General features: G+C 72.1%; 50 protein-coding genes (2 of these 50 only partly in view). 16 read left to right on the top strand and 34 right to left on the bottom strand.

The window, feature by feature from the left end; genetic code table 11:
• On the top strand, positions 1-1,447 hold the 3' portion of the coding sequence (locus CPH93_RS31920) for a heavy metal translocating P-type ATPase (protein WP_096214817.1). Its footprint begins 527 nt before the window's first position; 1,447 of the gene's 1,974 nt are visible here — the last part of the coding sequence; the start codon falls outside the window, past its left edge; the stop codon is at positions 1,445-1,447.
• Positions 1,448-1,523: 76 nt separating this feature from the next.
• Here CPH93_RS31920 and CPH93_RS31915 read toward each other — a convergent pair whose 3' ends face one another.
• From CPH93_RS31915 to CPH93_RS31900, 4 genes are all read right to left on the bottom strand, one after another.
• Positions 1,524-2,693, bottom strand: a complete 1,170-nt coding sequence (locus tag CPH93_RS31915) for an aromatic ring-hydroxylating oxygenase subunit alpha (protein ID WP_096214816.1) — start codon at positions 2,691-2,693, stop codon at positions 1,524-1,526.
• A gap of 11 nt (positions 2,694-2,704) precedes the next feature.
• Positions 2,705-3,865 (bottom strand): N-methyl-L-tryptophan oxidase, encoded by a 1,161-nt coding sequence (solA, locus tag CPH93_RS31910; protein ID WP_096214815.1) that lies wholly within the window; start codon positions 3,863-3,865, stop codon positions 2,705-2,707.
• A gap of 81 nt (positions 3,866-3,946) precedes the next feature.
• The gene (locus CPH93_RS31905; protein WP_093481815.1) at positions 3,947-6,442 is read right to left on the bottom strand and encodes a GcvT family protein; all 2,496 of its coding nucleotides are present in this window, start codon (positions 6,440-6,442) and stop codon (positions 3,947-3,949) included.
• A gap of 101 nt (positions 6,443-6,543) precedes the next feature.
• On the bottom strand, positions 6,544-7,629 hold the full coding sequence (locus CPH93_RS31900; protein WP_096214814.1) for an S-(hydroxymethyl)mycothiol dehydrogenase: 1,086 nt from the start codon (positions 7,627-7,629) through the stop codon (positions 6,544-6,546).
• A gap of 216 nt (positions 7,630-7,845) precedes the next feature.
• Between CPH93_RS31900 and CPH93_RS31895 the strand changes: the two genes are divergently transcribed.
• Both CPH93_RS31895 and CPH93_RS31890 read left to right on the top strand, forming a co-directional pair.
• The gene (locus CPH93_RS31895) at positions 7,846-8,166 is read left to right on the top strand and encodes a bifunctional 3-phenylpropionate/cinnamic acid dioxygenase ferredoxin subunit (protein ID WP_093481817.1); all 321 of its coding nucleotides are present in this window, start codon (positions 7,846-7,848) and stop codon (positions 8,164-8,166) included.
• Complete coding sequence (locus CPH93_RS31890) at positions 8,163-9,332, top strand: NAD(P)/FAD-dependent oxidoreductase (protein ID WP_096214813.1); 1,170 nt, start codon at positions 8,163-8,165, stop codon at positions 9,330-9,332. The genes CPH93_RS31895 and CPH93_RS31890 overlap by 4 nt, the downstream gene beginning before the upstream one ends.
• A gap of 94 nt (positions 9,333-9,426) precedes the next feature.
• Here the strand turns inward: CPH93_RS31890 and CPH93_RS31885 are convergent, their stop codons facing one another.
• The 3 genes from CPH93_RS31885 to CPH93_RS36305 form a co-directional block, all read right to left on the bottom strand.
• Positions 9,427-9,759 carry a hypothetical protein gene (locus tag CPH93_RS31885; RefSeq protein WP_096214812.1) on the bottom strand — a complete coding sequence of 111 codons (333 nt, stop codon included), beginning with the start codon at positions 9,757-9,759 and terminating at the stop codon, positions 9,427-9,429.
• 8 nt (positions 9,760-9,767) lie between these two features.
• Positions 9,768-10,586, bottom strand: coding sequence for an SDR family NAD(P)-dependent oxidoreductase (locus CPH93_RS31880; RefSeq protein WP_096214811.1), 819 nt, complete (start codon positions 10,584-10,586; stop codon positions 9,768-9,770).
• 112 nt (positions 10,587-10,698) lie between these two features.
• Positions 10,699-11,655, bottom strand: a complete 957-nt coding sequence (locus CPH93_RS36305; RefSeq protein ID WP_173909685.1) for a hypothetical protein — start codon at positions 11,653-11,655, stop codon at positions 10,699-10,701.
• 160 nt (positions 11,656-11,815) lie between these two features.
• Between CPH93_RS36305 and CPH93_RS31870 the strand changes: the two genes are divergently transcribed.
• From CPH93_RS31870 to CPH93_RS31860, 3 genes are all read left to right on the top strand, one after another.
• Positions 11,816-12,133 (top strand): hypothetical protein, encoded by a 318-nt coding sequence (locus CPH93_RS31870; protein ID WP_093481822.1) that lies wholly within the window; start codon positions 11,816-11,818, stop codon positions 12,131-12,133.
• A gap of 131 nt (positions 12,134-12,264) precedes the next feature.
• Entirely contained in the window at positions 12,265-12,486 is a 222-nt protein-coding gene (locus CPH93_RS31865; RefSeq protein WP_006606605.1) for a hypothetical protein, read from the top strand.
• Between the two features lie 103 nt (positions 12,487-12,589).
• The gene (locus CPH93_RS31860; protein WP_093481823.1) at positions 12,590-13,828 is read left to right on the top strand and encodes an SPFH domain-containing protein; all 1,239 of its coding nucleotides are present in this window, start codon (positions 12,590-12,592) and stop codon (positions 13,826-13,828) included.
• Between the two features lie 119 nt (positions 13,829-13,947).
• Here CPH93_RS31860 and CPH93_RS31855 read toward each other — a convergent pair whose 3' ends face one another.
• The 7 genes from CPH93_RS31855 to CPH93_RS31825 form a co-directional block, all read right to left on the bottom strand.
• Positions 13,948-15,234, bottom strand: coding sequence for a benzoate/H(+) symporter BenE family transporter (locus CPH93_RS31855; protein WP_096214809.1), 1,287 nt, complete (start codon positions 15,232-15,234; stop codon positions 13,948-13,950).
• Positions 15,231-16,433: a trans-sulfuration enzyme family protein gene (locus CPH93_RS31850; protein ID WP_096214808.1), complete on the bottom strand. Its 1,203-nt coding sequence runs from the start codon at positions 16,431-16,433 to the stop codon at positions 15,231-15,233. The genes CPH93_RS31855 and CPH93_RS31850 overlap by 4 nt, the downstream gene beginning before the upstream one ends.
• Positions 16,430-18,280 carry an FAD/NAD(P)-binding protein gene (locus CPH93_RS31845; RefSeq protein WP_231977025.1) on the bottom strand — a complete coding sequence of 617 codons (1,851 nt, stop codon included), beginning with the start codon at positions 18,278-18,280 and terminating at the stop codon, positions 16,430-16,432. Before CPH93_RS31845 ends, CPH93_RS31850 begins: the two co-directional genes overlap by 4 nt.
• Entirely contained in the window at positions 18,277-19,278 is a 1,002-nt protein-coding gene (gene sbnB, locus CPH93_RS31840; RefSeq protein ID WP_096214806.1) for a 2,3-diaminopropionate biosynthesis protein SbnB, read from the bottom strand. The genes CPH93_RS31845 and sbnB overlap by 4 nt, the downstream gene beginning before the upstream one ends.
• Positions 19,279-19,314: 36 nt before the next feature.
• Positions 19,315-20,241, bottom strand: coding sequence for a 2,3-diaminopropionate biosynthesis protein SbnA (gene sbnA / locus CPH93_RS31835; protein ID WP_096215668.1), 927 nt, complete (start codon positions 20,239-20,241; stop codon positions 19,315-19,317).
• 446 nt (positions 20,242-20,687) lie between these two features.
• Positions 20,688-21,131, bottom strand: coding sequence for a hypothetical protein (locus CPH93_RS31830; protein ID WP_100315495.1), 444 nt, complete (start codon positions 21,129-21,131; stop codon positions 20,688-20,690).
• 145 nt (positions 21,132-21,276) lie between these two features.
• Positions 21,277-21,957, bottom strand: coding sequence for a TetR/AcrR family transcriptional regulator (locus CPH93_RS31825; RefSeq protein ID WP_096214805.1), 681 nt, complete (start codon positions 21,955-21,957; stop codon positions 21,277-21,279).
• A 112-nt stretch (positions 21,958-22,069) separates the two neighbouring features.
• Between CPH93_RS31825 and CPH93_RS31820 the strand changes: the two genes are divergently transcribed.
• The 3 genes from CPH93_RS31820 (at position 22,070) to CPH93_RS31810 (ending at position 24,490) form a co-directional block, all read left to right on the top strand.
• Entirely contained in the window at positions 22,070-23,260 is a 1,191-nt protein-coding gene (locus CPH93_RS31820; protein WP_093481829.1) for a cytochrome P450, read from the top strand.
• 4 nt (positions 23,261-23,264) lie between these two features.
• Positions 23,265-23,480, top strand: coding sequence for a ferredoxin (locus CPH93_RS31815; RefSeq protein WP_096214804.1), 216 nt, complete (start codon positions 23,265-23,267; stop codon positions 23,478-23,480).
• Between the two features lie 227 nt (positions 23,481-23,707).
• A complete protein-coding gene (locus tag CPH93_RS31810; protein WP_093481831.1) occupies positions 23,708-24,490 on the top strand; it encodes a PE-PGRS family protein in 783 nt (260 codons plus the stop codon).
• Positions 24,491-24,708: 218 nt separating this feature from the next.
• Here the strand turns inward: CPH93_RS31810 and CPH93_RS31805 are convergent, their stop codons facing one another.
• Complete coding sequence (locus CPH93_RS31805; RefSeq protein WP_096214803.1) at positions 24,709-25,005, bottom strand: zf-HC2 domain-containing protein; 297 nt, start codon at positions 25,003-25,005, stop codon at positions 24,709-24,711.
• 49 nt (positions 25,006-25,054) lie between these two features.
• On the opposite strand from CPH93_RS31805, the gene CPH93_RS31800 reads away from it, so the two are divergent.
• Positions 25,055-25,648: a sigma-70 family RNA polymerase sigma factor gene (locus CPH93_RS31800; RefSeq protein ID WP_006606592.1), complete on the top strand. Its 594-nt coding sequence runs from the start codon at positions 25,055-25,057 to the stop codon at positions 25,646-25,648.
• A gap of 67 nt (positions 25,649-25,715) precedes the next feature.
• Here CPH93_RS31800 and CPH93_RS31795 read toward each other — a convergent pair whose 3' ends face one another.
• Genes CPH93_RS31795 through CPH93_RS31785 form a run of 3 tightly spaced genes read right to left on the bottom strand, consistent with a single transcriptional unit; the run spans position 25,716 to position 28,812 of the window.
• A complete protein-coding gene (locus tag CPH93_RS31795) occupies positions 25,716-26,186 on the bottom strand; it encodes a copper chaperone PCu(A)C (RefSeq protein ID WP_096214802.1) in 471 nt (156 codons plus the stop codon).
• Positions 26,183-28,534 (bottom strand): heavy metal translocating P-type ATPase, encoded by a 2,352-nt coding sequence (locus CPH93_RS31790; RefSeq protein WP_096214801.1) that lies wholly within the window; start codon positions 28,532-28,534, stop codon positions 26,183-26,185. The genes CPH93_RS31795 and CPH93_RS31790 overlap by 4 nt, the downstream gene beginning before the upstream one ends.
• The gene (locus tag CPH93_RS31785) at positions 28,531-28,812 is read right to left on the bottom strand and encodes a hypothetical protein (RefSeq protein WP_093481835.1); all 282 of its coding nucleotides are present in this window, start codon (positions 28,810-28,812) and stop codon (positions 28,531-28,533) included. Before CPH93_RS31785 ends, CPH93_RS31790 begins: the two co-directional genes overlap by 4 nt.
• A 260-nt stretch (positions 28,813-29,072) precedes the next feature.
• Between CPH93_RS31785 and CPH93_RS31780 the strand changes: the two genes are divergently transcribed.
• A complete protein-coding gene (locus tag CPH93_RS31780; RefSeq protein WP_096215667.1) occupies positions 29,073-30,338 on the top strand; it encodes a cytochrome P450 family protein in 1,266 nt (421 codons plus the stop codon).
• Positions 30,335-31,279 (top strand): L-tyrosine/L-tryptophan isonitrile synthase family protein, encoded by a 945-nt coding sequence (locus CPH93_RS31775; RefSeq protein WP_093488397.1) that lies wholly within the window; start codon positions 30,335-30,337, stop codon positions 31,277-31,279. The genes CPH93_RS31780 and CPH93_RS31775 overlap by 4 nt, the downstream gene beginning before the upstream one ends.
• Before the next feature lie 18 nt (positions 31,280-31,297).
• On the opposite strand, the gene CPH93_RS31770 is transcribed toward CPH93_RS31775, so the two are convergent.
• From CPH93_RS31770 to CPH93_RS31760, 3 genes are read right to left on the bottom strand one after another with little or no spacing between them, the layout of a single operon-like run.
• Positions 31,298-32,086 (bottom strand): ABC transporter ATP-binding protein, encoded by a 789-nt coding sequence (locus CPH93_RS31770; protein ID WP_096214800.1) that lies wholly within the window; start codon positions 32,084-32,086, stop codon positions 31,298-31,300.
• The gene (locus CPH93_RS31765) at positions 32,083-33,153 is read right to left on the bottom strand and encodes a FecCD family ABC transporter permease (protein WP_093488399.1); all 1,071 of its coding nucleotides are present in this window, start codon (positions 33,151-33,153) and stop codon (positions 32,083-32,085) included. The genes CPH93_RS31770 and CPH93_RS31765 overlap by 4 nt, the downstream gene beginning before the upstream one ends.
• An 11-nt stretch (positions 33,154-33,164) precedes the next feature.
• Positions 33,165-34,229 (bottom strand): ABC transporter substrate-binding protein, encoded by a 1,065-nt coding sequence (locus CPH93_RS31760; protein WP_173909922.1) that lies wholly within the window; start codon positions 34,227-34,229, stop codon positions 33,165-33,167.
• A 387-nt stretch (positions 34,230-34,616) separates the two neighbouring features.
• Here CPH93_RS31760 and CPH93_RS31755 point away from each other — a divergent pair, with 387 nt between their 5' ends.
• A complete protein-coding gene (locus CPH93_RS31755; protein WP_231977023.1) occupies positions 34,617-35,156 on the top strand; it encodes a hypothetical protein in 540 nt (179 codons plus the stop codon).
• A 9-nt stretch (positions 35,157-35,165) separates the two neighbouring features.
• Here the strand turns inward: CPH93_RS31755 and CPH93_RS31750 are convergent, their stop codons facing one another.
• Entirely contained in the window at positions 35,166-36,011 is an 846-nt protein-coding gene (locus CPH93_RS31750) for a hypothetical protein (protein WP_231977022.1), read from the bottom strand.
• Positions 36,012-36,160: 149 nt separating this feature from the next.
• Here CPH93_RS31750 and CPH93_RS31745 point away from each other — a divergent pair, with 149 nt between their 5' ends.
• On the top strand, positions 36,161-37,393 hold the full coding sequence (locus tag CPH93_RS31745) for a PucR family transcriptional regulator (RefSeq protein ID WP_096214796.1): 1,233 nt from the start codon (positions 36,161-36,163) through the stop codon (positions 37,391-37,393).
• A gap of 16 nt (positions 37,394-37,409) precedes the next feature.
• On the opposite strand, the gene CPH93_RS31740 is transcribed toward CPH93_RS31745, so the two are convergent.
• The 8 genes from CPH93_RS31740 to CPH93_RS31705 all read right to left on the bottom strand — a co-directional run bounded on the left by CPH93_RS31740 (position 37,410) and on the right by CPH93_RS31705 (position 48,706).
• Positions 37,410-39,278, bottom strand: coding sequence for an alkyl/aryl-sulfatase (locus CPH93_RS31740; RefSeq protein ID WP_096214795.1), 1,869 nt, complete (start codon positions 39,276-39,278; stop codon positions 37,410-37,412).
• Between the two features lie 335 nt (positions 39,279-39,613).
• The gene (locus tag CPH93_RS35940; RefSeq protein ID WP_159395083.1) at positions 39,614-40,237 is read right to left on the bottom strand and encodes a DUF6082 family protein; all 624 of its coding nucleotides are present in this window, start codon (positions 40,235-40,237) and stop codon (positions 39,614-39,616) included.
• 198 nt (positions 40,238-40,435) lie between these two features.
• Positions 40,436-41,029 carry a DUF4760 domain-containing protein gene (locus tag CPH93_RS31730; protein ID WP_159395082.1) on the bottom strand — a complete coding sequence of 198 codons (594 nt, stop codon included), beginning with the start codon at positions 41,027-41,029 and terminating at the stop codon, positions 40,436-40,438.
• A 681-nt stretch (positions 41,030-41,710) separates the two neighbouring features.
• The gene (locus CPH93_RS31725; RefSeq protein ID WP_096214792.1) at positions 41,711-42,169 is read right to left on the bottom strand and encodes a cyclic nucleotide-binding domain-containing protein; all 459 of its coding nucleotides are present in this window, start codon (positions 42,167-42,169) and stop codon (positions 41,711-41,713) included.
• Between the two features lie 154 nt (positions 42,170-42,323).
• A complete protein-coding gene (locus tag CPH93_RS31720) occupies positions 42,324-45,203 on the bottom strand; it encodes an NHLP bacteriocin export ABC transporter permease/ATPase subunit (protein ID WP_096214791.1) in 2,880 nt (959 codons plus the stop codon).
• A 10-nt stretch (positions 45,204-45,213) separates the two neighbouring features.
• Positions 45,214-47,502 carry an NHLP family bacteriocin export ABC transporter peptidase/permease/ATPase subunit gene (locus CPH93_RS31715; RefSeq protein WP_096214790.1) on the bottom strand — a complete coding sequence of 763 codons (2,289 nt, stop codon included), beginning with the start codon at positions 47,500-47,502 and terminating at the stop codon, positions 45,214-45,216.
• Positions 47,499-48,305 carry an HlyD family efflux transporter periplasmic adaptor subunit gene (locus CPH93_RS31710; RefSeq protein ID WP_096214789.1) on the bottom strand — a complete coding sequence of 269 codons (807 nt, stop codon included), beginning with the start codon at positions 48,303-48,305 and terminating at the stop codon, positions 47,499-47,501. Before CPH93_RS31710 ends, CPH93_RS31715 begins: the two co-directional genes overlap by 4 nt.
• Positions 48,306-48,478: 173 nt before the next feature.
• Entirely contained in the window at positions 48,479-48,706 is a 228-nt protein-coding gene (locus CPH93_RS31705; protein ID WP_093481848.1) for a type A2 lantipeptide, read from the bottom strand.
• 756 nt (positions 48,707-49,462) lie between these two features.
• Between CPH93_RS31705 and CPH93_RS31700 the strand changes: the two genes are divergently transcribed.
• Positions 49,463-50,494 carry a PHP domain-containing protein gene (locus CPH93_RS31700; RefSeq protein ID WP_096214788.1) on the top strand — a complete coding sequence of 344 codons (1,032 nt, stop codon included), beginning with the start codon at positions 49,463-49,465 and terminating at the stop codon, positions 50,492-50,494.
• Positions 50,495-50,506: 12 nt separating this feature from the next.
• Here CPH93_RS31700 and CPH93_RS31695 read toward each other — a convergent pair whose 3' ends face one another.
• The 4 genes from CPH93_RS31695 to tdh all read right to left on the bottom strand — a co-directional run bounded on the left by CPH93_RS31695 (position 50,507) and on the right by tdh (position 55,266).
• Positions 50,507-51,889 carry a chloride channel protein gene (locus tag CPH93_RS31695; protein ID WP_096214787.1) on the bottom strand — a complete coding sequence of 461 codons (1,383 nt, stop codon included), beginning with the start codon at positions 51,887-51,889 and terminating at the stop codon, positions 50,507-50,509.
• A gap of 159 nt (positions 51,890-52,048) precedes the next feature.
• Positions 52,049-52,957 (bottom strand): LysR family transcriptional regulator, encoded by a 909-nt coding sequence (locus CPH93_RS31690; protein ID WP_096214786.1) that lies wholly within the window; start codon positions 52,955-52,957, stop codon positions 52,049-52,051.
• A 35-nt stretch (positions 52,958-52,992) separates the two neighbouring features.
• Complete coding sequence (locus CPH93_RS31685; RefSeq protein WP_093481852.1) at positions 52,993-54,186, bottom strand: glycine C-acetyltransferase; 1,194 nt, start codon at positions 54,184-54,186, stop codon at positions 52,993-52,995.
• Between the two features lie 51 nt (positions 54,187-54,237).
• Positions 54,238-55,266 carry an L-threonine 3-dehydrogenase gene (gene tdh, locus CPH93_RS31680; protein WP_093481853.1) on the bottom strand — a complete coding sequence of 343 codons (1,029 nt, stop codon included), beginning with the start codon at positions 55,264-55,266 and terminating at the stop codon, positions 54,238-54,240.
• Between the two features lie 516 nt (positions 55,267-55,782).
• On the opposite strand from tdh, the gene CPH93_RS31675 reads away from it, so the two are divergent.
• Positions 55,783-56,426, top strand: partial view of a S1 family peptidase gene (locus tag CPH93_RS31675; protein WP_096214785.1) — the 5' end (the start) only. It continues 985 nt past the right edge of the window; 644 of the gene's 1,629 nt are visible here — the first part of the coding sequence; its start codon is at positions 55,783-55,785; the stop codon falls past the right edge of the window.

Raw genomic sequence — 56,426 nt, 5'->3', positions numbered from 1 at the left:
GGACGGCCGCGTACGGCACGGGACCAGCGAGGTCGACCAGGCCAGCATCACCGGTGAGCCGCTGCCGGTGGTCAAGGAGTGCGGTGACGAGGTGTTCGCCGGCACCCGCAACGGCACCGGCGCGCTGCGCATCGAGGTCGAGCGCGATGCCGGCGCCTTCGTCATCGCCCGGATCGTGGCCATGGTCGCCGAGGCCTCCGGGACCAAGGCGCCCACCCAGCTGTTCATCGAGAAGGTCGAACAGCGCTATGCGATCGGCATGGTGGCCCTCACCCTGGCGGTGTTCGTCCTCCCGCTGGTCTGTGGCGCGGATCTTGAGCGCGCCCTGCTGCGGGCCATGACCTTCATGATCGTCGCCTCGCCGTGCGCGGTGGTGCTGGCGACCATGCCGCCGCTGCTGTCGGCCATCGCCACCGCCGGGCGGCACGGTGTGCTGGTCAAGTCGGCCGTCGTCATGGAACGCCTCGGCCAGGTGGACGCCGTCGCCCTGGACAAGACGGGAACCCTGACCGCGGGCGCCCCGCAGCTGACCGCCGTCCGGCCGCTGCCCGGCCCGGGGTGGTCCGAGGAGACCCTGCTGACCTTGGCGGCCGCGGCGGAACACGGCAGCGAACACCCCCTGGCCCGCGCGATCGTGGCCGCCGCCCGCGACCGCGGGCTGTCCCTGCCGGCCGCCGAGGAGTTCGCCGCCACCCCCGGCACCGGCGTACGGGCCACCGTCGACGGCACCCGGATCGCGGTCGGCGCCCCGGCCCGGATGCTGCCCGCCGGCCATCCGGCCACGGCCCAGGCGGACGCCCTGGTCGCGGAGTTGGAGGAGGCCGGACACACCGCGGTCCTCGTACTGGCTGCCGGGGTGCCGGCCGGGGTGCTGGGCATCGCCGACCGGCAACGCCCGGACGCGGCCGCCACCGTCGCCCTGCTCGAAGCGCTCACCGGCCGGACGCCGATGCTGGTCACCGGCGACAACCCGCGGGCCGCGGCCCGGCTCGCCGCGGCCGTCGGCATCACGGACGTACGTGCCGGACTGCTGCCCCAGGACAAGGCGGCCGCCGTCCGCGCGGAGGAAGCGGCCGGGCGACGGGTGCTGGTGGTCGGGGACGGGGTGAACGACGCCCCGGCGCTGGCCGCCGCGCACACCGGGATCGCCATGGGCCGGGCGGGCTCCGACCTCGCTGTGGACACCGCGGACGCGGTCGTGGTCCGGGACGAACTCGCCGCCGTACCGGCCGTGATCGCGCTGTCCCGGGAGGCCCGCCGGCTGGTGGTCCAGAACCTCTTCCTCGCCTCGGTGTTCCTCTCCGGTCTGGTGGTGTGGGACCTGGCCGGTGAGCTCCCGCTGCCCCTGGGCGTCCTCGGCCACGAGGGCTCCACCGTCCTCGTCGGCCTCAACGGGCTGCGGCTGCTGCGCACCGCGGCCTGGCGCCGGGCGGCGGCCCCGCGGTAGGGGTCACCGCCCGGCAGCGGCGGCCACGGGTCCGCCCGGAGCGAGGCGGGAATCCCGGACCGCCGACGGCCGCGGGTCAGGCCCCCTCCCCCGCCAGCCGGTCGGTCACCCACCGGTGGAAGGCGCCGATGTGGTGCTCGCTGGGCACCAGCACCCCGCCGGCGCGGTACGCACGGGAGCTCATGGCCGGCTGGGTGCGCTCGCAGGCGTCGAAGTCCTGGGCGTTGACCCGGTGGAAGAGCTCGACGGACTTGGAGAAATCGGCGCCGGAGTCGACCACCTCGGGCAGATACAGCCAGTCGCATTCGACGACGGTGCGGTCGGGCGCCATCGGGAACATCCGGTGGACGATGACATGGTCCGGGACGAGGTTGACGAAGACCTGCGGCCGGACGGTGATCGCGTAGTACCGGCGGTCCTGGGTGTCCTCGATGCCGGGGAGCCGGCCGAAGCCCTCGGTGCCGTCCACGGTGAATCCGGTGGCCTCCTCGGCGAACGCCGCACCGTGTCCGACGTAGTACTGGGCGGCGAAGCCGTCGGCGAACTCCGGGAGCACCTCGGTGAGTTCGGGGTGGATGGTGGCGCAGTGGTAGCACTCCATGAAGTTCTCGATGATGAGCTTCCAGTTGGCGTGCACGTCATAGGTGAGGCGCTTGCCGAGGGCGAGGCCTTCGGTGCGGTAGCGGTCGAGGGAGGCGGTGTCCCCCAGCCGCTCGATGGCCGCACCGATCACGGTGTCCTCGAAGGACGGGGGTTCGTCGGCCAGGCACACCCAGGCGTAGCCGAGCCACTCGCGCAGCGGGACGGGGACCAGACCGCGCTCGGTGCGGTCGACGTCCGGCATCTTCTGCAGGTTGGGGGCGGCCACCAGGCGGCCGTCGAGGTCGTAGGTCCAGGCGTGGTACGGGCACTGGAGGTTGCGGCGGACCTCGCCGGACTCCTCGGTGCACAGCTGCGCGCCACGGTGCCGGCAGATGTTGAGGAAGGCGCGCAGGGCGCCGGAGCGGTTGCGGGTGATCAGTACGCTCTCCCGGCCGATCCGGACGGTGCGGAAGGCGCCGGGCTTGTCCAGGTCGGCGCTGCGGACCGCGCAGAACCACAGCCGCTCGAAGATCTTCTCCTGTTCCTGGCGGAAGATGTCCGGGTCGGTGTAGTGGTGGCCGGCGAGGGTGGCGAGCAGGCTGGGTGCGGTCGCGGGAGTTGCGGTGGCTGCGGCCGGCGCGGACTGGGTGGGTGTGGTCGTCATATCCGGTCTCCTCAGGCGGCCGCGGCGGCGGGCCGGCGGGGGTCGAACAGCTCGATGGGATGCGCGGTGGCACCGGTCAGTGCGAGATCGGCGACGATCTCACCGACCACCGGCACGAACTTGAAGCCGTGGCCGGAGAATCCGCAGGCGACGGTCACGGTCTCCGGGTGCGCGGGATGCCGGGTGATCACGAAGTGTTCATCGGGGGTGTTGGAGTACATGCAGGTGGCGGCCTTGAGGAAGCGGCCGGGGAGCGCGGGCAGCCGCGGGGCCAGCTGCGCGGCCATGGCGCGTACCTCGTCGTCGTGCACGGTGCGTTCGATGGTCTCGGGGGTGCAGACGGTGCCCTTGCGGAAGAAGGCGACCTTGGCGCCGCCGGCGGGGCCGTCGATGGACGGGAAGCCGTAGATCTGGACGCCCCGGTCGTCCTCCCATATGTAGATCGGGTGCCGGTCCGGGACGAAGTGCGCGGTGCCGCCGTCGGGGGCGAACCAGTACATGACCTGCCGCTCGATGGTGAACGGGACGCCGAGGTCGGTGAGCAGCTCGGGCGCCCAGGCTCCCGGGCAGATCACCAACTGGCCCGCGGTGTAGGAGTTTTCGGGGGTGTGGACCCGGACCCCGGAGCCGCCGGGCAGCTCCTCCCAGCGGGTGACCGGCTCCTCGAAGTGCAGCTCGGCGCCGTCCTGGCCGGCGAGCTGGACATGGGCGGCCACGGTGTACTCCGGCCGGACCAGGCCCGCCCGCTCCTCGTACAGGGCGACCTCGTCGTCGGCCGGGGTGAGCGTCGGGAAGCGGCGGCGGATCTCCCTGGCGTCCAGCATCTCGTGCGGGAGGCCCCACTGCCGGGCGGACTCCAGGCTGCCGCGCACCGTACGGCTGTCGGGGCGGCCGACCATCACCCCGCCGCAGAGGGTGGCGATCTCCCGGCCGGTGTCACGCTCCAGCTTCTCGTACAGCTCGTACGAGCGCAGCAGGAGCGGTACGTAGGCGGGGTCCTCGAAGTAGGACTGCCGGGTGATGCGGGAACCGCCGTGGCTGGAGCCGCGGTTGTGCACCGGGCCGAACTTCTCCAGGCCCAGGACCCGGGCGCCGCGGGCGGCGAGATGGTGGGCGGCGGCGCTGCCCATGCCGCCGAGGCCGAGGACGATGACGTCGTAGGTGGGAGCCATGCGGTTGCTCCTTCTGCGTACGGGGTGCGGGTGCTGCGTACGGGGCGTGCGGGCGGCCGGCCGGCGCCGCACCGGCCGTTCCTACCTGCGGATGCGCTCCATCTGCGGGTCGAAGAGCGGCTCCTGGGCGACGGTGGCGGGGATCTTCTCACCGAAGTACTCGATATGGACGGCGGTGCCGGGGACCGACGCACCGGCCGGCAGCCAGGCGTAGGCGATCCCGCGGCCGATGGTGTAGCCGTAGGCGGCGGAGGTGACATAGCCGGCCGGGGCACCGTCGACATGGACGGGTTCCTTGCCGAGCACGACGGCCGAGGGGTCGTCGAGGGTGAGACAGCTGAGCTTGCGCGGTGCGGTGTCCTCGCTCATGCCCTCCAGCGCGGCCCGTCCGATGAAGTCGCCCTTGGCGGGACGGACCGCGAAGCCGACGCCGGCCTCGTACGGGTTGTGCTCGGTGGTCATGTCATGGCCCCAGGCGCGGTACCCCTTCTCCAGGCGGAGGCTGTTGAAGGCGCTGCGCCCGGCGGCGATCACCCCGTGCTCCTGCCCGGCCTCCCAGAGCGTGTCCCACAGGCGGAGCCCCAGGTCGGCGGTGGTGTACAGCTCCCATCCGAGCTCGCCGACGTAGCTGAGCCGCATCGCCGTGACCGGGACGTGGCCGAGGTGGGTGTGCCTGGCCTTGAAGTAGCCGAAGGCCTGGTGGGAGAAGTCGTCGCGGGTGAGCGGCTGGACGAGGTCGCGGGCCAGCGGGCCCCAGACGCCGATGCAGCAGGTGCCGGAGGTGATGTCGCGGACCTGGACTCCCCCACTCTCGGCTTCGCTCAAGCGGGAGGGGCCCCCATCGTCGGGGGCGTGCCGGAGCAGCCAGTCGAGGTCGGATCCGCTGTTGGCGCCGACCTGGAAGCGGTCCGGGGCAAGCCGGGCGACGGTGAGGTCGGAGCGGATGCCGCCGGCCTCGTCCAGGAGCAGGGTGTAGGTGACCGCGCCCGGCTTCTTCGCGAGGTTGTTGCTGGTCATGCGCTGGAGGAAGGCGAGGGCACCGGGTCCGGTGACCTCCAGCCGGCGCAGTGGGGTCATGTCGTACAGGGCCACCTTTTCGCGGGTCGCCTTCGCCTCGGCGGCGGCGATCGGCGACCAGTAGCGCGCCGACCAGGCGTCGCGCGCGGGGAGTTCGAGCCCCTCGGCGAGCGGGGCGTTGGCCTCGTACCAGTGCGGGCGTTCCCAGCCGCCGCCCTCCAGGAAGTACGCGCCGAGTTCCTGCTGCCGGGGGAAGAAGGGGCTGGTGCGCAGCGGGCGCGGCTGGTCCATGGGCTGCAGCGGATGGAGGACGTCATAGACCTCGATGAAGCTCTGTGCCCCGCGGTCGGCGATGTACGCGGGCGAGCGCTGGGCGTCCTCGAAGCGGTAGAGGTCGCACTCATGGATGTCGATGGCGGGCCGGCCGTCCGTCATCCACTCGGCGACGGCCTTGGCGACGCCCGCGGAGTGGGTGACCCAGACCGCCTCGGCGAGCCAGAATCCGCGCAGTTCGCGGGATTCGCCGAGGACCGGCATGCCGTCGGGGGTGAAGGAGAAGACGCCGTTGAAGCCCTCGGCCACCCGGGAGTGAGCCAGCGCGGGCAGCAGTCCGATGCTGTCCTGCCAGCTCGGGGCGAAGTCGTCCGGGGTGAAGGGCAGTGACGACGGCATGGTGGGGGCGTCGTCGTAGGCGGGGACGGTGAAGGGGTCGACGGGCATCGGGCGGTGGGCGTAGGAACCGATGCCGAGCCGGTCGGTGTGTTCGCGGAAGTAGAGATCGCGGTCCTGGAAGCGCAGGATCGGCTTGCTCGCCTCTGTGCGCGGGTCGTTGACGCCGGCGAGTTCGGGCAGCGGTGCGGTGGTGGCGTACTGGTGCGCCAGCGGGAGGAGCGGGACGTCCACCCCGGCCATCGCGCCGATCACCGGGCCCCAGAAGCCGGCGGCCGAGACGACGTGGTCGGCGGGGAAGGTGCCCCGGTCGGTGACCACGCCGGTGACGTGGCCGTCCGCCCGCTCGATTCCGGTGACGGTGTGCCGCTCCAGGAAGCGGGCGCCGCGCCCGGCGGCCCGGGCGATCTGGGCGCGGCAGGCGAGCAACGCCCGGGCCAGGCCGTCGTCGGGGGTGTGGAAGCCGCCGTGCAGCCGGGTCTCGTCCAGCATCGGCCACAGCTGCTTGCACTGGTTCGGGGTGAGGAGTTCACCGCGTACGCCCCAGGAGGCGGCGAGTCCGGCCTTGCGGTGCAGGTCGGCCCAGCGGGCCGCGGTGGTGGCGACCTCCAGTCCGCCGACGGGGTGGAAGCAGGGCAGCCCGTCGACGTCGAGGGAGCCGAACTTCCGCACCGTGTAGGCGGCGAACTCGGTCATGGTCTTGGACGGGCCGGTCTGGAAGACCAGGCCGGGCGCGTGCGAGGTGGAGCCGCCGGGGGCCGGCAGCGGGCCCTGTTCGAGGACGGTGACATCGCTCCAGCCGCGGGCGGTCAGCTCGTCGGCGAGGGAGCAGCCGACGATGCCGGCGCCGATGACAACCACACGGGAACGGTTTGCGGGCGTGTGGGACATGCCCCTCCTCCTGCTGCTGGTCGGGGGTGGTCGGGCGGGCGGGTGGGTGCAGCCGTTGCGGGTGGGTGCGGCCGTTGCGGATCAGGGGGTGTGTAACACCGTCACAGGACCACGACGGAGCGCAGGACCGTGCCGTCGCGCATCTTGTCGAAGGCGGACTCCACCTCGTCCAGGGCGATCGTCTCGGTGACGAATCCGTCGAGGTCGAGCCGTCCGCTGAGGTAGCGGTCGATGAGGACCGGGAAGTCCCGGCTGGGCAGACAGTCGCCGTACCAGGAGGACTTCAGCGCGCCGCCCCGCGAGAAGAGATCGATCAGCGGCAGCTCGATGCGCATGTCCGGTGCGGGGACGCCGACCTGGACCAGCGTCCCGGCCAGGTCGCGCATGTAAAAGCCCTGGGTGTAGGTCTCGGGGCGGCCCACCGCGTCGATCACCACATCCGCGCCATGACCGCCGGTGAGGCCGCGGACCGCCTCGACGGGGTCCGTACCGCGGGAGTTGACCGTATGGGTGGCGCCGAAGCGGGTGGCGCCGTCCAGCTTGCGGTCGTCGAGGTCGACCGCGATGATCCGGCGCGCCCCGGCGACCGAGGCGCCGGCGATCGCCGCGTTGCCGACCCCGCCGCAGCCGATGACGGCGACGGTGTCCCCGCTGCCCACGGCGCCGGTGTGCACGGCCGCCCCGTATCCCGCCATCACTCCGCAGCCGATGAGTCCGGCGGCCTCAGGGCGGGCATGGGGGTCGACCTTGACCGCCTGTCCGGCGGCGACCAGGGTCTTCTCGGCGAAGGCCCCGATGCCCAGCGCGGGACTGAGCGGGGTGCCGTCCAGGAGGGTCATCGGCCGGGCAGCGTTCCGGGAGTCGAAGCAGTACCAGGGCCGTCCCCGGCGGCAGGACCGGCAGCTGCCACAAGGCGCCCGCCAGGCGAGGACGACGAAGTCACCGGGCGCGAGATCGGTGACCCCGGGCCCGACGGCCTCGATCACACCGGCCGCCTCATGGCCGAGCAGAAAGGGGAATTCGTCGTTGATCGCGCCGTCCCGGTAGTGCAGGTCGGTGTGGCAGACCCCGCAGGCCTGGACGGCGACGAGGACGTCTCCCGGGCCGGGATCCGGCACCAGGATCGTCTGCAGCTCGACCGGTGCGCCTTGTTTCGCCGCGACGACGGCATGGACTTCGTGTGGCATGCCCTACCCCTCAGTGTTGCGCACTGCACGACTGGTTGCGCGATGAGAGACATAGTGGGAACGCCGGATCGGCACCGTCAAGGGGGTGTGGGTGACCTCTTCACACCGTGACGGGCATTTCTCAGGACCGCTTGACGCATGGGCCCAGCGCTTGGATTCTGTTGCGCATAGCGCTCCATCGTGCGCACCGCGAAACTCGATGATCCAGGGGGTCCTGTGATTCCGGTCTGCCGTCTCGCCGATCTGCCCACCGGCGAATCCGTACGCATCGACACCGCACCTCCGATCGCCGTCTTCCACGCCGAGGGGCAGTTGTACGCGATCGACGACACCTGCACCCACCAGGACGCCTCGCTCGCGGACGGCTGGCTGGAGGGGTGTCTGGTCGAATGCCCGCTGCACGCCGCGACCTTCGATCTCCGTACGGGAGCGCCCACCTGTCTGCCGGCCCGCCGGGCGGTGCGCACCCACCCCGTGACCGTCGAGGACGGCATGATCTACGTCCAGCACGCCGCCGAGGAGGGCACCGCCGCATGAAGTCGGTCGCTGTCATCGGAGCCTCGCTGGCCGGCCTGTACGCCGCCCGGGCCCTGCGCGCCCAGGGGTTCGACGGCCGGCTGGTGATCGTCGGGGACGAGCACCACCGCCCCTACGACCGCCCGCCGCTGTCCAAGGACTTCCTCACCGGCACCACCGGCCAGGACCAACTGGCCCTGGCCGACGCCGAGGAGATCGCCGAACTCGACGCCGAATGGCTGCTGGGCACCGAGGCCACCGGCCTCGACACCGGCGGCCGCACGGTGCTCCTCGACGGCGGCCGGTCCCTGACCACCGACGGTGTGGTCATCGCCACCGGCGCCACCCCGCGCCGCCTCCCCGGCCCGCCGCCCGCCGGCTCGCACACCCTGCGCACCCTCGACGACGCGCAGGCCCTGCGCGCGGACCTGACGCGCGGCCCGGTCCGGGTCGTGGTGATCGGCGGCGGCTTCATCGGCGCCGAGGTCGCCTCGTCCTGCACCGCCCTCGGGCATCACGTCACCATGGTCGAGGCCGCCCCGCTCCCCCTCGTCCCCCAACTCGGCGACACCATGGCCGGAATCTGCTCCGCCCTCCATGCGGACCACGGCGTCACCCTGCTCACCGGCACCGGGGTCGCCCGTCTGCACAGCGGCGGTGCCGGCAACCACGTCACCGGCGTCGAGCTGGCCGACGGCCGGCTGCTCCCCGCCGACGTGGTCGTCACCGGCATCGGCGTCCAGCCGCGCACCGCCTGGCTGGCGGGCTCCGGACTACCGCTCGACGACGGGGTCCGCTGCGACGCGGGAGGCGTCACCCCGCTGCCGCAGGTCGTGGCCGTCGGTGATGTCGCCAGGGCGGCCGGAACCCGTACCGAACACTGGACCAGCGCCACCGAACAGGCCGCCACCGCGGTGGAAAACCTCCTGGCCGGCCGCACCGTCGCGACCCACCGGAACCTGCCGTACTTCTGGTCCGACCAATACGGCGTCCGCATCCAGTTCGCCGGCCGGCGGCTGCCCGACGACACCCCGCGCATCATCGAAGGCTCCGCCGACGACCGCAGCTTCCTCGCCTGCTACGAACGCGACGGGCAGCCCACCGCGGTACTCGCCCTCAACCGCCCGCGCCCCTTCATGCGGCACCGCCGCGCACTCGCCCGCGCCGCCGAGCCGGCCACCACCTGACCCGCCCGGCCGTGGTCCCGGCGCAGTTCGTCCGGGTTCCACGCCGGAGCCGGCAGCGCCGCCGGCGCGGGACCGTAAGCACCGCCCGATCGGCTCAGCAGTCCGTAGTGGGGACATGCGCCCGCAGGACGGCCTCCACGGCATCGGTGTCGTCCGGCGTGAGGAACGGGCGGACGAAACGGCCGAGATCGAGGATCAGCGCGTCCTTCTTCGCGGGCCGCCCCGGGTCCAGGCTCGCCCAGTACCGCGGGTGCCCCGTCCCCCAGATCCGGAGCTGCCCGCCGAAGGCACCCATCTCCACGCGCCGGAACGCGCGGATGGACGGGTACGGGACGGTCTTCGTCCCCCACGGGAAGTAGTAGCCACGAATACGGAGGGCGCCGGAGGTGCACTCGATCCAACGGTCCCGGTAGAGGCTGCCGCTCATCCCGCGCCTCAACTCTCCGCGCCGTCGCGTGGCTCGATGCGGTACTGGAACGCGGCACCGCCCGGGTCGCACGCCGTCGCCCCTCCGTCGACGGTCAGCACCGCACCGTTGACGAAGGAGGCGGCCGGCGAGAGCAGCCAGGCGATCGCCTCCGCGACCTCGTGCGGTTCCCCGGCGCGCCCCACCGGCAGCAGCCGGGTGGCCTCCTCGTACGCGGCGTCCACCCCGCCCGCCAGCCCGGCCTCCTTGGCGAAGCGCACCATCCGCCCGTCGGCCATCTCGGTACGCACCCAGCTGGGGCAGACGATGTTGGCGCGCAGCCCGTCCCGCCCGTAGTCGACGGCGAGCGAGCGGCAGAGCTGGAGCAGCGCCGCCTTGGACGTCGCGTAGGCGGCGTTGCCGTTGCCGTTGCGCAGCGCGGAGACCGAGGCCACGGCGACGACCGCGCCACGACTCGCCAACAGGTGTGGGAGTGCGGCGCGTTGCAGGAGGAAGGGGCCGGTGACATTGGTGGCCATGACGGCCTCCCAGTCCTCCATCGACAGATCGCCGACCGCGCCACTGCGGGCGATCCCGGCGTTGAGCACCAGCCCGTCGAGCCGTCCGTAGGCGGACACGGTCGCCTCCACGAGACCCTGCACCGCCCCGGGGTCGGCGGTGTCGGCGGGGTGGGCCAGCGCCCCGGTCTCCTCGGCGAGGCGGTGCAGCGGTTCGGGCCGGCGACCGGAGATCACCACCTGGTGCCCGGCCGCCCGCAGCAGCCGGGCGGTGGCCGCACCGATGCCCGTACCGCCGCCCGTCACTAGGACAACTCGCTCTTCCGCCATGGTCGTTCACGCCTCCCGTATGGGTCGCCCACTGCCTCGGCGATCATACGGAGGAGCACCGGTCGGGCGGGGGTTTCCGGCCGCGGACCGCGACCGGCCGCGGACCGCGCCCTCAGGTGCCTCCGTGGCCGGGTGAGATGGGTGGGGTGGTGGAGGTGGTGGCTTCCCACTGGCTGAGGATGCCGTCCCAGTCGTGCTGGGCGGCCGTGATGGCGTTGGCGTCCCAGGTGCCCTGGGAGGGCTGCTGGTAGTGGTGTTGCTGTGGGTGCTGCTCGTATACCCGGTACTCCTGATACTCCTGCTGCTCCGGGTAGTTCTGGTACGGGTGTTGCTTCCAGGGTTCCTGCTCGTAGTGCTCCCGTGGCGGCTGCGGCGGCCGCTCGTGCCAGGCCGTATGGGGAGTCTCGGTCTGCGGGGAGGGAGGCGGGACGTTGACGAGGCGGCGATGCCGGCCGATGCGGTCCGCCGGCGGCGCGGGACGGCTTTCGGCGGACAGCTGTTGGGCGCGTGCCACCAGGATCCGGACATCCAGCCCGAGTTCGGCGGCCAGGGCGGTGAGGTCAACTCCGGCCTGCCAGCTGCTCATCAGGACCGCGTCCAGGGCCGGCGCCCAGGCGGGTTCGTTGGGCTGGGGCACGCCGGGCTGGGGTGGGGGGACCGGAGCCGGGGCCGGAGCCGGGGCCGGGGCCGGCGGACCCGCGACCGGTGGACCCGCGGTCGGCGGGCTCACGCTGGGCTGACTCGCGGTGGACGGGCCCGCAGGGGGTGCGGCGGCCGGCTGCGCAGGGGCCGGCTCGCACGCGGGCTGGGACAGCAGGCTCTTGGCGACCGCGCGGGCGTCGTCCTTGCCCACCGTGCGCCGGGCCAGGCGCACTTCGCGCTCGTCCAGGCCGAGCAGGTCCGCCACCACCGCATCGCTGCCCACCGTCACGGCAAACGCGGCCAGGGTCCGGGAACGACGGGCCTCGGCCTCGTCGAGGAGTCCCTGCGTACGGCGGACCTCGTCATCGCTGCTGCAAAACGCCTGTGCGAGGACCGCGTGGCGCTCCCACAACTCCCTGGGTTCCATGACTGCGACAACGTCCCGTCGTCCGTATTGGACCGCTTCCCAGCTATAGATCACTGCATAAGGTGATTCGAGAGACAGACGTCCCTGCCTCCGCCGTGGAAACTGTGGCGGCTGCAAAAATACGTCGTGACCACATGCCGGAAGAATCGTTTCTACGGCCATGAGCGTCCCCTCTTCCGGCACCGTCGCAGGTCACGGACAGACGTCCCTCCCCCGCCCCGGCTCCGTCCCGCGATGGCTCACCGCGGAGATCGTCCGACAGACCCCCGTGTACGCAGGGCTGGCGAAGCTGTGGACGGAGCGTGCGCGCACCGTGCCCGGAGTCGCCGATCCGGAGTGGCAGCGGCTGGTCTCCTACCGCGCGCTGATGGAGGAGACCGAGATCGCCCTCACGGCCCTCCGGCCGCACCGCGCGCCCGATGTGCTGCCGCCGAGAAAGGCGGTGCCCGCGGCCCGTCCCGCCCGCCTGGACGCCTGAAGCCGTCGCCCGCCGGCTGCCGGACCGGCGCGCTGAAGCGGCGCCGGGGCCGGAGTACCGTTGAGTTGTCGAGGAGTTCCCGCTGCCCGGCCACCGCGCCGGCAGCGGCTTTGACCAGCGACGGAACCCGGGTGAGCGCGACGGATGACACGGACTTCAGCCCGATCGGCGTGATCGGGCGGGTGACCGTGTCGATCCCGGCCGACGGACCGGGCGAGGTGCTGCTGCCCGTGCGCGGCGGGACCGAGGCCTTCGCCGCCTGGTCCCGTGTGCCCATCGACCGGCATACCCAGGTCATCGTGGTGGACCACACCTCGGCGCGGTCGGTGATCGTCGCGCCGCTGCCCGCATGACCTGGCCGGACCGATGATCATGGCCGGCCGCCAGCCGGCTTTCCCCCGCGGCCGTGCCCGCACACGCAAGAGCAGCCGGCCGCATCGGACCGGGAGTCCTGCAATGTTGTTCTGGCATGTTCCGGCGCCGAACGAGGCGCTGTTGATCTCCGGCTCGAAGCGCCGGGCCGGGGACGCGCAATTCCGTATCGTCACGGGCCACGGCAGCTGGGTCCTGCCCGTCAAGCAGAAGGCGAGCCTGCTGTCGCTGTCGCTGCGGGAGGCGGAGATCTCCGAGGACTGCGTCACCCAGCAGGGCATCCGGATCGGGGTCCGGGCGGTCGCCGTCTTCAAGGTCGGGGACGACCCGACGTCGATCGCCAATGCCGCGCGGCGGTTCCTGGACGAGCAGGCCACCATGGAGGAGCTGGTGGGCCGGATCTTCGCCGGTCATCTGCGCTCGATCGTGGGCGGACTGACCGTCGAGCAGATCATCCGGGAGCGGGACCGCGTCGCCCAGGAGGTCAAGGACGGCAGCCACTCCGAGATGGAGAAGCTCGGCATCGTCGTCGACGCCCTGCAGATCCAGGAGATCGCCGACACTTCCGGCTACATCACCAACCTCGCCGCCCCGCACGCCGCGGCGGTCGCCAGCGCGGCCCGGATCGCGCAGGCCAAGGCCGACCAGGAGGCCACCCAGCGGGAGCAGCAGGCGGCGGCGCTCAAGGCCGAGTACGAGCGGGACACCGCGATCAAACGGGCCGGGTTCCACGCCGAGACCGAGCAGTACAACGCCCGCGCCGCACAGGCCGGACCGCTGTCGCAGGCCAGGGCCTCGCAGGAGGTCATCGAGGAGCAGACCGCGCTGGCCCAGCGGCAGGCCTCGCTCGCCGCGCAGCGGCTGGAGGGTGAGGTGCGCCGCCCGGCGGACGCCGAGGCCTACCGGCTGCGCACCCTGGCGGAGGCCCGGCGGGACCAGGTCCGGTTCGAGGCGGACGCCCGCGCCTACACCGAACGGGCCGTGACGCAGGCGCGGGCCGATGCGAACACGGCGCTCGCGGCCTCGCTCCGGGACGGCAACCAGGAGCTGATCGCCGCCAACCGCACCGTCGAGAACCTCCCGGCCCTCGCCCAGGCGGCCGCCGAGGGCATCGCCGGCTCCCGGCTGACCGTGCTCAACGGCACCGACGGCATGAACGAGATCGTCTCCGGCATCGTCGGCCAGGGGATGGCCATCCTCGACAGCCTCAAGAAGGCGACCAGCGCCTCCGGCACCGTCTCCCCGCGCGCCGACGGTGCGGGATCGCTGCCGCAGAAGGTGACGAAACTGCAGCAGGACGGGACGGGGTCCGGCTCCGCCTGACCGTACGGGCCGGCTCGTTCCGGTCTCCGTCTCCGGGGCGCGGCCCGCCGGGCACCCGGAGGTGTCCGGCGGGCCGGCCCGCTAGGACCCGGTCACGGCCGGCGAACTGCCGGCTCTCCTCACGCCGCGGCGGCCGTGGGCGTACGGCGCCAGCGGGTCAGGACGAGGTGCGCGAGGACGCCGAAGAGCAGCCCCCAGAAGGCGGATCCGATGCCGAAGAGGCTGACGCCGGAGGCGGTGGCGAGGAAGGTGATCAGGGCCGCCTCGCGGTCCTTCTCCTCCTTCACCGCCCCGGTCAAGCCGCCGGCCAGGGCACCGAGCAGGGCCACGCCGGCGACCGCCGCCACGAGTTCCTTGGGGAGCCCGGCGAACAGCACCACGAGAGTGGAGCCGAACGCCCCGATGAGGAGGTAGAACGCTCCGCAGGAGACGCCGGCGATATAGCGCCGCTGCGGGTCGCGGTGGGACTCGGGGCCGGTGCAGATGGCCGCGGTGATCGCCGCGAGGTTGATGGCGTGCGAGCCGAAGGGCGCCAGCGCCGTGGAGACCAGCCCCGTGGAGCCGATCAGCAAGCGGTCCTTGGGTTGATAGCCGGACGCGGTGAGCACGGCCATGCCCGGTGCGTTCTGCGAGGCGAGGGTCGCCAGGATCATCGGCACGGCGATGCCGATGAGCGAGGCGACCGAGAAGTCCGGGGTCGTCAGGACCGGCTTGGCGAGCTCGATCCGGTCCAGATGGATGTCCAGCCGGGACCCGGCCGCACTGGCCACGACACCCACCGCCAAGGCGACGAGGACGGCGTAGCGGGGCAGCCACCGCTTCGCCAGGAGGTAGGCGAGCAGCACCGAACCGGCCAGGAGCGGTGCGGTCTTGAGCGAGGTGAACACCCCGGTGCCGAAGGAGAACAGGATGCCGGCGAGCATCGCGGAGACGACGGGCGTGGGCACCTGCCGCATCAGCCAGCCGAACACCCCGGTCAGACCGACCAGGGTGATCACCAGGCCGGTGACGAGGAAGGCCCCGATGGCCTCCGCGTAGGAGTACGCCCCCAGACTCGTCACCAGCAGGGCCGCGCCCGGTGTCGACCAGGCGGTGATCACCGGCATCTTGGTGCGCAGGCTCAGCGCGATGCAGGTCAGACCGCTGCCGATGGAGATGGCCCACACCCAGGAGCTGGTCTGTGCGGTGCTCAGATGCCCGGCGGAAGCCGCCGCGAGCACGATGACCAGCGGGCCGGAGTAGGACACGACGACGGCGACGAAGCCGGCCAGTACCGCGGACAGCGAGACGTCGTGCACGAAGCCGCGCCGGTGTCCGCCGTCCGGGGGCACGTCCGCTGCGCCCTGCGGGCCCGTGGCGTCCGGCGGTGCGGCGTCGGGGTGGGGGGTGGGGGTCTGTGCGCTCAACGGTCTTCCTTCACGGCCTTTTCCAGGGCCTGTTCGAGGTCGGCGACGAGGTCTGCGGGGCTCTCCAGACCTATGGACAGGCGCAGCATGTCCTTCGGCGAGGTGCTGTCCGGCCCCTCGAAGGTATAGCGGTGTTCGACCAGACTCTCCACACCTCCCAACGACGTGGCGCGAATGAAGAGTTCGCAGTGGTTGGCGGTGCGCAGGGACTGCTGCCACGGGCCGTCGACATGCAGGGAGAGCATGCCGCTGAATCCGCCGGTCATCTGCCGGGCGGCGATCTCGTGCCCGGGGTCGGTGGGCAGGCCCGGGTAGGCGACCCGCCGGATCAAGGGGTGGGCGGCGAAGTGCTCGGCCACGGCCATCGCCGTGGCGGAGATCTGGCGCATGCGCGGGAAGAGCGTCCGGATGCCCCGCACCAGCAGGTAGGTCTCCAGCGGGCCGAGGATCGGGCCGGTCAGCCGGCGGTGCAGCTGCAGCCGCTCCCATATGGCGTCCCGGGCCTCGGTGCGCTGCGGCGCCTTGACGAGCAGTCCGGCGACGACATCGGTGTGCCCGTTGAGGTACTTGGTGCCCGAATGCATGATCAGGTCGGCGCCGAGGTCGAACGGCCGGGCGTGCACCGGGGTGGGGACGGTGTTGTCGACGCCGAACAGCGCACCGGCCCGGTGGGCGATCTCGGCGCAGCCGGCGAGGTCGGTCACCAGCCAGGTGGGGTTGGCCGGGGACTCCGCCCAGACCAGTGCGGTCGGGGCCGCGTCCACGGCGGCCGCCACCGCGTCCAGGTCGTTCATGGGCACCTGGACGACCTCCAGGCCGCGCTGCGGGCCGAATTCCCGCAGCCACTTGGTGAGACCGAAGTACATGGTCTGCGGGACCACGACCCGCGCGCCGGCCGGCAGTACCTGGAAGACGGCGGTGGCGGCGGCCATTCCGGACGAGAAGAGCAGCGCGTCCGAGCCGCCCTCCAGGCCCGCCACGACCTGCTCGGCCTGCTCGTACCCCGGCGTGCCCTGGTCGCGCAGGTACGCGAGCCCGGCCGGCGCCCGGTAGTCGTTGTCCCGGGCGTAGGTGGCGCCCAGACTGATCGGGGGCGGCACGGCGCCGGTGGTCGGCGAGCGCCAGCCGTCGCCCTGTGCGGCCCGGGTCTCGGGCCGGTACTCCTGGGTCCACGGTGTGTAGGTGTCGCTGGTGTTCATCGCTTCCTCGTGATCAGAGACGGCAGGGCGGTACGCAGGGCGAGTTCGGCGTCCAGCAGTGCGCGGGAGGGCACGCCGGGCGAGGGGACGTAGTGGTTGTAGTAGCTGGATCCTTCGGTGTGCGGTCCGAGGAAGAACAGCCGCGGCTGCGGGGTGCCCGTGCGGTCGATGCCCTGGCCCTGCCGGGTGACGTCCAGCCCGTGCACCGCCGCTCCGCGGTGGGCGAGGGTACGGACGCGGCCCGCGGCGACGAGCGTGCCGAGCAGGGATCCGGCCACCCGGTCCGCGCCGGGTTCGCTCACGTGCGCCTGCACGACGTGGTCGACCTCCATCCGCAACGGCCGGTCCAGGCAGGTGGATTCCAGCCGCCAGGGGCCCTGACCGGCCGGTGCGACGACCTTGGGCCGCGGGCCGGGGCCGAGCCGGACGATCCCGGCGTCGATCAGCGAGAGCAGCTCCGCCGACCGGTCCAGCTGCGGGCCGATCACCAGCCGGTTCACCGTGGGGGCGAACTCCCCGAAGAACGTGGCCAGCGACGCATCGTCGACGCCCGGCGGATCGATGACCGCGCGCAGCACATCGCGGTGGTCACGGAGCACTTCCAGGGCTTCCTTCAGCGGGGCGGCGCCGAGGCCTTCGCGGGCCTCGGCCAGGTCGGCGGCGACCTCCGCGGTGAACCAGTCGAGGTAGGCGTCGTACCCCGTCCACTGCCGGTCGGTGAGGTCCGCGGACAGGATGCCGGTCACCGGGCAGGGGCCGAACTGCGCGTGCAGTTCGCCGAGCACCGCCTCATGGCCGTCGCGTGCGCAGCGCCGGGCCAGTTCCAGTCCGGCACCGGTGGCGTCGTCGTACTCGCGGGCCAGCAGGGTGCGGTAGTAGGCGAGTTCCATCTCGGCTTCGATCAGCGGCAGGACGTCGCGGGTGAAGCCGAGGCGGCCGTCCGGTGTGCCGGCCCGGATCTCGTCGAGGCGGTCGGTGGTCAGTGCCAGCGGTGCGAAGCGCACCCGCCCCGGCCGGAGACGGGGGCGGCTGCGCGAGGGCATCCCGGAGCGGTTGGTCAGGACGATCGACGGCTCCCGTCCGCTGGGCAGATAGCGCATCCCCGTCGCGTCCGTGAGGTGCTTGCCACCGCGGCCGAGGGTCAGGGTGGCGAGCACGTCCATGGCGGTCAGCCCCATGCCGAGGACGGCCACCCGCTCGCCCGGTCCGATGCCGTCGAGCGCCGTGGGCAACGGATAGGGGCGGGTGACCAGTCGGGGGTCGGGGGCCGGCGCCGCGGGCAGATACAGCGAGTGGTGGCCGACGGTGACGAACACGGCATCGGCCTCGACGCGGCTGCCGTCGGCGAGGACGACCGTCTCGGTTCCGGATCCTCCGGGGAGGATGTCCACGGCGGTCGTACGGTGCCGGATCAGGGTGAGGCTCTCAGGGGCCGCGCCGGTGATCTCCCCCGCGGCCCAGGCGAGATACTCGCTCAGCAGCCGGCGCGGCAGGAAGTCGTTCGGCTGGATCTCCCGCCCCTCTCCGGTGCGCACGGTGTAGCCGTCGTCGGCCAGCCGCAGATCCCGGCGGAGGCACCACTCGTGGAGCGACGGGCCGGGGACCGGTACGGGGCCGTCCACCATCTGCGCGTCGGCAAAGGCGGAGAGCTGACCGCAGACGGTGTTGAGCAGCAGGTGATCGGGCTGGTCGGCCAGATGGAATCCGGCGCCGAAGGGCTGCGGGTCGATGAGGTGGACGGTGAGCGGGGTCGGCCGTTCCAGGCAGTGCGCGACCAGCCGCTCGAAGACGCCCAGCCCCCGCGATCCGGCACCGACAAGGGCGACGGAGAGGGGTATGTGGCTCACCACCGGCGCGTCTCCCCGAAGAAGTTGGGCACCTCGATCGTGCTGCCGTCCTTGCGCGCCTCGCCGAGGACGAAGGCCCCCACGGCCAGATCCAGCACGCCCAGGCCGAACGGCGAGAAGATCACCGGGCGTTCGGGCGAGAGCTTCACCTCGCCGTTCAGCACTCCGGCGAGGGTTCCGGTCACGAACTCACGGGAACCGGAGCGCTGTTCGGCCAGATGCGGTGACGTGTTGGCCTTGAGGCAGTGCTCGACGTCGTCGAGGATGTTGTCCGCCGCCAGGACCACTTCGGGCGCGAGGTCGCGCAGTGAGATGTTGAGAACGAGCTGGCCGGGCCTGAACGGCGCGGTGACATAGGGCTCGAGCGCGGTGGTGGCGAAGACGACGGTGTCGGCCGCGAGGGCGGTATCGAGGTCGGCGGTGAAGGACGCCGGACGGTCCTGGGTGGTGCGGATATGGCCGGCGAGGGCCTGGCCGGAGGACTCGTCGAGATCGTGGACGAGGTAAGCGTCCGGGGCGCAGCCGGCGACGTTCAGGTAGTCGCAGATGTTGCGCGCGATGACTCCACCGCCCACCACGGCGATCCGGGTCCCCTCGAAACCGTCCGGGCGCAGCGCGGTCGCCGCGACGGCCGCGGAGGCGGCGGTGCGTGCCGAGCTGATGCTCGCGGCTTCGAGACAGGCGATCGGATACCCGGTCTCGTAGTCGTTGAGCACGAGGACGGCCGAGGCGCGCGGAGCCCCGATCCGGGTGTTGCCCGGGAAGCTCGCGATCCACTTGATGCCGGCGAGCTGGACGTCGGCACCCAGGTAGGCGGGCAGCGCAATGATCCGGGAATCCGGCTTTTCCGGGAACCGGAGGAAGTAGCTGTCCGGGTTGACGGAATCCCCGGCCTCATGTGCCTGATAGGCACTGCTGACAATGCCCAGCACGTCTCCCCGTTTTCCGTGCAGGACATTGCGCACCGTTTCACCGGCGACAATCTCAAAATTGAACACAATGATTCCCCCCTCTCGGGCCGGTGCCCGAGAAAACTAGTGGCCGACTATCTCGGGCCAGCGTTCGGCCACCCATGCGTCGTCGTAGATGGTCTCCAGATAGCGGTCCCCGAGGTCCGGCGAAATCGCCACCACCACACTCCCTTCCGGGATTTTCTTGGCGGCGTCCTGTACGGCGCACAGCACCGTGCCGGTCGAGCCGCCCAGGAGCAGCCCCCGCTCCCGGGCGAGAGTTCTGCACATCTCGACGGAATCCGCCTCAGAAATGAGCACGACGTCGTCGAGGTTCGTCGTATCGAGTATTTCCGGACGTCTGCTGGTGCCCAGTCCGGGAATGTGGCGGCGGGCCGCCGGGCCGCCGAAGGTCACCGAGCCGACGGCGTCCACCGCGATGATCCGGGTGGCGGGGCTGTGCCGGCGGAGGTACTCCGCGCAGCCCATCAGCGTCCCCGTGGTGCCGGCCCCGATGAAGGCGTAGTCGATGTGTCCGAGCCCCTCGACGAGCGCGCGGCCCGTACGGTCGCGGTGTGCCTGCGGCCCGGCCGGGTTGGCGTACTGGTTCAGCCAGTACAGGTCGGGCTCGCGGCGCAGGCGCTCGGAGATGTAGTCGATCCTTGATTGCAGAAAGCCGCCGTGGGCGTCCCTGGCCTCGATCACCACGACCTCGGCTCCGAGAACGGCCATCAGGCGCCGTGAGCGGACAGTGGCATTGGGGTCCGTGACACAGGTCAGCGGATAGCCCTTCGCCGCGCACACCATCGCCAGGGCGACGCCGAGGTTTCCTGACGTCGACTCGATCAGCCGGGTCCGCGGAAAACGGAGCCCGGCATTCTCGGCCGCCGCGACCAGCGCGACGGCAGTCTTGAGCTTTACCGAACCAGCTGGATTGAGACCTTCCAGTTTCAGAAAAACGGAACTTCCCGGAACCAGTTGGTCCAGCTGAATGAAGAGATCATCCAGCACGAGATCATACACTTCTTCCGCTATCACCAGAATCCAAACCGTTGAAAGTGGGCAGCGCAAGGCAGCTGTGCTCGCAGAGCGAGTTCCCACGGGCTTGTTGGCCGCGCACACGGGTCAGGCGTGCGCTACGCAGAAGGGACTCTTCCCCCGTCCCCCATTGACCGCAAATCCCCCATTCGCGATGTGACAGGTTAATCCTGCCATCAAGCAAGGCCAATGACAATGTTTGCCCAGAATCCAAAAACAGGAGGCGATCATTCCGTCGCGGTACGGGCCGGAGGGCGACCACCGGGGCGCTCGCCACCCTGGCAACGTCCGGTGGCCGGAAGGGCGTTGAGCCCTTGACGGGCACGCCCGGGCGTGCCCCGCGCCGCGGCGAGGGCGGCACGGCACGCAACGGGCCCGGGAGGGTGTCCCGGGCCCGCCACATGACTGACCGACAGGGGTCAGAGGATGCCGAGCAGTCCGAGGCCGAGCAGGCCGTCCCGGTCCCGGTCCCGGCGCTGGCCGTCACGGCTGTCGCGTGCGTAGCCGTCGCGGCCGTACCCGTCACGCCCGTAATCGTCCCGCCCGTAACCGTCGCGGTCGTAACCGCTGTCGCGTCCGTAGCCGTAGCCGTCACGACGGCTGCCGTCACGGCCGAAACCGTCGTAGCCGTCATGGCCGCCGTGTCCGAAACGGCCGTGGTGGCCGTGGCGGCGGTCGTGGCGGCACTTGCAGTAGCGGTGCCCGAAGTGGTGGTGGCCCCGGTCGCAGCGAAGGCACATCGTGCTCTGCTGCGAGCTGCTGGGGGGCGGGGTTGCGGCGGTGGCGGCACCAGCCGTCGGCACCACCAGGGCAGCTGCGGTCAGGCCGGCCAACGCCAGGCCGCGAGGAATCGAACGGAGCATGTTTCCACCTTCACTCGACTGCGCAGAAAAAGGATATTTTCTGCAAACATGACGATAAAGGGGCATATGTTCCCCGACTTGCGACCCGCCGGAGAGTCACTGGAACGCAGCAGGAGACACGGCGGCCCACCGAGCTCCTGCCCGCTCACTCCGGATTCCCGTCCTTTTCGGCGCCTTCACCGGCTTCCTCGGCTTCCCCGCCGCCACCGGCTCCCCCATCTTCCCCGTCGCCCCGGCCATCCTTCGGCAGACTCTCCAGCAGCCCTCCCAGCGCGCCCAGGACGAGCGAGCACACCGTGTCCGGGTCGGCGCTCGCCAGCGGCTCCTTGCCGACCACCACGCGCATCAAGCCAATTCCCAGCAGCCACGACAGTGCCAGATCGCCGCGCAGCCCCCCGGTGTCGGATTCCGAGAGCGTGGCGAGGACCTCCGCGTACTCCTCCCCCAGTCCGCGCAGCGCATCGGCGATCTCGTCGCTGCCGCCTATGGAGCGCAGACAGACCTCCAGCGAACGGTCGCCGCCGTCCCTGCCGCCGGCCAGCATGCCGCGCAGCGCGACCTCGAACAGCCGCTCGGCGGGGGTGGTGCGCAGCTGCTCCTGCCCGCCACGCGCCATGACCTCGCCGAACAGTGCCTTCTTCGAGCCGAAGTACCGGAACAGCAGGGCCTGATTGGCCCCGGCCCGGGCCGCGATGTCCCGTACCGTCGCGCGTTCGTAGCCGCGCTCGGCGAACAGCTCCGACGCAGCATCCAGCAGCCGCAGCCGGGTGCCCTGTGCGTCCCGCCGGTGCGCGCTCGCCGCGCCGTGCTGCGGGGGCTTGGCCATCGCCACGCTTCCTTTCCGTCGGGCCGTCACCAGGACGGCCACAATGCGTCGTTGACCGCCCCGTGGGAGCGGCTTACGTTTGTAAGCAGGTGCTTACACAAGGGAGGTCGCCATGACCACGATCGATACAGCACCCCTCTCCTACCCGTTCAATCTCGCGGAGAGCCTTGCGCTCGCCGAGGAGTACGAGCAGGCCCGCAACCGCCCGGGACTGCTGAAGGTACAGATGGCCTACGGAGAGCCGGCCTGGCTGGTGACCCGGTACGCCGAGGCCCGGTTCGTCCTCGGGGACCAGCGCTTCAGCCGCGCCCTGGGAGCCGTGCACGACGAGCCCCGGCAGTCCGAAGGGCGCCGCGACAGCGGCATCCTGGGCATGGACCCACCCGATCACACCCGGCTGCGGACGCTGGTGGCCAAGGCCTTCACCGTCCGACAGGTCGAGAAACTCCGCCCACAGGTACGGCAGTTGACGCAGGAGCTGCTCGACGAGCTGGAGGCGGCCGGGCCGCCCGCCGATCTGGTGGACCGCTATGCGCTGCCCATCCCCGTCGCCGTGATCTGCCGGATGCTCGGCGTGCCGGCCGAGGACCGGCCGCGCTTCCGGGTGTGGAGCGATGCCGCTTTGTCGACAAGTTCCCTGACGGCGGCGGAGTTCGACGCCAATCTCGAAGAACTCCGCGCCTATATGGGGCAGTTGATCGAGGAGCACCGGCAGGCCCCGCAGGACGATCTGATGACGGCGCTGATCGATGCCCGGGACGTCGGCGACCGGCTGTCCGAGCTCGAACTCGTCGATCTGTGCGTCGGGATCCTGGTCGCCGGGCACGAGACCACCGCCACCCAGATCCCCAACTTCGTCCTGGCGCTGCTGGATCACCCGGGCCAGCTCGCCCTGCTGCGCGAACAGCCGCAGCTGATCGGCAATGCCGTGGAGGAGCTGCTGCGCTTCGTTCCGCTGGGCAGCGGCGCGGGCCAGCCCCGCTATGCGACCGAGGACGTCGAGGTCGGCGGGACGCTGGTGCGGGCCGGCACCCCGGTCCTGATCGCGATGGGCGCGGCCAACCGGGACGCGCTGCGCTTCGAGGCGCCCGGGACGCTGGACATCTCCCGCCCCGCGAACCAGCATCTCGGCTTCGGCCACGGCGTCCATCACTGTCTGGGGGCGCCGCTGGCCCGCCTGGAGCTCCAGGAGGCGCTCGGCGCGCTGCTCACCCGGTTCCCGGGACTGCAGCTGGCCGGTGATGTCGAGTGGAAGAGCCAGATGCTGGTGCGCGGGCCCCGGGTGATGCCGGTGGGGTGGTGAGCCGATGACCTGGAACGTGGAGATCGACCCCCGGCAGTGCATCGCCTCGGGATCCTGCGCCGCCATCGCACCGGATCTCTTCACGCTGGACGGCAGCCATGCCCGTCCGCTGCACGACCGGATCGACGAGGACGAACGCGCGCTGGATGCCGCCGATTGCTGCCCGGTTCTCGCGCTCACGGTGCGGGACGGGGCGGAGGTCATCGGGCCCCGGCCGTAGGGGCCGTACGCAGAGACGCAGAACGGTGCCGACGGGGCGTGGCCGGGGCCGCGCCCCGTTTCGTATGCCGCGGCGGACGGCGCCGGCCCGTGCCCGCCCCATTCCGTATGCCATCGCCGGACGCCCGGCCGGACCACGAGGGCGAGCCTCCCGCGGCAACAGCGGACGTCGCAGGTCGGGCCCCCTCTCGTCGCGTTCCGGAAGCGGGGTGCGACGATGGGCCTGTCATGGATGCGGGGCAGGTTCTCAGGGGGCTACGCGCCGCGGTGTTCGCGGTGGTGTGTGTGCTGCTCGCCGCGCTGGGACACGTGGTGATGTCGGATGCCGCGGTTCCCGCGTGGATGCTGCTCGCGGCCGGAGCGGTGACCGCGGCCGGCGCCTGGTGCTGCGCCGGCCGGGAACGCGGCCCGCTCCTGGTGGGGTTGCTGACCGTCGGCACCCAAGCGGCGTTGCACACCGCGTTCTCCTTCGGCCAGGCGCTCGCCGGGCCCGCAGGCGGCGCACCGAACTTGCTCGCGAGGCGGTGGGCGGACACCTGGCTGTGCGGTGCCGACGGGACGCCGCTCCCGGACGACCAGTCCGCGCAGCTCGTTCAGCTGATGCACCGGCAGATGGCGGCCGGGTCCGCGAGCGAGCACACCGGCGCCATGGCCGGCATGGACCACATGAGCCGGATGGCCGGCACGGACGGGATGGCGGGGATGCACGACAGTGCGTCCGGCATGGCAGGGATGCACGGCAGTGCGTCCGGCATGCTCGCGGCCCATCTGCTGGTCGCGCTGCTGAGCGCCGGGTGGCTGTGGGGCGGCGAGCGGGCGGCGTTCCGGCTCCTGCGGTGCGCGTCGGCCTGGCTGTTCGCGCCCTTGGTGCTGGTCCTGCGGATCGTCCTGCCGCCGGCACCGCCTGCCGTGCGGGCCGCCCGGCAGGAGCCGCGGCGTGCGGTGCACCAACTTCTGCTGGCCCACGCGAGGTCGTTGCGGGGTCCGCCGTATGAGCCGGCTGTCGGCTGACAGCACGGTCGAATTCCCGAGCCGGTACACGGGCGCCGAGGGCTCGCGCCCCTGTCCGGCTCCGACTTCACCGGTCCCCGCCGTGTGCGGTGACCGGGTCATGCGAAGGACTCCAGATGATGAATCCTGTCCGGATGCCGGTGGCGCTGCCGCCCGCGTCCGCTTCGGGCACCATGGCCGGCGCGGGCGGGCGCCCGTACGCCACCGCCCCGGCCGGCTCAACCGGCCCGTTTCCCGCCGCTGTCCGCCCTGCCGGGAGATACCGGCCCCGGCCGTACGGAAGCCGGCCGCAGCCTGGCGAGCAGCGCATCGGCGGCCGCCGGGTCGTCGACGTCCTCGGGATGCCCCGCGGCGCGGCGCAGACCGGCCGTCAGCGCGCGGCTCTGCGCCTCCCAGCGCCGGCACTCCCGGCAGTCGGCGAGGTGCGTCTCCAGCCGGCGGGCGGTGAGACCGGGGGGCAGTTCCTCGCCGTCGAGGCGGGCGGAGAGTGCCGTACGGATGCGCGTGCAGAGCATGCGCCCATCCTCCCCGAAGCGCGGCCGGGCGGCGAGGGGCGGTGCCGGGATGCGCGATGACGAGAGCGTGACGGGCTGGGCGCTGGCCGCCCGCAGCGGTGACGAGCGGGCCGTCGAGCAGTTCGTCCGGGCCACCCAGCTCGATGTGCGGCGCTATGTGACCCATCTCAGCGGCGATCCGCAGGCGACCGACGACCTGGTGCAGGACACCTACGTCCGGGCGCTGCGCAGTCTGCCCCGGTTCGAGGGCCGGTCCTCGGCCCGTACCTGGCTGTTGACCATCGCCCGGCGGGTGGTGGCGGACCGCATCCGGTCCCATGCGGTCCGGCCCCGGCTGGCCGCCACGGACGACTGGCAGACGGCCGCGGAGCGGGTACAGCCGCGTGGGGTGCCCGGCTTCGACGAGGGCGTCGCGCTGGCCGAACTGCTGGCGGCGCTGACGCCGGAGCGGCGGGAGGCGTTCGTCCTCACGCAGCTGCTGGGGCTGCCGTACGCGGCGACGGCCGGGGTGATCGGCTGCCCGGTGGGGACCGTCCGGTCCCGGGTGGCCCGGGCCCGCGAGACGCTCGTCGGGCTGCTGACGGAGGCCGAGCGGCCCGAGTCGGCCGGCCGGCCGCGGGATCTCGCGGGCGCGGTGGCCTGACGGGCCGGAACCGGCGGGGCGAACGGGGCTCATGGGCGGACACGGCCATGGGCCCCGTCGCGGTGGTTCACCGGCCGGGCGCCACCGCCAGGGCCCGTACGGTGCGCGGTGGGCTGTGGCGGAAGTGCAGGGTGAAGGTGAGCCGGTCGCCGGGCGCGAGCCGGGGCGGTGGGCTGACCATGACGTCCAGGGTGGTCGCGGTCATCGTCAGGGCGTCGCCGGCCGGGACGGTGGCGTCCTTGGCCATCGCCATGCTGCGGGCGTTGTCGCCGATGTCGACGGTGCGGCTGAGCATCGCGCGGTGGCCGGCGGGCCCGGTGACGCCCGTCAGGACGTCGTCGGAGCCGCCGGTGTTGCGGATGGTGAAGAACGCGGCGGTGGCGTCGGACCCCGCGGGGATCAGTACCCGGCCCTCGGCGACGCTCAGTTGCGCGGGGGTGCCCGCGTTGCCGGCGGCGGTCCAGAGGGTGAGCATGCCGAGGGTCGCCAGGCAGGTGAGCAGCGGAACGGCGAGGGCCTGGACGGGCGGCCGCGTCATGTGGTCTCCCAACGGGTCTGGGCCCGCGGGCCGTGGGGGCGGCGGGCGGTGGTGGCCCCGCGCGGGCGCCAGGCGCGCAGCCGGAGGCTGTTGCCCACGACGAGCAGGGAGCTGGCGGACATCGCGGCGGCCGCGAGCATCGGGTTGAGCAGGCCGACGGCGGCCAGCGGCACGGTGATCAGGTTGTAGCCGAAGGCCCAGCCGAGATTGGTGCGGATGGTGCCCAACGTACGCCGGGCCAGCCGTACCGCGTCGGCGATGGCCTGGAGGTCCTCGCGGACCAGGGTGACGTCGGCGGCACCGATCGCGGCGTCGGTGCCGCTGCCCATGGCGATCCCGAGGTCGGCGAGCGCCAGCGCCGCCGCGTCGTTGACCCCGTCCCCGACGACGGCGACGCGGCGGCCCTGCTCCTGCAGGGTGCGGACCAGGTCGGCCTTGTCCTCGGGGCGGGCCTCGGCGTGGACCTCGGTGACGGCGAGATGGCCGGCCACCGCCCGGGCGGTGGCGACGCGGTCACCGGTCGCCAGGACCGGCCGCAGCCCCAGACGGCGCAGATGGTCGACGGCACGATAGCTGTCGGGGCGCAGCGCGTCGCCGACCGCGAACACCGCCTCCGGGGTGCCGTCGACGGTGACCAGGACGGCGGTGTGGCCGTCGGCCTCCGCGGACCGCACCGCCTCCGGGAGCGGCGCCGGGAGCCCGTCGAGGTCGCCGGGGCGGGTGACCGCCACCCGGTGCCCGTCCGCCGTGCCCTCGACGCCGTGTCCGGGTGTCGCGGTGAAGTCCCGTACGGGCAGCAGGAGTTGCTTCGGGTCCGGGTGCCGCTCGCGGGCGTGGGCGATGATCGCGCGGGCCAGCGGATGCTCGGAGCCCTGCTCGACGAGGGCGGCCAGCCGCAGCACCGCGGTGGCGTCGAGGCCGCCGGAGCGTGCGGTGAGGGCGGTGACGCCCATCTGTCCCGTGGTGAGGGTGCCGGTCTTGTCGAGCACGACGGTGTCGACATGGCGCAGCCGCTCCAGCGCCTCCGGGCCGCGGACCAGGATCCCCAGCTGGGCGCCCCGGCCGGTGGCGGCCAGCAGCGCGGTAGGGGTGGCCAGCCCCAGCGCGCAGGGACAGGCGACGACCAGGACGGCCACCGCGGCGGTCACCGCGGCCTGCGGGTCGGCTCCGGCACCGAGCCAGAAGCCCAGGACGGTGACCGAGACGGTCAGTACGGCGGGGACGAAGACCGCCGCCACCGCGTCGGCCAGCCGCTGGACCTTGGTCTTGCCGGTCTGCGCGTCCTCGACGAGCCGGGTGATCCGGGCGAGTTGGGTGTCGGCGCCCACCGCCTCGGCCCGTACCTCCAGCAGACCGCCGGAGTTGACCGCGCCGCCGACGGCCGCCGCGCCCGGGCCGACCTCGACCGGCCGGCTCTCACCGGTGAGCAGGGACAGGTCGAGGGCGGAGCTGCCCTCGACGACGGTGCCATCCGTGGCGACCCGTTCGCCGGGCCGGACCAGGAAGCGGTCGCCGACCCGCAGCCGGCTCACCCGGATGCGCTGTTCCCCGTCGGGCGTCGGCACGGCGACGTCCTTGGCGGCGAGTTCGGCCAGGGCGCGCAGCGCGGCGCCGGTGCCGCGCCGGGCCCTGGCCTCCATGCGGCGCCCGGCCAGGACGAACAGCGGGACGCCGACGGCGGCTTCGAGGTACAGGTGCGCGACGCCGTCGCCCGCCGTGGGCAGCAGGCTGAACGGCATGGTCATCCCGGGCGTACCGGCCCCGCCGAGGAACAGCGCATAGGCGGACCAGCTGAAGGAGGCGGCGACGCCGAGGGAGACCAGGGTGTCCATGGTCGCAGCGCCGTGCCGCAGACCGCGCAGCGCACGGGCGTGGAAGGGGGCGGCGCCCCACAGGGCGACCGGTGCGGCCAGGACGAAGCACAGCCACTGCCAGTTGCGGAACTGCCAGCCGGGCACCATCGACAGCACCAGGACGGGCAGCGAGAGCAGCGCGGTCACCAGCAGCCGGTGGCGCTCGGCGCGGGCGGCGTCGTCCCCGGCGTCCGGGCCGGCGGCCGGTGCCGGGGACTCGTCCGCTTCCGGCTCCGGGTCGGGCTCGGGGAGTTCGGCGGTGAAGCCGGCGGCCTCGACGGTGGCGATGAGGTCGGTGACCGACACCGCCGCGGGGTGGCTGACCGTGGCCCGGCCGGTGGCGAGGTTGACCGAGGCGGCGACCCCGTCCAGCCGGCCGAGCTTCTTCTCGACCCGGCCCACACAGGCGGCGCAGGTCATGCCGCCGACCGTGAGGGTGGTGGTGTGCTCGGCGGCCTGCTGCGACGCGGGGGCGGGGCGGGGCTGTGGCGTCATCGGGACGCTCCCGCCGGCACCGGGCGGGGGGCCGCGGCGCCCATGCCGTGCATCCCGCCCATGTCCCCGCCGCCGTCGGGCGCATCACCTCCCGTACGGCTGCCGCCGGCCGGGTGCAGTCCCGGGGCCACCGGGCCGACCGCGGCACCGGCGGCGTACGCGAGGGTGCCGAGCACCACCAGCAGCGCGAGGAAACCGAGGACCGATCGTGCGGGCAGCAGCCGGGCGACGGCCTGGCGACGAGGGGGCCGACCGGGGTCGGCGGAAGAGCTGGACATCGCGTCATGGTGGCAGCTGCGGGCGGTGCGGCGGGGGCGATCGGGGGCCCGTTGGCACGTGAGGTTTGTCCCGTTCCGTCGCCGGAACCGTGTGGCCCCCGGAGCCGACTAACTGGGTTTGCGCTGCCCGCTTCGCCGGCCCGCTCCCCCGCTTCCGGCCGAATTTCTCCCCGCCCGGCGGGAACTCGGCGCGCGCCGTGCCCGACCTCTCCAACACCGTGCCGTCCGGGCGCGGTTCGCCGTCACCCGAGGAGGATGCCGTGTCCAGACCGTCCGATCCCGTGGAGCTCTACGGGCCGGAGTACAAGCGCGACCCCTATCCCCTGTACGCCGAGCTGCGCGAGCGCGGCCCCGTCCACCGGGTGCGTTTCCCGAGTGGGGTGTGCGCCTGGCTGGTCACCGGCTACGAGGCCGCCCACCGGGCGCTGACCGACGCCCGGCTGGGCAAGCACCACTCGCGGGGCAACGCGGCCTGGCGGGCCCGCGCCTCGATCATGCCCGAGCCCCAGCACTCCCAGCTCCAGGTGCATCTGCTGCACCAGGACCCGCCCCGGCACACCGAGTTGCGCCGGCTGCTCGGTGACGCCTTCGCGCCGCAGCGCGTCGAGGGGCTCCGGCCGCGCTTCCAGGCGATGGCCGATGCCCTGCTCGACGGGCTCCCGGAGAGCGGCGAGGCCGATCTGGTCGAGGCCTTCGCAGCCCGCTTCCCCTTCCGGGTCCTCGCCGAGGTCATCGGTCTGCCCGCGGAGTTCGAGGCCCGCTTCGACCGGGACTGGGGCAAGGTGGTCCAGCCCGTGGGGCCCACCGACCCGGGCCGCCCGGCGTACGAGGCGCGGCTGCGCGGGCTGCAGCAGTACATCGCCGATCTGGTCCGTCACCAGCGTGCGGTGGGCGGCGAGGATCTGCTCTCCCGGCTGGTGGCCGCCCACGACGCCGGTGCGCTCGGTCCTGAAGAGCTGGATTCCATGATCTTCCAGCTGCTGGTGGCGGGGCAGGAGCCGGTCACCAACCAGATCACCACGGCCCTGGTCACCCTGCTGCGGCACCCCGCGCACCTCGCGTCGCTGGCCGGCAATCCGGACCTGCTGCCCCGCGCGGTCGAGGAACTCCTGCGGTACGACAGCGCCTTCGAGCTGACGACCTGGCGGTTCCTCGCCGAGGACGCCGATCTGCACGGGACCCGGGTCCCGGCGGGCGACTCGGTCATCGTGTCGCTATGCGCGGCGAACCGGGATTCCCGGCAGTTCCCCGACGCGGACACCCTCGACTTCGACCGCTCCCCCAACCCGCACCTCGCCTTCGGCCACGGCATCCACTTCTGCCCCGGTGCCGCGCTCGCCCGTATCGAACTCCAGATCGCCCTGGGCACCCTGCTGCGACGGCTCCCGGGCCTGCGGCCGGCCGCCCCGGAGAGCGAGCTGAACTGGATCCCGGCCGTCCTGGCGCGCGGGGTCGACCGGCTGCCGGTGGCCTACGGCACCGCGGGCCGCTGTCCCGTCACGAGCGGGCCTGATGCCGCGTGCTGACCGTACCGGCGCCTCCGGGCGCGCGCGCCGATGTCCAGGCCGTGTGTGCGGCGGTGCTCGGCATCCTGCTGCCCCACCGGCGCACCCTGGACGCCGGCCACGGCGACACCCCCGACGCCTTCCCCGCGCAACTGCGGCAGCTGGCCGGGCCGGTGGCGGCGGGCGAGCCGATCGTCTTCACCCTGCCGGGCTTCCCGTGCAAGTCCCCCAACCCGGCCAAGGTGCTCGGCCACCTGCCCGACGAGGGCGAACGGCTGGCGCTGCGCTTCCTCGACGGGCTGTGCGCCCGGATCGCCGCCGTCCATCCGCCCGGGGCGCGGATGGTCATCTGCTCGGACGGCCATGTCTTCAGCGATCTCATCCAGGTGCCGGACCGTGACATCGATGCCTATGCCGACGCCCTGCGCACCCTGCTCCACGACGAGGGCCTGACCCAGCTGGACGTCTTCGACCTGCGGGACGTGTACGGGCAGGAGCTGTCGCACGACGCCAAGCGGACCCTGGTCCACGAGCGCTACGCCCCGGCCCTGGAGACCCTGCAGTCCCTGACGCGCACCGACGAGCCGACCCGGCGGCTGTACCAGGGCATCACCAGGTTCCTCTTCGAGGACTCCGTCTCGTTCGCGGGGACCCGGTCGGCCCGGCAGCGCAGCTCCCGGCGCCGGGCCTACGGGGTGATGCAGCGCAGCCGCGCCTGGGGCGATCTGATCGCGGCCCACCACCCGGGGGCGTTCCGGCTGTCCATCCATCCGCAGCCGCGGGGCTCGGCCAAGTTCGGCATCCGGCTGCTGGACGCGCCCGATGTGTGGCTGACGCCCTGGCACTCGTGCGTGCTCGAACACCCCGACGGGCGGCGGGAGTTGCTGCACCGGGCGGACGCCGAGCGGCTCGGCCGCCCGGTACTGCGGCAGGGGCGGCCGAGCCACTTCGCGGCCGGCTGAGGCGGCGGGGCGGGCCCGTCAGCCGTTGCCGGCGGGCAACGGCTCGCGATGGTCGAAGGCGATCAGCGGATCACCGGTGAGCGGGTGCGCGGTGACCGCGGCGCGCACCCCGAACACCTCGGCCAGCAACTGCGGCGTGAGCACCTCGCGCGGGGCGCCGGACGCCACCACCCGCCCGGCGTGCAGCACATGCAGCCGGTCGCACAGGGAGGCCGCGGCGTTCAGGTCGTGCAGGGAGATCAGCGTCGTACGGCGCTGGGCCCGCAGCAGCGCGAGCAGCTCCACCTGATGCCGGACATCGAGGTGGTTGGTGGGCTCGTCCAGCACCAGCACCTCCGGGTCCTGGGCGAACGCACGGGCCAGCAGCACCCGTTGCCGCTCGCCCCCGGACAGCGCGGAGAACCGGCGGGCGCCCTGCCCGGCCATGCCGACGGCGGCCAGGGCGCCGGCCACGCTCTCCCGGTCGGCGCGGTCCTCGCCCGCGAAGGCCCGCTTGTAGGGCGTACGGCCCATCGCCACCACTTCGCGCACGGTCAGCTCGAAGTCGCTGCCGCGCTCCTGCGGCAGCGCGGCGACCTGCCGCGCGGTCTGTCCCGGTGTGAGCGTGCGCAGATCGGTCCCGGCCAGCAGCACCCGGCCGGCGGTGGGCCGCAGATGCCGGTAGACGGTCCGCAGCACGGTGGACTTGCCGCTGCCGTTGGGCCCGACGAGCCCCGCGATCTCGCCGGCCGCCGCCATCAGACGCACTCCGGCGACGACGTCGCGGCCCGCATAGCCGACGTGCAGATCCTCGATCTCGACGGTCACCGTCCCGCCTCCATCCGCCGGTCCAGCAGGAACAGCAGGACGGGCGCCCCGATCATCGCGGTGACGACGCCCACCGGCAGCTCCTGGCTGTCCATGGCCGTCCGGCACACCACGTCCACCACCACCAGCAGCAGTGCGCCGGTCAGCGCGGACAGCGGCAACAGCCGGCGGTGGTCGCCGCCGAGGACCAGCCGGCACAGATGCGGCACCATCAGGCCCACGAAGCCGATGGCGCCGGAGACCGCGACCAGGACACCGGTCAGCAGTCCGGTCACCACGAACAGCTCCCTGCGCAGCCGGGTGACGTCCACGCCCACGCCGGCCGCGGTCTCGTCGCCCATGAGCAGCGCGTTCATGGCACGGGCCCGCGCCTGGAGCGCCAGCAGCCCGGCGGCGACCGCGGCCGCCGGCAGCCACAGGACGCTCCAGGTGGCCCCGCCCAGGCTGCCCATCAGCCAGAACAGCACGCTGCGGGTCTGTTGTTCATCACCGGCCTGCAACACCAGATAGCTGGTGAAGCCGGAGAGGAACTGGCCGATGCCGACCCCGGCCAGCACCAGCCGCAGCGGCGAGAAGCCGCCGCCCCGCCGGGCGATGCACCACACCAGCGCGAACGAGGCCAGCGCACCGGCGAACGCGGCCGCCGAGAGCCCCAGCCCCAGGAGGGCGTCGGCCGAGGCGCCCAGCACGATGGCGGCGACCGCGCCGAGCGAGGCGCCGTTGGAGATGCCCAGCAGATAGGGGTCGGCCAGCGGATTGCGCACCATCGCCTGGGTCGCCGTCCCCACCAGCCCGAGCCCGGCACCGGCCAGGGCCGCCAACAGCGCACGCGGCACCCGCAGTTGCCACACGATCAGGTCGTCGGTGCCCGGCCGGGGCGACGCTCCGCCGAGTCGCCGCAGCACCACCGACCAGACGTGCCCGGGCGCGATGTCGGTGGAGCCCAGGCAGACCGCCGCGGTCAGCGCCGCCAGCAGCGCGATCCCGAGCCCGGCGGCGAGCAGCCCGGCGCGCGGGGTACGGCGCCCGGACCGCCCCTCGTCCGCCGCCCGGACGCCCGGCTCCACCACCGTCTGCGTCACTTCCGCGCCGCCTTGAACCGGTCCGCATGGACGGTGTGCGCGATCTCCTCGACCGTGTCCGCATTGCCGACCCCGGCGATCGTCGTACGCTCCGAGCCGATCCGCAGGAACTTCCCGTTCCGCACCGCCGCGAGGTCCTTGGTCGCGGGGAAGTTCTTCAGGAACGCCGCGGCCTCGTCGAAGGCCTTGGCGTTGGCCGCCGCACTGCCCCGGTCGCGCACCCCGAGCTGGATCCAGTCCGGGTTCTTGGCGACCACGTCCTCCCAGGAGACCTGCTTGAAGTCGCCGTCGCAGCCGTCGAAGACGTTGCGCGCCCCGGCCTGGCCGATCACGGCGTTGGCGACCTGCTTGCGGCATACGGCGACCGGCTGCTTGGTGCCCGCGTCGTAGTCGAAGAAGAAGTACGTCGGCCGCTTGCCGGGGGCGAGGTCACCGACCGCCTTGCGCACCGCGCCGACCTTCGCACGCATCCCCGCCACCAGGGCGTCGGCCCGCTTGCCGGTGCCGGTCACCGCGCCCAGCCGTCCGATGTCCTTCTCCACCCCGGACAGATCCTCCTGCGCCTTGCCGGCCGTCGGCGCGCAGGCGGTGGAGGTCAGATGGAGGTGCTTGATGCCGGCCGCCGCGTACTCCTCCTCGGTCGGCGCGTCCCCGGCCCCGCCCATGGTGTCCATCGAGGCGAAGGTGTCGACGTACAGATCGGCGCCCGACCCGAGCAGCTTCTCCTTGGGAATCACCGACTTCCCCAGCACCGGCACCTTCTGGGCCGCGCGGTCCAGCGCGCCCGGCAGCGTCCCCTTGCCGGGCGGGAACCCGGTCCCGATGACCCGGTCGCCCGCGCCCAGCCGCAACAGCATCTCCAGGGCGGCGGCATTGCTGGTGACGATCTTGCGGGGTGCGGACGAGAAGGTGAGCGAGCCCTTGCAGTCGGCAACCTTCACGGGAAACCCGGCCCCGGAGGCGGCCTGGTCCGTGCCCGCTCCCCCGCCGCCGCTGCCGCCGCACGCGGTGGCGCCCAGCGCGACGACCACCGCGAGACCGCACAACTTCCCAGGACGCATGGCGCTTCTCCCCTACGCTCACCGGCCGGTGCACCGGCCGTCTCGCCGCCGCAGCCGCGGTCGGCGGGCCGCGGTCACGGCCCGGCACAGGTAGTCGGCCCGAGAGCGGAGGCGGTTCCGGGACGGGGGCGGCCTTTTCCGTCCGGGAGGGTCACCTCCTCGAAGGCGATGTCTCCACGCTACGTAGGAAAGCCCCAACTACGGGCCATGTTCAGGCCGTTGACAGACATGTCCATTCATTAGAGGCTTTCGAAGTTCCTGACGGGGGGACTGCGGAGCACCGGAATGCTGCGATGGACGGTCCACGCCGTCTCGGGTGGAACGGTCGGGCACGTCACTTGCGGACGTACTGACCGAGCACCGGTACTAGCGGAAGGAAACGAAAGTATGAAGTTACGTCGATGGGACGCCAAGTCTCGCCTCGTGCAGCGAGTGGGAGCCGTGGGGGCCGCGGCAGCCCTCGCTGTCGTCGGCACCGTGTCCACGGCGGGAGCGGCGACTCCCGACCTGGGCTCAGGCCGGGTCCTCGGCAAGTCCGAACTCGCCTTCTACCCTTCGCACCATGGCGGAGCCGCCGCCAGCTCAAGGGTCATCCACTGCGAGATGGTGTTCATCGGGGCCAACCACGGTGCGCCGCACCACTCCGGCCACGTGCCGGGTACGGTCAACGTCCGGGTCCGCGTGACCTGCACCAAGCCGGTGAGGATGATCCGCGCAAAGATCGGCCTCTTCAGCAACCACGGATCGAAGATCAATCCCTACGGCAGCGTCGGGCGGGCCGCCGCCAGGGGCAACGCGGCGCTCGTCTGCCGGACCGGCTACTACCAGGGCGAGTCGGCCGCCCAGATCACCGCGCCCCCCGGCTACACCCCGCACACCGCGAACATGGGCGCCAAGACCTCCAAGGTGCACCTCACGCGGTGCTGACCCTGGGAATCAGCGATTGATCTCATCGCTGTCCGCCCACACGGGATCGGTCACCTCGACCGGCACGGCCTCCAGTCGCTCATCCGCCAGCACGTCGGCGACGAGCGCCGCCGTGCCACCGAGGTAGGTGGAGTCGAGGTCGATCTCGGTCGCGACACACCAGGACCGGTCGTCGGGCCAGAACAGGTTGGGCGACTGCGGAGCGAGTGACATCGCCAGTTCCCCGGCAGCGTCGAGCGGGCCCTCGAGCAGGAGATAGCTGCGTTCCGGCAGCTCCACTCGGGGGCCCTTGACGATGCCTGACGGAAACTCCGGTGGCAGCAGACCCGGCTCCGGCTGCCCGTCCCCCTCCTCCTTCGACGTGAAAGTGAGGGTCGCGCGGCCGTCCGACGTGGACTCGTACCCGTCCCAGACGCAGAACCAGCAGCGGTCCTCGGACGTGGTGTGCCGGGCCAGGACGTCACACAGCGCCGCCAACGTGGCAGGAGGCAGCGTGCCCGGGTCGGGCTCCTCCTCCCAAGGCTTCGCCGCGCGCACCTCCGACGCAGGAGTGGCGAGCGCCCGGAACTGTACCCGCGGATGCACCACCCTGCCCGACCATGCGGCCACCTCCGCCCAGGTCACGGGGCTTTCGTCGGACGCCGACGCCGGATGCAGAATCCGCGCGTACGCCTCGAACCCGTGCGGCACGAAGGCACCCACGCCGGACCCGAAGGGCCCGGTCCTCGCCACCACCCAGTCGGCCGCTGCCACATCCCCAACCGGCCGCAGTCGCGAACGCCGAACCATGGTCTGCACCTCCTGCAACCATCCCCCGGCCTGGTGCGAAGCCGTCACCGGCAGGAGCACGTCCACCGGCAGCGGGCCCGCTGAGACCTCCGCCAACGGGCGAACCTACGACCTACGAGGAAACTGCTACGACCTACGAGGAAACTGGAAGAAACAAGGGTAGTAGCTCCGACCCTACAATGTGACGCGTCACCACCGGCACCGGGAGGCGGCCGATGACAGCGGACGCGGCGGGCGCGGCACACCTTTCCGCCACGACGGACCCTCGGGCGCCGGCCCCCGAGGTGCCCGAAGCCGTACGGTCGCTCGCCGCGCGCTGTGTGCCCCGGGTGAACGAGCTCGCCCGGCTGATGTCCCAGGACACCTTCGCGCAGCTGCACGGCTATGCCGAACTCCCCGCCGACGTCAGGGAGGTGGAGATCGCGGCGACCGCGCGGCACGGGCTGCGGCTGTTCCTGGAACGGGTGGTGCACGATCCGCGGACCGGCCCGGACGACACCGGATTCTTCCGCGAGCGCGCCGCCCAGCGGGCCGAGGAGGGCATGCCGCTGGAATTGCTGCTGACCACCCACTGTGCGGGCGCCCGGGTGCTGTGGCAGGCGCTGCGGGAGGCCGCCCGGCCCGGTGAGGAGGCCGCGCTGGTCGAGCTGGCCGGCTATCTGCTCGGTGCCGAACAGCGAGTGGTGGGCGCGGTCACCGAGACCTACCTCGACGAGCAGGCGGCGCTCGCCGCCGAACGGCGCGCGGACCGCCGCGCCCAGGTCCGCGGGCTGCTGGCGGGCACCGCGACCCCGCCGGCCGGCAGCGGACTCGACGGCCCGTCGCTGGTCCTGGCCGTACAGCTGCCGGACGACCCGCGGGCGCCGGTCGCCGTACGGCGGGCGGCACGGCGGCTGCAGAGGGCGCTGGACCGGGCCTTCGGCAGGGAGGTGCTCACCCTGTTCGACGGCGCCGGAGGCCAGGCGATCGTGCCCGGCCGGGCCGAGCCGCCGGCCGGTCTCGCTGAGCGGCTCGCCGAGGCCGGCGGTCCGGGCGTACGGCTCGCCGCCGTACCCGCGGAGCAGGGCGGGCAGATCCCGGAGGCGGCACGGACCGCCGCACGGATCATCCGGGTGGCCCGGGCCTGTGGCCATCCGGCCGGGCTGCACCGGCTCGATGACGTCCTGTTGGAATACCAGCTGTCCCGCCCCAGCGCCGGCAGCGACCGGATCGCCGCGCTGCTCGACCCGGTCGCCGGCCGGCCCGAACTCCTCGAAACCCTCCGAACCCATCTGGAACAGGCGCAGGACCGCCGCGCCACCGCCCGGCTGCTGACCCTCCACCCCAACACCGTCGACAACCGGCTGGCCCGGATCTCCGCACTGACCGGGCTCGATCTCTCGACGCCCCGGGGCGCGGCCCTGGCACTGGCGGCGCTGCTGCTGCGCGACGCCGGGGACGAGAGCTGAACCGCAGCTCCCCGCGTCACGGCGTGACGATCGGAAAGATCCAACCCGGCTTTTCCAGCAGGGAGTTGAAGGCGAGCAGAGCCCCGGCGTCGCCGTCGACGGTGACGGTACCGGCGGTGATCTCGTCGAGGAACGTGGTAGCACCACTGAGGACCGCGTTCAGAGTGGTGCGTGCCAGGCACAGCGTGGCGTGCGGCCGTTCGCCGCGGGGTGCGTCGCCGGGCATGGGGGTGAGCGCGCCGTTGGACAGCAGCAGCGTCCAGGTCTCGGGGGCGGCGGCCGGGTCGCTGCCGTCCGGCGCGGACCCGATTTCCCAGCGCAGAAGGAGGCGCCGGCCGCCGGCCCGAGGACCGTTGAGGCGGACGGCCATGGACTGGAAGATCTGCTCGGCGGTGAGGGCGGCGAGGAGGTCGGGCGCGGGGCGTGCGGGGGTGCCGGCGACGGGGCCGCGCAGCTCGGCGGCGCCCGTCAGGTAGAAGTTGCGCCAGGGGCCGGACTCGGCGGCCCGGCCGAGTCGTTCGAAGGCGTCGGCCTGGAGAGCGCGGGCCCCCGCATGGTCCGGTTCGGCGAAGATGACGTGGTTGACCACTTCGGCCACCCAGCGCAGATCACCCGCCTCGTACGCCTGGCGGGCCTTGGCCAGCACGGCGTCGGCGCCGCCCATGAACTCCACATAGCGCCGGGCCGCGGCCACCGGCGGATGCTGCCACAGATGGGCCGGGTTGCCGTCGAACCAGCCCATGTAACGCTGGTACACGGCCTTGGCGTTGTGGCTGAGGGTGCCGTAGTAGCCGCGGGCGTGCCAGGCGCGCTCCAGCGCGGGCGGGAAGCGCAGCTCCTCGGCTATCTCGGCGCCGGTGAGCCCGGCGTTGATCAGCCGGACGGACTGGTCGTGCAGGTAGGCATAGGCGTCGCGCTGCTCCTCCAGGAAGCGGATCGTGCGGTCGGCTCCCCAGGTGGGCCAGTGGTGGGAGGCGAAGACGACATCACTGGAATCGGCGAACAGCCGCAGGGTCTCGGTGAGATAGCGGGCCCAGGCGCTGGGGTCCCGGACCAGCGCGCCGCGCAGGGTGAGGACGTTGTGCAGGGTGTGGCAGGCGTTCTCGGCCACGCACAGCGCCCGCAACTCGGGGAAGTGGACGTTCATCTCGGCCGGCGCCTCGGTGCCGGGCGTCAGCTGGAAAACCATCCGGATGCCGTCGATCACCTCTTCCTGACCGGTCGCGGTGATGTCCAGGGTGGGGGCGATCAACCCGACGGATCCGGTCGAGGTCGTCTGGCCCAGGCCGCAGCCGATCTGGCCGGCCGGTCCCTTGGGCAGCGCGGTGCCGTACATGTAGCCGGCCCGGCGCACCATCGCGGGGCCGGTGAAGACGTTCTCGCTCACCGCGTGTGCGAGGAAGCCGGCCGGGGCGATCACCGGTATCCGGCCGGCGGCCACGTCCGCGTCGTCGACCACGCCGCGTACCCCGCCGAAGTGGTCGAGGTGCGAATGGCTGTAGAGGACGGCGGTGACCGGGCGCGGCCCGCGGTGCGCGCGGTACAGCGCCAGCGCGGCGGCCGCCACCTCGGTACTGATCAGCGGGTCGATGACGAGGACACCGCGGTCCCCCTCGACGAACGTGATGTGCGAGATGTCCAGGCCGCGTACCTGGTAGAGGCCCGGTACGACCTCGTAGAGGCCTTGCCGGGCGACAAGCTGGCTCTGGCGCCACAGCGAGGGGTGGGCGCTGGGCGGGCAGTCGTCGTCCAGGAAGGCATAGGCGTCGTTGTCCCAGACGACGCGCCCGTCGGCGTCCCGGATAAGACAGGGGTCGAGGCGGGCGAGGAACCCGCGGTCGGCGTCGGCGAAGTCCTGTTCGTCGTCCCAGGCGAGATGGCTCATGGAGGCGATTGTCGGGCGGTCACGGGCCCGGGTTCATGGTGCTGCGGCACAGAGCGGGCTGTCACGGGTCACAACCCGGACGGGTTCGCACCTGCGACCCCCGCTTCAGGAATCCGATCTCCCGAAGGCAGGAGTTGTTGCTCCACAGCTGACGAAAGCTGCCGATACAGCGCCTCTGGGTAATGTGAGGTAGTTGAGTGCTTCGTTGAGCAACGCGACCCACTCGTAGGCGTCACGTTGAATGCCACGTCGCCACTGCGGATGAGCCGCGTCAGCTTCGGTACGAACAACATCGAGAGCCGCTCCGTAGGCCGGCCTGACCGCGCCGGCCAGCCTTACGGTTCACTGGAACGCCGCTGGAACTCCTCCTCGAAGATTTCGACAAACTGCCGCTCCCGAGCGGAACAAGCATCAAGCCGCCACCTGTCACGCGAACGCTGCCAATAATCGCGGCCAGGGTGCGACTTCATGATCTCTATGGCGTTCGCACGAATCGAGGCAGAGGGAATCCCTCCGGCCTCGGCCCCCATCCACAGATAGGCCAAGATCAACCGGCTGTACGTATGCTGACGCCACTCCTGGCCCTGAAGCCCGTGCATGGGCCCCCAGCACGGACGCAGCGACTCATCCTCCATCGCCATCAGAAGAAGGTCGCGCTGGAAGGTTCGCATGGCCTGAAACTTCTCAAGACGAGCTTGCTTGGCTTGCAGGACCAGCGAGTAAGCCACTCCTACCACAGCCAGAGCAGAAAGCACGGCCGAGATCGATGCATACGTCTGCCCAATTTCACTCAGCCTCGACCATCTCTTGCCGAAGTTCGGGGCCGCAGCCTCAAGGATGAACGGCGCGGCGGAAACCAAGGCCAGAAGAACGGCACAAGCAGCGGCAAAGATCAGCGGGGTCCGCGATCTGACTGCCTTTCTTCCCTGAGCTCCTTCGCCTGCATCAAGATTCCTCAAAGCGCCCCCCACCGTCGGCCCTGCTGTAAGCCTAGAGTCAATCGATCCGACCGTCTGCCCCTTGAGTGCTGATGTCCGGCCCTCACAGCGGCCGAAAGCAAGTAAGTCCAGGTCGGCGGAGCGCTTTGGGCTGGAGCATTCGTTCCCGCCCCGGGGCCGCCGCCGGCGGCCCGGCAAGGGCTCCCTGGGCCGCTGGCGCTACTCCGCCGCCGGGGGTGGGACGCGGGCCGCGGTCAGCTGCCGCAGGGCAGCGCGGCGGCGCAGCACGGCCCTGCGGAGCCGCCAGATGCGCTGGGACCGGCGGAGGTGCAGCAGTCGGTCGATCGTGTCGTGCGGCATGTGCTGCGCGTCGTGCGCGAACTCCTCAAGACTGCGCAGCAGATACCACCCGTCGGTCCCCAGGACCTCGCGCTCGCGACGCACGAACGGCGCGACCGCCTCCCACAGCTTGACCACCCGAATCCGCAGCAGCGCCACCATCTCGTCGTCCACGATGTCAGCCAGCCGCAGCACCGCGATGTTCTGGTAGTAGTACACGACGTCGTACACCTGCCGGCGCACGTCGTCCGGAAGCCCGTGAAGACCCAGTGCCGGGTCGTACTCGGCGAGCAGCCGATGCGTCACGAACCAGTAGCGGTCGTGGAACTCCACCGACCGGAAGTCCGCGAGCAGGTCGACGTACGCCGGTAACTGGTTGCTCCGGCGCTGCAGACCGGCATGCGAGACGGCCGAATACAACGTGACCAGCAGTGCCACCACCGACAGCCCGGTGGCCACGAAATTGAACACCACGACTCACCCCCCTGGCCGGCCTGCCCCAAGCAGCCCGCCTCCCCTCATAGTGCCCCGTAAAGGACGGCCGCGCGGGCAAGTCTCGCGAACCTGACGAAGCGCTGCTGGGCGTTCGGCAAGACCTTCCACGGCAAGCCCACGCGCCACCAAAGGAAACGACGTCTCACTGGTCCACAGTCGGCCTTCCGGTGTCGGTCGCACGGATGCTCAGCTCGTACGGGCAGTCATGCAGTCGTGCCGACGGACGGGAGGGGCAGACCTGCCCTAACGGCTACTCGCTGGCCCTGGGCCGCGGATGGTACGGCCCGGGCACCGACAATCGCCGCCCGGTGCGCGGCGCCACGACGAACAGCCCTACGCGCCGCGCCTGGCGCCGTTGGGCCACACCACATCCACCGGGATCCCCGCGCTGCGAGCCTGCTCGACGGTGCCCGCCGACCGTATACGGGTAGAGCTGAGCGAGTTGCTGACGGAGCCCGTCCCGTTGCATGAGGGTGCACGGCACGAGTTCGTCCCGCGTCGGTGCGCTCCCGGGCGTGCACCGCGTCCAGACGGAGATCGTCTCGCGATGGGTCAAACGAGCCGGCCCCCTTCTCATTCCCCGCACCTGAGTCTTCGTTGTTCACGCTTCCAGTGGCGGCGGGGATGCGAACCCGCGCCCCCGCCCGGGGAGTGCCCCGCTCACGGATCCAGCCCACTCCCCTGAGGCCCATACAGATCCAGCAACCGCACCCGGGTGCCGTGCAGCCGGTCGGCCACCGTTTCGGCTACATAGCGGTACATCGCCCGGCCGAGGACGGGGTCCGACTCGCACAGTTCTCGGACCGTCGCTGCGTCGAACTCCACCGCGTCGACCGGGCCGACGGTCTGGGCGCCCAGATGCCACAGGTAGGGCGGGAACAGCCAGGACCAGCCGAGCAGTTCATCGCGGCCGAGGGTTTCCACGACCGCGGCCTGACGGCCGGGGACGCGCTGGTCGAGCACGACCTGTCCGCTGCGGATGATCCAGAACCGGTCCGCGCGCCGGCCCTCCTCGAAGAGGCGGGTGGCGCGCGGCAGCGACACCTGGCGGGCGATGTCCTTCAGCCGCCGGCGCCGGTCGGGTGGCATGGCGTCGAACAGGTCTTTCGCTCTGGCCATCTCATTCTCCGTCCGCTGGCTGCTTTGCAAGATAAGCGGTGCACTGCGGGGATACGGGGAATGGCCCGGTGGGCGGGGCGGCGTCCCCGGCGGGCGGGCGTCCTGGCGGGCGGGGGCGGGCGTCCCCCGGCGGGCGGGCGGCGTCCCGGACCCGTCAGGTCAGCTGACGCCGCACCAGGTCGTGCAGCGCGCCGCCGGTGTCGGCGAGCAGCTCGGCCGGCGGGCCCTGCTCGACGATCCGGCCGTCCGCCATGACGATCACGCGGTCGGCGTCCATGACCGTGGACAGCCGGTGCGCGATCACCAGCCGGCTGGCGCTGAGCTGGCGGGTGCTGTCGCTGACGATGCGCTGGGTCTCGTTGTCCAGGGCGCTGGTGGCCTCGTCGAAGAAGAGCATCCGCGGGCGGCGGACCAGCGCCTGAGCGATCATCAGGCGCTGCCGCTGGCCGCCGGAGATCGCGGAACCGCCGGAGATCATGGTGTGCAGGCCCATCGGCATCCGCTTGATGTCCTCGGCCAGGCCCGCCATCTCGGCGGCCGCCCAGGCCTCCTCCTGGGTGAAGGCCTCCGCGCCGCAGATGCAGTCCAGGATCGAGCCGGTCAGCGGCTGGGCGTTCTGCAGGACGACCCCGCACTGGCGGCGCACCGCCGCCTGGTCCAGGGCCGACAGGTCCTGGCCGTCGTAGAGCACGCTGCCGGCGGTGGGCTTGTCGAAGCCGATCAGGAGGCGCAGCAGGGTCGACTTGCCGCAGCCGCTCGGGCCGACGACGGCCACGAACTCACCCGGCCGGACCCGCAGCGAGACATCGTCGAGGACGAGCGGGCCGTCGTCGGTGTAGCGGAAGGAGAGCTTCTTGGCCTCGATGGCGCCGGAGAGGGCGCCGGGCTGGGCGCTGGCGCCGCGCACCTCCGGCTTCTCGTCCAGCACCGGCTTGACCTGCTCGAACATCGGCAGTGCGGCGGCCGCCGTGACGAAGGCGCCGGTGATCTGGGTGACCGAGGTCAGCAGCATCGTCACCGAGGTGTTGAAGGTGAGGAACGAGCCGGCCGACATGCTGCCGCGGGCGGGTCCGGCCAGCAGCATGAACATGATGAGCGAGCAGAGCGGCAGATAGACCGCGTTGAGGACGGTGGTCAGATTCTTGATCCGGCCGGCCTTCTGCTGGAGTTCACGGGTGCGGGCGAACTCCCGGGCCCAGGCCGCGTACGCGAAGCTCTCGGCCGCGGCGACCCGCAGCTTGGGCAGGCCCCGCAGGGTCTGGAACGCCTGGTTGTTGAGCTTGTTGCCGAGCTTGACCAGCCGTCGCTGCCAGCGCAGCTCCCACAGGCCCATGGCGAGGAACACCGCGCCGATGACGATCAGCATGCCGATCGCCGCCAGTGCCAGCGGCACGCTGAAGCACAGCAGCATGACGAGGTTCATCGCGCCGATGGTCAGGGACTGCACGGCCACCGGGCCGACCCCGGACAGCACCCGCCGGATGCTGCTGATGCCCATCGCGGCGCTGGCCAGCTCGCCGGTGGAGCGTTCGGTGAAGAACTTCGCCGGCAGCCGCAGCAGCCGGTCCCACACGGCCGGCTGCAGCGCACTCTCGATCCGGCCCTCCATCCGCAGGACGGTGAGGTTCTGCAGCAGCATGAAGGCGGCGGAGACGATGCTGGTGACGATGACGGCCAGCGCGACCTGGACGATCAGGCTCTTCTGGGCGCTGGGCACGTACACCCCGAGCACCCTGCCGGTCGCGAGCGGGACGAGCGCGCCGAGGGCGACCGTCACCAGCCCGCTGAGGGCCAGGTTGCGGACGTCCATCCGGGTGCCGCGCAGGCTGAAGCGCATCAGTCGCCACATGCTCATGGGCCGCTCCGGCAGCGGGCGGTAGAACATCACGGCGCGCGGTTCGAGCTCCTCGGCGTTGTCCTTGCCGATCCGCATCCGCATCCCGGAGGCCGGATTGACCGCTTCGTAGCGACCGCGCCGCCAGAGCAGGGCCACCGGGGCGCCGGACTTGGCGCGCCGGCCCACCAGCGGGCCGGTGTTGGTCCGCCACCAGCGGCCCTGGAGCCGGACCGCGCGGGTCCGGATCCGCGAGCTGACCGCGATCCGTTCGACCGGGGTGATGCGGTCGTTGACGGCCCCGCCCTTGGGCGGTTCGGTGAGGGTGATCCCGGCCGCCTCCGCGACCGTACGGCAGACCGCGAAGGTGGCGTCGTCGCCGGCCCGGCCCGGCCCGTCGCTGCCCCGCCCGGACCGGTCCGGGCGGCCGATGGAGGCCAGCAGCGCCTGGTCGGCCCGCTCGCGGACCGCCTCGCCGGCCTTGATGCCGGCCGCCGTGCGGTCCTCGTGGGCGCGCTCCAGCTGCTCGATCCACCGGTCGACGGCGGACAGCAGCCGGTATTGCTGATTGACCATCTGCTGCCACAGTCCGGGGTCGACCAGCAGATCGCCGGCCGCCTCCGCGCTGTAGGAGGCGCCGTACTGCACGCTGCCGGGCGGGACCGGCATCCACAGGACGTCGTCGTCGGCCACCGCCTCGTCGCCGGGCCGGCCGTCGAGCGGGGCCTCGAACAGCACGCCCAGGCTGCGGGCGGTGCCCAGGGCGAAGGCGTGCTCCAGCGCGGAGGGGGCCGGCTCACCGTGGCCGGCGTACCCGTAGCCGTACGGGCTCTGCTCGCCGTACTGCCCCACCGTCGCGTACTGCCCCGTCTCCCACTCGGGGCGGGCCAGTTCGCGCAGCGGGATCCGGCGCAGCCGGCAGTCCTGCGACGGGCGGCCGAGCAGGGTGTGCTGCGGGCCCTCGACCGGGCCGAGCAGCAGGGCGCCCGCTTCGAGCCGGCCGAGGAAGTGCCAGTGCCCCTCCTGGGCGGCGTCGACGGCGAAGAGGTCCAGCGCGCCGCCCGTGACGAGCCACAGCACATGCGGGCCCTCCAGGGGAACGCTGCGCAGCCCGGTGCAGTCGACGGGCGTGCCCAGAGTGCCCAGCGCCTGGGTCACCGCGTCGGTGTCGCCCGGTCCCACGACCGCGGGCGGGGGCATGGATGACACGTCAGTGCTCCTTGACCAGCTCGGCGTACGGGCCCCCGGCGGCGACGAGGTGCTCGTGCCGGCCGCGTTCGACGACCACGCCGTGGTCGAGGACCACGATCTCGTCGCTGTCGCGGACGGTGCTCAGCCGGTGGGCGATGATGACGCAGGCGCAGCCGCGGCGCCGCAGGTTGTCCATGATGATCTGCTCGGTCCGGGCGTCCAGTGCGCTGGTGACCTCGTCGAGGACCAGGATGCTGGGGCGCCGGACCAGGGCGCGGGCGATCTCCAGCCGCTGCCGCTGCCCGCCGGAGAAGTTGCGGCCGTCCTGCTCGACGCGGCTGTGGATGCCGTCGGGGCGCCGGGCGATGACGTCGTCGTAGAGGGCGGCGTCCTTGAGGGCGGTGATGACCGCGTCGTCGGGGATCGAGGGGTCCCACAGCGCCACGTTGTCGCGGACCGTGCCCTCGAAGAGGAAGATGTCCTGGTCGACGAAGGACACGGAGGCGGCCAGCGCGCTGCGGGAGAGATCCTCCAGGCGCTGCCCGTCGATGCGGATGGCGCCTTCCCAGGGGCTGTAGAGGCCGGAGATCAGCCGGGAGACGGTGGACTTGCCGCTGCCGGAGCCGCCGACGAGGGCGACCTGCCGGCCGGGGCCGACGGCCAGCGAGAAGCCGGTGAGCAGTGGTTTGTCCAGCGGGCTGTAGCCGAAGGTGATGTCTTCGAGCGTCACATGGCCCTTGAGCCGCCGGGTGTCGGAGTCCGGGCCGGGGCGGGAGTAGAGGGTGTCGGCGGGGAAGCTCTCGACGTCCTTGAGCCGGGCCACGTCGGCGGCGAAGTCCTGGATGCGGCCGGCCACTCCGTTGAGCCGGGTGATCGGTGCGGTGAAGCGGGTGACCAGCGCCTGGAAGGCGACCAGCAGGCCGATGGAGATATGGCCCTCGACCGCCCGGAGGCCGCCGATCCACAGGATCAGCGCGCTGTTGAGCGTGGCGAGGGTCGGGGCGACCACGGCCAGCCAGGCGCTCGGCACCCCGAGGCGCTGCTGTTCCTCCAACGTGGTGGCGTGCTGGCCGGCCCAGCGGCGGAAGTAGCCGTTCTCGCCGCCGGTGGCCTTCATCGTCTCGATGAGCTGCAGACCGGTGTAGGCGGTGTTGGTCAGCCGGGCGGTGTCGGCGCGCAGTTTCTGGGTGTGGGTGGCCCGCAGCCGGACCACGATCCGCATGGCGACGACGTTGAGCAGTGCGATCCCCACGCCGATGACGGTCAGTTGGGGGTCGTAGGTCCACAGCAGGAAGGCGTAGAGGATGACGACGACGCCGTCCACCGCGGCGGCGGCGAGGTCGCGCGCCAGGGTCTCGGCCACCGCGTCGTTCGACTGCAGCCGCTGGACCAGGTCGGCCGGGCTGCGCTGGGCGAAGAAGGTGACCGGGAGTCTGAGCAGATGGCGCAGGAAGCGGGCGCTGGTGAGGGTGGAGGAGATGATCCGGCCGCGCAGCAGGTTCGCCTGTTGCAGGCCGGTCAGCACGGCGGTCAGCGCCACCATCGCGGCCATCGACGCGAAGAGCGGCCCCAGCAGCGAGGTCTGGTTGCCGATCAGGAACATGTCGATGTACGTACGGCTCAGCGCGGGCACCGCGGCACCGACCGCGACCAGCAGCAGGCTGGCGAGGAGCGCGGCCAGCAGGGTGCCGGTCGTTCCGCGCATCCGGGCGGGGACGGCGCTGAGGATGCCGGGCTTGCGGCCGCCCTTGCGGAAGTCCTCGCCCGGCTCGAAGACCAGGGCGACGCCGGTGAAGCTGGTGTCGAAGTCCTCCGTCGCCACGAAGCGGCGGCCCTTGTCGGGGTCGTTGATGTGGACACCGCGGCGGCCGAAGCGACGGGCCGTGCCGTCGTAGACGACGTAGTGGTTGAACTCCCAGAACAGGATGGCCGGCGCCTGGACTTCGGCGAGCGCGGCCGGTTCCATCTGCATGCCCTTGGCCTGCAGCCCGTAGCTGCGGGCGGCCTTGAGCAGGTTGCTGGCGCGCGAGCCGTCACGGGAGACACCGCAGGCGATCCGCAGCTCCTCCAGGGGCACATGCCGTCCGTAGTGGGCCAGCACCATGGCCAGGGACGCGGCGCCGCACTCCACGGCCTCCATCTGGAGGACGGTGGGGGTGCGGACGGCCCGGGTCTTCTTGGGCTTGGGGGCCGGCGGTGCCGCCCGGCGGGTACGGCGGGCGCCGGGGCCGGCCTCGGGGCGGTGCCGTCCGCGGCCGGGCGGCGGCAACTGCGGCTGCGGGGCGGCGGAGTCGTGCGGCGCGGTCACGGCAGCAGCCAATCGATCGGGTGCTGCGCGGCCAGGTGGACGGCGCCGTCGGCCAGGGTCATGGAGTCGACGGCGTACGGCGGGCCGTCGGAGGTGGACCAGGCGTAGCCGGACCTGTTGTGCGGGGCGGGGTCGAGCTGGACGAGGACCGCCACCGGCTGGCCGTGCCGGGAGAACTGCTCGCCGAGCTGGCTGCTGCCCAGGAAGGTGCTGATCCGCTGGCGGGTCTGCGCGGTCCGGCCGACCGCCTTGACCCGGCCGCGCAGCACGCCGTACTGCTGGCTCGGCACGGACTGGACGGTGAGGTCGACGGAGGCGCCGACGGGCACCGTGGCGCCGCTCTGGGCCGGGACGTACAGCATCGCCGTCAGGGGGTCGCGGTCATGGGCGACGCGCTCCACGGAGGCCACCTCGGCGCCGGTCGTGACGACGGCGCCGATCGTGGCGGACATGGTGGTCAGCCGGCCGGCGGCGAGGGCGCGGACGACGGTGCTGCCCCGCGGGGTACGGACCTTCAAAATGGGGGTGTTGGCGGCCACCCGTTTGCCTTCTTCGGCAAGTACGGCGGTCACCTGGCCCGCGACCGGGCTCTGCAGGACGTAGCTGCCCTGGCCGTGGGTGAGGATTCCGGGTGCGTTCAGGGTGGACGACACGGTGCCGGTCACCGCCCATACGGAGGCGGCGAACACGAAGAGGACCGTGACCGTCAGCACCAGCCAGCCCTGGGGCCGGGCGAACCGCACCGGCAGATCGATTTCCTCGGGCGACTGCAGCTTGGAAAGGGCCTGTTGGCGGAACTGCACGACACTCTTCCCTCAACTGCAATGGTCTGTTCAGACGGTGGCTGCCGGGTACCCCGGGGCCGGGCAGGGCCTGGCCGGTCCGGGGCACCTGGCGCGACATGTCGGCAAGGAGGGGACGCCGACCTGCCGTTGTCACCTTGAGCCGACTGTGCCGCTAGCGGCACAGAAGGGTCTCAGAGACCCGAGACCAGGCCGGTCGCGGTGCCCACAACGCCGGAGGTGTTGACGCCGGTGGCGCCGTCGACCAGGCCGGTCGCGGTGCCGACGGCGCCCGAGACCGGGGCGATGCTGTCAACGGTGCTGGCGGCGGTGCCGACCGCGTTGCCGAGGAGGCCACCGGACACGTTGTCCAGGTCGCTGTCGGAGATTTCCTGGGTCTGGACCTGGGGGGTGGAGTTCATGATGTTTCCCTTCGGATGAATATCTCTAAAAAGCTGCGTCCGTACCGTCCGGTGGGGTGGTCCGGGCGCGCAGCGGCAGTCGGGTACCCGAAATCGGGAACCGATGGTGTGACTCCCGCAGTGCGAAGGATCAAAGCATGCGGGCGGGTTGCGCTGCTAATCGGACGGCCGCTGATCCGGATGCCAACGCCCCGTCGAATTACCTGACGTGCACGGGCATCCATGACTTGGTGGCAGCTTCTTCACATCCTCTTCGGTTTCCTTTCGGGCACCCCGGCAATGTCTCGTTCGACGAACAGGACATTCCCGCACCAAACCGCTTATGCGCAGGTCAGCGGGGTGACGCGACACCGGAGAGGCTGTGCCGACTGCGCAATCGCTGTGCAGATCCTTTGAAGACCTTCAGTTTTTCCGGCACCCGGCCGCGACAGGGTCGCGGAACTCCGGCACACGCTTCCGGCACACCGCCATGAATGTTGCACGATCATGAACTGTGACCGATTCGCCCGGACTTATTGGACCCAATTGCATACACAGAAAGCATGGAAGGGAATCATCAGCACCCTCCTCATGCTATTCGCATGGAAAGGGATCGAGTGACCGGAGAACGGACATAACCGCATAACAGCGGGGCTTCGGACTCGGCGGTAATACGCGGCTACCGCCGACAACACCGGCACCCCGGTGGCCGTCGCCCACCGGGTGCGGCACCGTGAAAGAACGCTGCGGGGCCGGCGCCCCGGGAAGGAGCCGCGCGTGGAACCCGTCGAGGCGCTGGAGCGGATCGCCTTTCTGCTGGAGCGGCAGGGTGCGGTGCCCTACCGCGTCCAGGCGTTCCGTACGGCCGCAGCCGTCATCGGCGCACTGCCCCGCGACGAGCTGCACCAGCGCGCCCGCAACAGCTCCCTGGGACGGCTCAAGGGGCTGGGCCCCAAGACCACCCGGGTGGTCGAGGAGGCGCTCGCGGGCGTGCGGCCCGTGTATCTGGCACACCTGGAGGAGGAGGCGGGCGGCCCGCTGGTCGACGGGGAGCAGGGGCAGCGGCTGCGGCGGGCGCTGCGCGGAGACTGCCATCTGCACTCGGACTGGTCGGACGGGGGCAGTCCGGTCGAGACGATGGCGCGTGCCGCCCGCGACCTCGGCCATGAGTGGTGTGTGCTGACCGACCACTCCCCCCGGCTCACCGTCGCCCGCGGGCTGACCGCCGAACGGCTGCGCCAGCAGCTGTCGCTGGTGGCGGAGGTGAACGAGCAGCTGGCGCCGTTCCGGCTGCTGACCGGCATCGAGTGCGACATCCTCGACGACGGCTCGCTCGACCAGGAGCCGGAGTTGCTGGAGCAGCTCGACGTGGTGGTCGCCTCGGTGCACTCCAAGCTCCGGATGGACGAAGGCCCGATGACCCGGCGCCTGCTCGCCGCGGTCCGCAATCCCCTCGTGGACGTCCTCGGGCACTGCACCGGGCGGCAGATCACCGGCAAGCCGCGCCCGGAGTCCCGCTTCGACGCCGGGGAGGTGTTCGCGGCCTGCGCCGAGCAGCACACCGCGGTGGAGATCAACTGCCGTCCGGACCGTCTCGATCCCCCGCGCCGGCTGCTCCGCCAGGCGCTGGCGGCCGGCTGCCTGTTCTCCGTCGACAGCGACGCCCACGCCCCCGGCCAGCTGGACTGGCAGATCTACGGCTGTGCCCGCGCCGAGGAGTGCGGCGTACCGGCGGACCGCATCATCACCACCTGGACGGAGCGCCAGTTGGCCACCTGGACCCGGACGGGCCGGACCCCGCGCCGCTGAGCGGGCGAGGGGTCAGGGGGTGCCCGGTGCGGTCTCAGGCGGTGCCGGGCGTGCGGGCGCGGGGGCGCTTTCCGCGGGGGCCGGAGTGAGCCGCAGCGCCACCACATAGGAGACGACCACGGCGACGATGACCAGCGGCATCACGGTCAGACCGCTGTATCCCAGCAGCAAGGTGGCCAGCAGCACCGAGGTCATCGGGAGCTTGAGCATCGCGACGCACATCGCGCCGACGCCCATCGCGAAGGCAGCGGTGAGCGACAGGCCGGGCAGATGGGACAGCACGACACCGCCCGCCGCACCGAGGAACAGCGCGGGAAAGATCGGGCCGCCTCGAAAGGCACTCAGCGACGCGCAGTACGCCAGGCCCTTGCAGAGAATCAGCATCAGCAGCGCCGTCACCGTGTAGCCGGCACTGTCATGGAACAGCGAGCCCAGCGCCGACTGGCCCGAATAGAGCATCTCGGTGGCGGACTTGCCGGTGGCCGCGGCGAAGGCCACCGCCAGGGCACCCACCACCAGTCCCATCAGCATCGTCGCCGGGACGCGATGGCGGACGACATGGCCCTTGAGGAACACCGCGAGCCGCCGTACACCGGTCGCCGCCAACGCCGCGAGCACGCCGATGACCAGCGCCCAGCCGAACTCCGGGACCGTCGGCCCCGCGGCCTTGGGGATGTCGTGCAGCGCGAGCGAGTACGTGCCCAGGCCGGTCCAGTCCCCCAGCCCGGTGAAGACGAGCGCACCGATCCCGGCCGCGAGCAGGCCGGGCACCAGCACGATCCCCAGCATCGGGCCGCCCAGCCCCGACACCTCCATCAGGAGGAACGCGCCCAGGAGCGGCGAGCCGAGCAGTGCGCTGACCGCGGCGAAGCTGCCGGCGGCGCCCACCGCGGCGGCCGCCTGGTCGGGCACCCCCCGGCGCAGCAGCCGTAGGGCGCCCGCGGCCAGGCCGCCGCCGAGGGCGATCAGCGGCGCCTCGGGGCCGAGCACCACACCGAAGCTGAGGGAGGCCAGGGCCGCGAGCACGACACCGGGAAGCGCGGAGAGCGGGGGCGCGCCGCTGAGCGACAGCCCGTCCGCCGGTTCGTGGCCGCCATGGCCCGGCAGATGACGGACGGTCAGCCCGACCAGGAGACCGGCCACCACGAGCAGCGGGACCGGCCACCAGAGCGGCGTTCCGGCGAAGCCGAGCGCCCGCGGCAGGTCGCTGTAGAGCAGCGGTTCCAGTACGTGGACCAGCGCGAGGAAGCCGAAGGCGAGGGCGCAGACCGGGAAGCCGACCACCGCCGCCACCAGCAGGAGCTTGAGATATCCGCGGCCGCGCACCGGCGCGTACGGGTCCTGCGGCACGCCGGCCTGCGCTGGGCCGACCGGGCCGGCCGGACCGACCGACATCCGCCTCGCCTCCTCGGAACCGGGGCTGCCCGGCGCCCGCCCGGGCCGCCGCCGTGACGAGCCTGCCACGGGCGGTCCGGGTCGGCATGTCCGGCGCGGCCGGCTAGGTGCCGGACGGGAGCCGTCCGTACGGCCGCGCGGCGCGCGGCGGCCGCCCCCTCACCCCTGCGGCGCCGCCGCCTCCCGCAGGGCGGCCAGGACCGGGCGGAGCAGGGGGTGGTCCTCGGCTCCGCGGCGTACCGCGGCGAAGACCCGTCGGGTGGGGGCCACGCCGTCGACGGGACGGACCACCACGCCCGTGAGGTCCATGTCGCGCAGCGCCGAGCGGGGGACGAGGGCCACCCCCGCCGCGGCCGAGGCGAGCGAGACGACGGCGCGGAAGTCGTCGGAGGAGTGCTCCAGCCGCGGCTCGAAACCGGCGTATTCGCAGGCCAGGACGACCACGTCATGGCAGGGGTTGCCGGGGTAGGGGCCGATCCAGGGGTCGCCCGCCAGATCGGCCACGGCCACCTGGGTCGCCTCCGCGAGCCGGTGGCCGGGCGGCAGGACCGCGTCGAACGGCTCGGCGTAGAGCGGGACGCGGGTCAGCCGCGGGTCGTCGGCGCGGGGCGCGCCCCGGTATTCCACGGCCACCGCCACATCGACCTGCCGGTCGAGGACCATCAGCAGGCTGGCGTCGCCCTCGGCGTCCTGGACGCGGACCCGGATGCCGGGGGCGGTACGGGCCAGCGCGGTGAGCGCGGGTGCGACGACCAGGCCGATGCCGGTGGCGAAGGCCGCGACGGTCACCGTGCCCGCCTCGCCCGAGCCGTAGGCGGCGAGCTCGGACTCGGCGCGCTCCAGCTGTGCCAGGACGGCGTTGGCGTGGGTGAGCAGGATGTCGCCCGCGGCGGTCAGCCGCACGCCGCGGGCGCTGCGCTCCACCAGTCGGTGGCCGGTCTCCTGTTCCAGGGCGGCCAGCTGCTGGGAGACCGCCGAGGGGGTGAGATAGAGCGCGGCGGCCGCGGCGGTGACCGTGCGGTGGTCGGCCACCGCACGGAGGATGTGCAGCCGTCGTGCTTCGATCATGCTTCCATTTTCGCAGGAGCGGCCCGCGGGCCGCGTCAGCCGCCGAGCGCGGCCCTCGCATCGATGAAGGCGTCGACCGCGCGGTTGACGTCCTCGGTGGAGTGCGCGGCGGACAGCTGGACCCGGATCCGTGCCTGGCCCTGCGGGACCACGGGGTAGGAGAAGCCGATGACGTAGACCCCGCGCTCCAGGAGCAGCTCCGCCATCCGGGCCGCCTCGGCCGCGTCACCGATCATGACGGGGGCGATGGCATGGTCGCCGGGGAGGACGTCGAAGCCCTCCTCGGTCATCCGGGAGCGGAACAGCGCGGTGTTGGCGTGCAGCCGCTCGCGCAGCTCGCCGGCCGACTCCAGCAGGTCGAGCACCTTCAGTGAGGCGGCGGCGATCACCGGGGCGAGCGAGTTGGAGAAGAGGTACGGGCGCGAGCGCTGGCGCAGCAGGGCGACGATCTCAGCGCGGGCCGCGACATAGCCGCCGGAGGCGCCGCCGAGGGCCTTGCCGAGGGTGCCGGTGATGATGTCGACGCGGTCCATGACGTCGTGGAGTTCGGGGGTGCCGCGGCCGCCGGGGCCGACGAAGCCGACGGCGTGCGAGTCGTCGACCATCACCATGGCGCCGTGCTGCTCGGCCAGGTCGCAGATCTCCCGCAGCGGTGCCACATAGCCGTCCATGGAGAAGACGCCGTCGGTGACGACCAGCTTGCGGCCGGCGTTCCCGGCCTCCTTCAGCTGGCGCTCCAGGTCGGCCAGGTCGCGGTTGGCGTAGCGGAAGCGGCGGGCCTTGGACAGGCGGATGCCGTCGATGATCGAGGCGTGGTTGAGGGCGTCGGAGATGACCGCGTCGTCCGGGCCGAGGAGGGTCTCGAACACGCCGCCGTTGGCGTCGAAGCAGGAGGAGTAGAGGATCGTGTCCTCCTGGCCGAGGAAGCCGGCGATCCGCTGCTCCAGCTCCTTGTGCACCTCCTGGGTGCCGCAGATGAAGCGGACCGAGGCCAGGCCGTAGCCCCAGCGGTCCAGCGCCTCGTGCGCGGCCGCGACGACCTCGGGGTGGTCGGCGAGGCCCAGGTAGTTGTTGGCACAGAAGTTGAGGACCTCGCCGGGGTTGCCTCCCGCGGTGACCCCCACGGTGGCGGACTGCGGGGTGCCGATGACCCGCTCGGGCTTGTGCAGTCCGGCGGCGCGGATCTCTTCGAGGGTGCCGCGCAGTTCCTCGCGTACGGAGTCGAACATCAGGATTTTCTCCAGGAGTTGGGGTGGACGGAGCTGGCCGGGAGAGGTGCGTCAGACGGTCCAGTCGAGGATGATCTTGCCGCTCTGGCCGCTGGCGGCGTCGTCGAAGGCGGCGTCGAAGTCCTGGTACGGATAGCGGCCGGTGATCACGGGCGCGAGGTCGAGACCGCCTTCGAGCAGCACGGACATCGCGTACCAGGTCTCGAACATCTCCCGGCCGTAGATGCCCTTGATGGTGATCATGGAGGTGACGATCCGGGACCAGTCGACCGGGAACTCCTCGGCGGGCAGGCCGAGGACGGCGATCCGGCCGCCGTGCGTCATGTTGGCGATCATGTCTTGCATCGCCTCGGGCCGGCCGGACATCTCCAGTCCGATGTCGAAGCCCTCGCGCAGGCCGAGTGCGCGCTGGCCCTCGGCGATCGGCGTCTCGGCGACGTTGACGGCCAGGCTGACGCCGACCTTGCGGGCCAGCGCGAGGCGCGCCTCGCTGACGTCCGTGATCATGACATTGCGGGCGCCGGCGTGCCGGGCGACGGCGGCGGCCATGATGCCGATCGGCCCGGCGCCGGTGATCAGCACGTCCTCGCCGACCAGCGGGAACGACAGCGCGGTGTGCACGGCGTTGCCGAACGGATCGAAGACGGCGGCGATGTCGAGGTCGACGGGGACGCGGTGCACCCAGACGTTGGTGGCGGGCAGCGCCACGTACTCGGCGAAGGCGCCGTCGCGGCCGACGCCGAGGCCGACGGTGGCGCGGCACAGATGGCGGCGGCCGGCCAGGCAGTTGCGGCACTTCCCGCAGACCAGATGGCCCTCGCCGCTGACCAGATCGCCGGCCTTGATGTCGGCCACGTCGCGGCCGGTCTCCACCACCTCGCCGACGAACTCATGGCCGATTGTCAGCGGGGTGCCGATCGACTGCTGGGCCCAGCCGTCCCAGGCGCGGATGTGCAGATCCGTGCCGCAGATGCCGGTGCGCAGCACCTTTATCAAGACATCGCCCGGGCCGATGGCCGGTTCCGGCACGTCCATGAGCCAGAGTCCCGGCTCTGCTTTCTGCTTGACCAGTGCCTTCACCGCAACGGCTCCCGTACGTACGTGACCTGCCGGGGGCACGCGCCGGCCGCCCGATCTTCGTCAGGAAATCTTCCCTACCTCGGCCGCCGGGTCCATCGAGGTTTTCTTAAGCGCGGTCACAGCTGCCCTTTACGCCCCGCTGTTTCCAGGGGTCACAGGCCTCTCACGGACCGCGGGAACCGCAGAAAATCAGCCATCGGAACCGATCATGCCCAGGTCAGCGGGGTGCCCGGCGGAGCCGTTATCCGGGCGGCCCGGGGAGGCTCCCACCGCTCTCCGGAACCACCCGCGCGGAGGCTTCCGGCTGCTCCGGACGGCCGAGGCGGGCTCGGGAGTGTAAACGTTCGCCACCGCAAGCGTCGGAATTCATCACAGCTTGAGTGGCCGTGAGACCCGGGTGCACGGGGCTACGTAGGACTGAGTGCAACCACACGGGAGCTGACGCGACGCACCGCCGCCTCCTGTGTGCCTCGTTCCTGTGCGTCCCTGGAGGTCAGTGAATTGAGCCACCGACATGTGAACAAGCGGACCGGTGCCATCGCCGGCGCCGCTGCGGTCGCCATCGCGGGCGCAGCGATCCTGCTCCCCAACGCCAATGCGAGCCAGGACCAGCCGGCGGCCCCGAAGACGCTCAGCGCCCACTCGGCCACCCAGCTCGCGACGTCCCTGAAGGCGGATCTGGGGGACCAGTCCGCCGGGTGGTACCTGGACAGCGGCAACGGCCACTTGGTCATGAACGTGCTGTCGAAGGACGACGCCGCGAGCGTCACGGCCAAGGGCGCCGTCGCCAAGGTCGTGCAGAACAGCATGACCGCGCTGAAGGCCGGTGCGAAGACGCTGCGCGACAACGCCTCGATCCCCGGCACCGCTTGGTCGATCGACCCGAAGACCAACAAGATCGTGGTGGTCGCCGACAGAACCGTCACCGGCGCGAAGATGGCCACGCTGTCCAAGACCACGGGCGGCATGGGCGCCGGCATGGTCACCGTCAAGCGGTCCCAGGGCGAGTTCAAGCGGTACGACGGTGGGGAGGCGGGAGGTGCGGCCGCCGGCGGTGCCGGGCAGGCGGCGGGCGGCGCCGGGGACTCCGGCGGGGCCGCGGCGGCCGGCGGCGCGGGCAACGCGGCGTCCGGCGGCGCGGCCAACTCCGGCGGTGCCAA

It is taken from the genome of Streptomyces sp. 2323.1, assembly GCF_900221035.1.
Lineage (GTDB): Bacteria > Actinomycetota > Actinomycetes > Streptomycetales > Streptomycetaceae > Streptomyces > Streptomyces sioyaensis.
This window is presented reverse-complemented; position numbering and strand designations above follow the sequence as displayed.

What these genes read in the sequence shown, in the direction of transcription:
- CPH93_RS31915 (WP_096214816.1), bottom strand. Translation starts at nt 2,693, where the DNA reads ATGACGACCACACCCACCCAGTCCGCGCCGGCCGCAGCCACCGCAACT.
- CPH93_RS31820 (WP_093481829.1), top strand. Translation starts at nt 22,070, where the DNA reads ATGACCACGATCGATACAGCACCCCTCTCCTACCCGTTCAATCTCGCG.
- CPH93_RS31685 (WP_093481852.1), bottom strand. Translation starts at nt 54,186, where the DNA reads ATGTTCGACTCCGTACGCGAGGAACTGCGCGGCACCCTCGAAGAGATC.
- CPH93_RS31810 (WP_093481831.1), top strand. Translation starts at nt 23,708, where the DNA reads ATGGATGCGGGGCAGGTTCTCAGGGGGCTACGCGCCGCGGTGTTCGCG.
- CPH93_RS31850 (WP_096214808.1), bottom strand. Translation starts at nt 16,433, where the DNA reads ATGAACACCAGCGACACCTACACACCGTGGACCCAGGAGTACCGGCCC.
- CPH93_RS31815 (WP_096214804.1), top strand. Translation starts at nt 23,265, where the DNA reads ATGACCTGGAACGTGGAGATCGACCCCCGGCAGTGCATCGCCTCGGGA.
- CPH93_RS31690 (WP_096214786.1), bottom strand. Translation starts at nt 52,957, where the DNA reads ATGATCGAAGCACGACGGCTGCACATCCTCCGTGCGGTGGCCGACCAC.
- CPH93_RS31725 (WP_096214792.1), bottom strand. Translation starts at nt 42,169, where the DNA reads ATGGCCAGAGCGAAAGACCTGTTCGACGCCATGCCACCCGACCGGCGC.
- CPH93_RS31885 (WP_096214812.1), bottom strand. Translation starts at nt 9,759, where the DNA reads ATGAGCGGCAGCCTCTACCGGGACCGTTGGATCGAGTGCACCTCCGGC.
- solA (WP_096214815.1), bottom strand. Translation starts at nt 3,865, where the DNA reads ATGGCTCCCACCTACGACGTCATCGTCCTCGGCCTCGGCGGCATGGGC.
- CPH93_RS31905 (WP_093481815.1), bottom strand. Translation starts at nt 6,442, where the DNA reads ATGTCCCACACGCCCGCAAACCGTTCCCGTGTGGTTGTCATCGGCGCC.
- CPH93_RS31705 (WP_093481848.1), bottom strand. Translation starts at nt 48,706, where the DNA reads ATGAACTCCACCCCCCAGGTCCAGACCCAGGAAATCTCCGACAGCGAC.
- CPH93_RS31825 (WP_096214805.1), bottom strand. Translation starts at nt 21,957, where the DNA reads ATGGCCAAGCCCCCGCAGCACGGCGCGGCGAGCGCGCACCGGCGGGAC.
- CPH93_RS31890 (WP_096214813.1), top strand. Translation starts at nt 8,163, where the DNA reads ATGAAGTCGGTCGCTGTCATCGGAGCCTCGCTGGCCGGCCTGTACGCC.
- CPH93_RS31720 (WP_096214791.1), bottom strand. Translation starts at nt 45,203, where the DNA reads ATGCCCCCGCCCGCGGTCGTGGGACCGGGCGACACCGACGCGGTGACC.
- CPH93_RS31860 (WP_093481823.1), top strand. Translation starts at nt 12,590, where the DNA reads ATGTTGTTCTGGCATGTTCCGGCGCCGAACGAGGCGCTGTTGATCTCC.
- CPH93_RS31805 (WP_096214803.1), bottom strand. Translation starts at nt 25,005, where the DNA reads ATGCTCTGCACGCGCATCCGTACGGCACTCTCCGCCCGCCTCGACGGC.
- CPH93_RS31760 (WP_173909922.1), bottom strand. Translation starts at nt 34,229, where the DNA reads ATGCGTCCTGGGAAGTTGTGCGGTCTCGCGGTGGTCGTCGCGCTGGGC.
- CPH93_RS31755 (WP_231977023.1), top strand. Translation starts at nt 34,617, where the DNA reads ATGAAGTTACGTCGATGGGACGCCAAGTCTCGCCTCGTGCAGCGAGTG.
- CPH93_RS31785 (WP_093481835.1), bottom strand. Translation starts at nt 28,812, where the DNA reads ATGTCCAGCTCTTCCGCCGACCCCGGTCGGCCCCCTCGTCGCCAGGCC.
- CPH93_RS31800 (WP_006606592.1), top strand. Translation starts at nt 25,055, where the DNA reads ATGCGCGATGACGAGAGCGTGACGGGCTGGGCGCTGGCCGCCCGCAGC.
- CPH93_RS31740 (WP_096214795.1), bottom strand. Translation starts at nt 39,278, where the DNA reads ATGAGCCATCTCGCCTGGGACGACGAACAGGACTTCGCCGACGCCGAC.
- CPH93_RS36305 (WP_173909685.1), bottom strand. Translation starts at nt 11,655, where the DNA reads ATGGAACCCAGGGAGTTGTGGGAGCGCCACGCGGTCCTCGCACAGGCG.
- CPH93_RS31900 (WP_096214814.1), bottom strand. Translation starts at nt 7,629, where the DNA reads ATGCCACACGAAGTCCATGCCGTCGTCGCGGCGAAACAAGGCGCACCG.
- CPH93_RS31880 (WP_096214811.1), bottom strand. Translation starts at nt 10,586, where the DNA reads ATGGCGGAAGAGCGAGTTGTCCTAGTGACGGGCGGCGGTACGGGCATC.
- CPH93_RS31695 (WP_096214787.1), bottom strand. Translation starts at nt 51,889, where the DNA reads ATGTCGGTCGGTCCGGCCGGCCCGGTCGGCCCAGCGCAGGCCGGCGTG.
- CPH93_RS31795 (WP_096214802.1), bottom strand. Translation starts at nt 26,186, where the DNA reads ATGACGCGGCCGCCCGTCCAGGCCCTCGCCGTTCCGCTGCTCACCTGC.
- CPH93_RS31745 (WP_096214796.1), top strand. Translation starts at nt 36,161, where the DNA reads ATGACAGCGGACGCGGCGGGCGCGGCACACCTTTCCGCCACGACGGAC.
- CPH93_RS31830 (WP_100315495.1), bottom strand. Translation starts at nt 21,131, where the DNA reads ATGCTCCGTTCGATTCCTCGCGGCCTGGCGTTGGCCGGCCTGACCGCA.
- CPH93_RS31790 (WP_096214801.1), bottom strand. Translation starts at nt 28,534, where the DNA reads ATGACGCCACAGCCCCGCCCCGCCCCCGCGTCGCAGCAGGCCGCCGAG.
- CPH93_RS31870 (WP_093481822.1), top strand. Translation starts at nt 11,816, where the DNA reads ATGAGCGTCCCCTCTTCCGGCACCGTCGCAGGTCACGGACAGACGTCC.